This window comes from Rhodobacter sp. SGA-6-6 (assembly GCF_011043545.1).
Taxonomy (GTDB): domain Bacteria; phylum Pseudomonadota; class Alphaproteobacteria; order Rhodobacterales; family Rhodobacteraceae; genus Pseudogemmobacter.
Window position 1 is genome coordinate 1 of the sequence record NZ_JAAKGP010000014.1, and the last position, 55,213, is coordinate 55,213.

General features: G+C 69.6%; 55 protein-coding genes, 1 other RNA gene and 1 pseudogene (1 of these 57 cut by a window edge). 39 read left to right on the top strand and 18 right to left on the bottom strand.

Annotated elements, in window-relative coordinates:
• Positions 1-17: 17 nt before the first annotated feature.
• The gene (locus G5B31_RS17835; RefSeq protein WP_165019571.1) at positions 18-371 is read right to left on the bottom strand and encodes a cupin domain-containing protein; all 354 of its coding nucleotides are present in this window, start codon (positions 369-371) and stop codon (positions 18-20) included.
• 391 nt (positions 372-762) lie between these two features.
• Positions 763-1,359, bottom strand: coding sequence for a histidine phosphotransferase family protein (locus tag G5B31_RS17840; RefSeq protein WP_165019572.1), 597 nt, complete (start codon positions 1,357-1,359; stop codon positions 763-765).
• A gap of 30 nt (positions 1,360-1,389) precedes the next feature.
• Here G5B31_RS17840 and G5B31_RS21265 point away from each other — a divergent pair, with 30 nt between their 5' ends.
• The 19 genes from G5B31_RS21265 to G5B31_RS17935 all read left to right on the top strand — a co-directional run bounded on the left by G5B31_RS21265 (position 1,390) and on the right by G5B31_RS17935 (position 20,464).
• Complete coding sequence (locus tag G5B31_RS21265; protein WP_346763932.1) at positions 1,390-1,563, top strand: DUF3553 domain-containing protein; 174 nt, start codon at positions 1,390-1,392, stop codon at positions 1,561-1,563.
• A gap of 161 nt (positions 1,564-1,724) precedes the next feature.
• Positions 1,725-2,507 (top strand): GNAT family N-acetyltransferase, encoded by a 783-nt coding sequence (locus G5B31_RS17850; RefSeq protein WP_165019574.1) that lies wholly within the window; start codon positions 1,725-1,727, stop codon positions 2,505-2,507.
• Complete coding sequence (locus G5B31_RS17855) at positions 2,504-3,322, top strand: lysophospholipid acyltransferase family protein (RefSeq protein WP_346763933.1); 819 nt, start codon at positions 2,504-2,506, stop codon at positions 3,320-3,322. Before G5B31_RS17850 ends, G5B31_RS17855 begins: the two co-directional genes overlap by 4 nt.
• Before the next feature lie 73 nt (positions 3,323-3,395).
• A complete protein-coding gene (murD, locus tag G5B31_RS17860; protein ID WP_165019575.1) occupies positions 3,396-4,796 on the top strand; it encodes a UDP-N-acetylmuramoyl-L-alanine--D-glutamate ligase in 1,401 nt (466 codons plus the stop codon).
• Between the two features lie 191 nt (positions 4,797-4,987).
• Positions 4,988-5,497, top strand: coding sequence for a methylated-DNA--[protein]-cysteine S-methyltransferase (locus G5B31_RS17865; protein WP_165019576.1), 510 nt, complete (start codon positions 4,988-4,990; stop codon positions 5,495-5,497).
• Positions 5,498-5,585: 88 nt separating this feature from the next.
• On the top strand, positions 5,586-6,752 hold the full coding sequence (gene ftsW, locus G5B31_RS17870) for a putative lipid II flippase FtsW (RefSeq protein ID WP_165019577.1): 1,167 nt from the start codon (positions 5,586-5,588) through the stop codon (positions 6,750-6,752).
• Positions 6,753-7,847, top strand: a complete 1,095-nt coding sequence (locus G5B31_RS17875; RefSeq protein ID WP_165019578.1) for a UDP-N-acetylglucosamine--N-acetylmuramyl-(pentapeptide) pyrophosphoryl-undecaprenol N-acetylglucosamine transferase — start codon at positions 6,753-6,755, stop codon at positions 7,845-7,847.
• On the top strand, positions 7,844-9,268 hold the full coding sequence (gene murC / locus G5B31_RS17880) for a UDP-N-acetylmuramate--L-alanine ligase (protein WP_165019579.1): 1,425 nt from the start codon (positions 7,844-7,846) through the stop codon (positions 9,266-9,268). The genes G5B31_RS17875 and murC overlap by 4 nt, the downstream gene beginning before the upstream one ends.
• A gap of 4 nt (positions 9,269-9,272) precedes the next feature.
• Positions 9,273-9,608, top strand: a complete 336-nt coding sequence (locus G5B31_RS17885) for a hypothetical protein (protein ID WP_165019580.1) — start codon at positions 9,273-9,275, stop codon at positions 9,606-9,608.
• Positions 9,609-9,663: 55 nt separating this feature from the next.
• Positions 9,664-9,906, top strand: coding sequence for a DUF2484 family protein (locus tag G5B31_RS17890; protein WP_165019581.1), 243 nt, complete (start codon positions 9,664-9,666; stop codon positions 9,904-9,906).
• Positions 9,907-10,184: 278 nt separating this feature from the next.
• Positions 10,185-11,105, top strand: a complete 921-nt coding sequence (murB, locus tag G5B31_RS17895; protein ID WP_165019650.1) for a UDP-N-acetylmuramate dehydrogenase — start codon at positions 10,185-10,187, stop codon at positions 11,103-11,105.
• A 27-nt stretch (positions 11,106-11,132) separates the two neighbouring features.
• The gene (locus G5B31_RS17900) at positions 11,133-12,053 is read left to right on the top strand and encodes a D-alanine--D-alanine ligase (protein ID WP_205912006.1); all 921 of its coding nucleotides are present in this window, start codon (positions 11,133-11,135) and stop codon (positions 12,051-12,053) included.
• Positions 12,041-12,946 (top strand): cell division protein FtsQ/DivIB, encoded by a 906-nt coding sequence (locus G5B31_RS17905; RefSeq protein WP_165019583.1) that lies wholly within the window; start codon positions 12,041-12,043, stop codon positions 12,944-12,946. Before G5B31_RS17900 ends, G5B31_RS17905 begins: the two co-directional genes overlap by 13 nt.
• Complete coding sequence (gene ftsA / locus G5B31_RS17910; RefSeq protein WP_165019584.1) at positions 12,943-14,277, top strand: cell division protein FtsA; 1,335 nt, start codon at positions 12,943-12,945, stop codon at positions 14,275-14,277. Before G5B31_RS17905 ends, ftsA begins: the two co-directional genes overlap by 4 nt.
• 194 nt (positions 14,278-14,471) lie before the next feature.
• Positions 14,472-16,151 (top strand): cell division protein FtsZ, encoded by a 1,680-nt coding sequence (gene ftsZ, locus G5B31_RS17915; protein ID WP_165019585.1) that lies wholly within the window; start codon positions 14,472-14,474, stop codon positions 16,149-16,151.
• A 207-nt stretch (positions 16,152-16,358) separates the two neighbouring features.
• Positions 16,359-17,303 (top strand): UDP-3-O-acyl-N-acetylglucosamine deacetylase, encoded by a 945-nt coding sequence (gene lpxC, locus G5B31_RS17920; protein ID WP_165019586.1) that lies wholly within the window; start codon positions 16,359-16,361, stop codon positions 17,301-17,303.
• 300 nt (positions 17,304-17,603) lie between these two features.
• Positions 17,604-18,419, top strand: a complete 816-nt coding sequence (locus G5B31_RS17925; RefSeq protein WP_165019651.1) for an outer membrane protein assembly factor BamD — start codon at positions 17,604-17,606, stop codon at positions 18,417-18,419.
• A gap of 33 nt (positions 18,420-18,452) precedes the next feature.
• Positions 18,453-20,096 (top strand): DNA repair protein RecN, encoded by a 1,644-nt coding sequence (gene recN, locus G5B31_RS17930; protein WP_165019587.1) that lies wholly within the window; start codon positions 18,453-18,455, stop codon positions 20,094-20,096.
• A gap of 206 nt (positions 20,097-20,302) precedes the next feature.
• A complete protein-coding gene (locus G5B31_RS17935) occupies positions 20,303-20,464 on the top strand; it encodes a DUF3563 family protein (RefSeq protein ID WP_165019588.1) in 162 nt (53 codons plus the stop codon).
• 322 nt (positions 20,465-20,786) lie between these two features.
• Here G5B31_RS17935 and G5B31_RS17940 read toward each other — a convergent pair whose 3' ends face one another.
• Complete coding sequence (locus tag G5B31_RS17940; RefSeq protein ID WP_165019589.1) at positions 20,787-22,157, bottom strand: FAD-binding oxidoreductase; 1,371 nt, start codon at positions 22,155-22,157, stop codon at positions 20,787-20,789.
• A 183-nt stretch (positions 22,158-22,340) separates the two neighbouring features.
• Here G5B31_RS17940 and purQ point away from each other — a divergent pair, with 183 nt between their 5' ends.
• The 5 genes from purQ to G5B31_RS17965 all read left to right on the top strand — a co-directional run bounded on the left by purQ (position 22,341) and on the right by G5B31_RS17965 (position 30,470).
• Entirely contained in the window at positions 22,341-23,009 is a 669-nt protein-coding gene (gene purQ, locus G5B31_RS17945) for a phosphoribosylformylglycinamidine synthase subunit PurQ (RefSeq protein ID WP_165019590.1), read from the top strand.
• A 47-nt stretch (positions 23,010-23,056) separates the two neighbouring features.
• On the top strand, positions 23,057-24,817 hold the full coding sequence (locus G5B31_RS17950) for an ATP-binding protein (RefSeq protein ID WP_165019591.1): 1,761 nt from the start codon (positions 23,057-23,059) through the stop codon (positions 24,815-24,817).
• A 12-nt stretch (positions 24,818-24,829) separates the two neighbouring features.
• Positions 24,830-26,158, top strand: a complete 1,329-nt coding sequence (locus tag G5B31_RS17955) for a sigma-54 dependent transcriptional regulator (RefSeq protein ID WP_165019592.1) — start codon at positions 24,830-24,832, stop codon at positions 26,156-26,158.
• 355 nt (positions 26,159-26,513) lie between these two features.
• A complete protein-coding gene (gene ppk2 / locus G5B31_RS17960; protein ID WP_165019593.1) occupies positions 26,514-27,428 on the top strand; it encodes a polyphosphate kinase 2 in 915 nt (304 codons plus the stop codon).
• A 447-nt stretch (positions 27,429-27,875) separates the two neighbouring features.
• Entirely contained in the window at positions 27,876-30,470 is a 2,595-nt protein-coding gene (locus G5B31_RS17965) for a ribonuclease E/G (RefSeq protein WP_165019594.1), read from the top strand.
• A gap of 109 nt (positions 30,471-30,579) precedes the next feature.
• Here the strand turns inward: G5B31_RS17965 and G5B31_RS17970 are convergent, their stop codons facing one another.
• Positions 30,580-30,819 (bottom strand): sulfurtransferase TusA family protein, encoded by a 240-nt coding sequence (locus G5B31_RS17970; RefSeq protein WP_165019595.1) that lies wholly within the window; start codon positions 30,817-30,819, stop codon positions 30,580-30,582.
• A 398-nt stretch (positions 30,820-31,217) separates the two neighbouring features.
• Between G5B31_RS17970 and G5B31_RS17975 the strand changes: the two genes are divergently transcribed.
• The 3 genes from G5B31_RS17975 to G5B31_RS17985 all read left to right on the top strand — a co-directional run bounded on the left by G5B31_RS17975 (position 31,218) and on the right by G5B31_RS17985 (position 34,677).
• On the top strand, positions 31,218-31,976 hold the full coding sequence (locus G5B31_RS17975) for a cytochrome c biogenesis CcdA family protein (RefSeq protein WP_165019596.1): 759 nt from the start codon (positions 31,218-31,220) through the stop codon (positions 31,974-31,976).
• A 74-nt stretch (positions 31,977-32,050) separates the two neighbouring features.
• Positions 32,051-33,310, top strand: coding sequence for a hypothetical protein (locus G5B31_RS17980; RefSeq protein WP_165019597.1), 1,260 nt, complete (start codon positions 32,051-32,053; stop codon positions 33,308-33,310).
• A complete protein-coding gene (locus G5B31_RS17985; protein ID WP_165019598.1) occupies positions 33,307-34,677 on the top strand; it encodes a cytochrome P450 in 1,371 nt (456 codons plus the stop codon). Before G5B31_RS17980 ends, G5B31_RS17985 begins: the two co-directional genes overlap by 4 nt.
• 368 nt (positions 34,678-35,045) lie before the next feature.
• On the opposite strand, the gene purS is transcribed toward G5B31_RS17985, so the two are convergent.
• The 3 genes from purS to G5B31_RS18000 form a co-directional block, all read right to left on the bottom strand.
• The gene (gene purS / locus G5B31_RS17990) at positions 35,046-35,285 is read right to left on the bottom strand and encodes a phosphoribosylformylglycinamidine synthase subunit PurS (protein ID WP_165019599.1); all 240 of its coding nucleotides are present in this window, start codon (positions 35,283-35,285) and stop codon (positions 35,046-35,048) included.
• A gap of 64 nt (positions 35,286-35,349) precedes the next feature.
• Positions 35,350-35,790, bottom strand: coding sequence for a DUF3592 domain-containing protein (locus G5B31_RS17995; RefSeq protein ID WP_165019600.1), 441 nt, complete (start codon positions 35,788-35,790; stop codon positions 35,350-35,352).
• Between the two features lie 64 nt (positions 35,791-35,854).
• Positions 35,855-36,610, bottom strand: a complete 756-nt coding sequence (locus tag G5B31_RS18000; protein WP_165019601.1) for a phosphoribosylaminoimidazolesuccinocarboxamide synthase — start codon at positions 36,608-36,610, stop codon at positions 35,855-35,857.
• Positions 36,611-36,775: 165 nt separating this feature from the next.
• On the opposite strand from G5B31_RS18000, the gene G5B31_RS18005 reads away from it, so the two are divergent.
• The 3 genes from G5B31_RS18005 (at position 36,776) to G5B31_RS18015 (ending at position 38,871) form a co-directional block, all read left to right on the top strand.
• Positions 36,776-37,090, top strand: coding sequence for a DUF1476 domain-containing protein (locus G5B31_RS18005; RefSeq protein ID WP_165019602.1), 315 nt, complete (start codon positions 36,776-36,778; stop codon positions 37,088-37,090).
• A 393-nt stretch (positions 37,091-37,483) separates the two neighbouring features.
• Entirely contained in the window at positions 37,484-38,500 is a 1,017-nt protein-coding gene (bmt, locus tag G5B31_RS18010) for a betaine--homocysteine S-methyltransferase (RefSeq protein WP_165019603.1), read from the top strand.
• On the top strand, positions 38,497-38,871 hold the full coding sequence (locus tag G5B31_RS18015) for a DUF4260 domain-containing protein (RefSeq protein ID WP_165019604.1): 375 nt from the start codon (positions 38,497-38,499) through the stop codon (positions 38,869-38,871). The genes bmt and G5B31_RS18015 overlap by 4 nt, the downstream gene beginning before the upstream one ends.
• Before the next feature lie 33 nt (positions 38,872-38,904).
• Here G5B31_RS18015 and G5B31_RS18020 read toward each other — a convergent pair whose 3' ends face one another.
• On the bottom strand, positions 38,905-40,005 hold the full coding sequence (locus G5B31_RS18020; protein ID WP_165019605.1) for a PA0069 family radical SAM protein: 1,101 nt from the start codon (positions 40,003-40,005) through the stop codon (positions 38,905-38,907).
• A gap of 157 nt (positions 40,006-40,162) precedes the next feature.
• Here G5B31_RS18020 and G5B31_RS18025 point away from each other — a divergent pair, with 157 nt between their 5' ends.
• The 3 genes from G5B31_RS18025 to G5B31_RS18035 all read left to right on the top strand — a co-directional run bounded on the left by G5B31_RS18025 (position 40,163) and on the right by G5B31_RS18035 (position 41,781).
• Positions 40,163-40,861, top strand: a complete 699-nt coding sequence (locus G5B31_RS18025) for a B12-binding domain-containing protein (protein ID WP_165019606.1) — start codon at positions 40,163-40,165, stop codon at positions 40,859-40,861.
• A gap of 126 nt (positions 40,862-40,987) precedes the next feature.
• Positions 40,988-41,143, top strand: a complete 156-nt coding sequence (locus G5B31_RS18030) for a hypothetical protein (protein ID WP_165019607.1) — start codon at positions 40,988-40,990, stop codon at positions 41,141-41,143.
• The gene (locus G5B31_RS18035; protein ID WP_165019608.1) at positions 41,134-41,781 is read left to right on the top strand and encodes a DUF1638 domain-containing protein; all 648 of its coding nucleotides are present in this window, start codon (positions 41,134-41,136) and stop codon (positions 41,779-41,781) included. Before G5B31_RS18030 ends, G5B31_RS18035 begins: the two co-directional genes overlap by 10 nt.
• A gap of 22 nt (positions 41,782-41,803) precedes the next feature.
• Here G5B31_RS18035 and G5B31_RS18040 read toward each other — a convergent pair whose 3' ends face one another.
• The 5 genes from G5B31_RS18040 to fumC form a co-directional block, all read right to left on the bottom strand.
• Complete coding sequence (locus G5B31_RS18040) at positions 41,804-42,841, bottom strand: zinc-binding dehydrogenase (protein WP_165019609.1); 1,038 nt, start codon at positions 42,839-42,841, stop codon at positions 41,804-41,806.
• Between the two features lie 2 nt (positions 42,842-42,843).
• Positions 42,844-43,065 carry a ribbon-helix-helix domain-containing protein gene (locus tag G5B31_RS18045; protein WP_165019610.1) on the bottom strand — a complete coding sequence of 74 codons (222 nt, stop codon included), beginning with the start codon at positions 43,063-43,065 and terminating at the stop codon, positions 42,844-42,846.
• Between the two features lie 97 nt (positions 43,066-43,162).
• Positions 43,163-43,393 (bottom strand): N-(5'-phosphoribosyl)anthranilate isomerase, encoded by a 231-nt coding sequence (locus tag G5B31_RS18050; protein WP_165019611.1) that lies wholly within the window; start codon positions 43,391-43,393, stop codon positions 43,163-43,165.
• A 48-nt stretch (positions 43,394-43,441) separates the two neighbouring features.
• The gene (locus G5B31_RS18055; protein WP_165019612.1) at positions 43,442-43,621 is read right to left on the bottom strand and encodes a DUF4169 family protein; all 180 of its coding nucleotides are present in this window, start codon (positions 43,619-43,621) and stop codon (positions 43,442-43,444) included.
• Positions 43,621-45,015 carry a class II fumarate hydratase gene (gene fumC, locus G5B31_RS18060; protein WP_165019613.1) on the bottom strand — a complete coding sequence of 465 codons (1,395 nt, stop codon included), beginning with the start codon at positions 45,013-45,015 and terminating at the stop codon, positions 43,621-43,623. Before fumC ends, G5B31_RS18055 begins: the two co-directional genes overlap by 1 nt.
• A 189-nt stretch (positions 45,016-45,204) precedes the next feature.
• On the opposite strand from fumC, the gene G5B31_RS18065 reads away from it, so the two are divergent.
• The gene (locus G5B31_RS18065) at positions 45,205-45,786 is read left to right on the top strand and encodes a DoxX family protein (protein ID WP_165019614.1); all 582 of its coding nucleotides are present in this window, start codon (positions 45,205-45,207) and stop codon (positions 45,784-45,786) included.
• A 16-nt stretch (positions 45,787-45,802) separates the two neighbouring features.
• On the opposite strand, the gene G5B31_RS18070 is transcribed toward G5B31_RS18065, so the two are convergent.
• The 4 genes from G5B31_RS18070 to ssrA all read right to left on the bottom strand — a co-directional run bounded on the left by G5B31_RS18070 (position 45,803) and on the right by ssrA (position 49,503).
• Entirely contained in the window at positions 45,803-46,357 is a 555-nt protein-coding gene (locus tag G5B31_RS18070) for a class I SAM-dependent methyltransferase (RefSeq protein ID WP_165019615.1), read from the bottom strand.
• A gap of 3 nt (positions 46,358-46,360) precedes the next feature.
• Positions 46,361-46,810, bottom strand: a complete 450-nt coding sequence (locus G5B31_RS18075) for an SspB family protein (RefSeq protein WP_165019616.1) — start codon at positions 46,808-46,810, stop codon at positions 46,361-46,363.
• A 143-nt stretch (positions 46,811-46,953) separates the two neighbouring features.
• Entirely contained in the window at positions 46,954-48,960 is a 2,007-nt protein-coding gene (locus G5B31_RS18080) for a TonB-dependent receptor domain-containing protein (protein WP_165019617.1), read from the bottom strand.
• A 189-nt stretch (positions 48,961-49,149) separates the two neighbouring features.
• Positions 49,150-49,503: a transfer-messenger RNA gene (ssrA, locus tag G5B31_RS18085) on the bottom strand.
• A gap of 276 nt (positions 49,504-49,779) precedes the next feature.
• On the opposite strand from ssrA, the pseudogene G5B31_RS21270 reads away from it, so the two are divergent.
• Together G5B31_RS21270 and G5B31_RS21275 are read left to right on the top strand one after the other, a co-directional pair.
• A pseudogene (locus tag G5B31_RS21270) lies at positions 49,780-49,851 on the top strand (hypothetical protein); the annotation flags it as partial.
• 437 nt (positions 49,852-50,288) lie between these two features.
• Positions 50,289-50,612 (top strand): EamA family transporter, encoded by a 324-nt coding sequence (locus G5B31_RS21275; protein ID WP_346763934.1) that lies wholly within the window; start codon positions 50,289-50,291, stop codon positions 50,610-50,612.
• A 5-nt stretch (positions 50,613-50,617) separates the two neighbouring features.
• Here the strand turns inward: G5B31_RS21275 and G5B31_RS18095 are convergent, their stop codons facing one another.
• Positions 50,618-51,589 carry an MDR family oxidoreductase gene (locus G5B31_RS18095; protein WP_394352142.1) on the bottom strand — a complete coding sequence of 324 codons (972 nt, stop codon included), beginning with the start codon at positions 51,587-51,589 and terminating at the stop codon, positions 50,618-50,620.
• Positions 51,590-52,217: 628 nt separating this feature from the next.
• Here G5B31_RS18095 and G5B31_RS18100 point away from each other — a divergent pair.
• The 3 genes from G5B31_RS18100 to G5B31_RS18110 all read left to right on the top strand — a co-directional run.
• The gene (locus G5B31_RS18100) at positions 52,218-53,270 is read left to right on the top strand and encodes an extracellular solute-binding protein (protein ID WP_165019619.1); all 1,053 of its coding nucleotides are present in this window, start codon (positions 52,218-52,220) and stop codon (positions 53,268-53,270) included.
• Between the two features lie 225 nt (positions 53,271-53,495).
• On the top strand, positions 53,496-54,722 hold the full coding sequence (locus G5B31_RS18105) for an aminotransferase class V-fold PLP-dependent enzyme (protein ID WP_165019620.1): 1,227 nt from the start codon (positions 53,496-53,498) through the stop codon (positions 54,720-54,722).
• Between the two features lie 299 nt (positions 54,723-55,021).
• Positions 55,022-55,213, top strand: partial view of a cyclopropane-fatty-acyl-phospholipid synthase family protein gene (locus G5B31_RS18110; RefSeq protein ID WP_165019621.1) — the start only. It continues 1,026 nt past the right edge of the window; only the first 192 of its 1,218 coding nucleotides appear in the window; it begins with the start codon at positions 55,022-55,024; its stop codon lies off the right edge, out of view.

Here is a 55,213-nt window from a genome sequence, read left to right on the forward strand (position 1 = left end):
CCCCCTCGCGGCTGGCGTCACTTCAGCCGGAAGTCGAAGTGCTTGCGCACGTTCTCCTCGATCTTCCAGGTGCCCTTGAAGGTCGGCTCCACCACGAAGGCATCGCCCGCCTTCACCGTGACCGGCGTGCCGCCGTCCGGGGTGATGGTGATCCGGCCCTCGATCAGCACCACATATTCATAGGCGGTATAGGTGGCGTGGTAGCTGCCCACGGTGCATTCCCAGATGCCCGAGGCCATGTCGCCCGCGGCCGAGGTGTGCAGCACCCAAGTCTTCATCTTCGGGCTGCCCTCGGTGACGACCCAGCCGTCGAGGTCGGCGGTGGAGGGCTCGAGGCCGGCGGTCGGCGGCAGCTTGATCACGGTCTGCATCGGTCTGTCCTTGTCCTTGGAGTTGCGGGCCGCAGTCTCGGCCGCGGGGCAGGGCCCGTCGCCGCCGTCCGCGACCTCCGGCTGGGCCGGCAGCGACATGGGGAGGGGGAAACTGGCGCGCGTCATCTGGCGAAGGCGCGTGCCTTCGCCACAGCGCAACGCTTCCCCTTGTCCCGGCCGGGACCATAAGTCCCGGCCAGCGCCCGCCCCGCCCTCGGCGGGCGCTTCTCGCCCGCCGGGTCGGGCGCTGGCCTCTCGGGGTTCAGGACTGCCACCGTCTCCGGGTGAACCGTCGCGCACGGGCGGGGGCGAGGCAGTGCCTCGCCTGTTCCCGCCCGGCCATATCGGTGAGCGTCGTGCACAGGAGGCTAGCCGCCACTACGCGCCCCCCTCAGAACCCCAGCCGGATCGCGTTCTCCTTCAACTCCGCCACCAGCCGCCGGCCCTGCGCCCGCAGTTCCTCGGGCACCAGGGCGAAATGCACCTGGCCGGCGCCGATCTCGGCGGGGGCATGGCGTTCGGTCAGCACCTCCCACAGCGCCGGGTCGATCTTCAGCCGCGGCGCCTCGGCCTGCATCACCCAGCCGCCTTCGCCCTTCTCGATCCGCACCCGGCCGCCATAGGCCATCGCCGTCTCCAGGCATTGCAGCAAGAGGAAGGCCAGCTTCACCTCGCGCCGCGGCAGGTCGGCCTCGCTGACCCATTCCACCTGCAGCCGTCCGCCCCGGGTCATGTCGGCGATGATCCCGGCCACCTCGCCCCTTGCGATCCTCTGGCCGCCGCCCGCCGCGCCATAGGCCACCCGGAAGAAGCGGATGCGGGCATTGGCGCTGGCCACGCTTTCGGCGATCAGCGCCAGTTCCGGCGTCTTCGCCGCGCCGTCCATCATCAGCAACTCCACCCCGTTGCCGATGGCGCCGATCGGGCTGATAAGGTCATGGCAGATCCGCGAACCGATGAGGGCGGCGAGATCGGGCTTGTCTTGCATGTCTTGGGGCCTCGTGCCGAAGGGGGTAGGGTGAATTCGCTGCTGGAGCCGGGCATGATGGTGCGCCACCCCGAGCGGCCGGACTTGGGCCTGGGGCAGGTGCAGTCGGTCATCGGCGCGCGCGCCACGGTGAACTTCGAACATGCCGGAAAGGTAGTGATCGACCTGCGCCATGCGACCCTTCTGCCCGACTTCCAGAGCTGACACGCATAGTGGGTAAAGCTGTTGCGAATGCAACCGTGGATGGTGGAGCGGATGCAACACCCGCTGCCGCTTCGGTTGCATTGCATGGGGGGCGCGGCTAAGTCAGACTGGAACAAGGGACCCGCCGCGGACGGACCGGCAGGCAAAGGCGGGCAGACGGGATGCGGGCGGAAGACACACCCTATACCTTGCGGCTGGCAAGCGACGCCTGCGACCTGCGCGCCGCGCAGCGCCTGCGATACCGCGTCTTCGTGCAGGAGCTGGGGGCGGATGGCCCGATGGTCGACCACGCCGCCGGCATCGAGGCCGATGCCTTCGACGCGCTGACCGACCACCTGATCCTGATCGACAACCGGGTGGACCCGGCCTCGGGCGACCATGTCGTCGGCGCCTACCGGCTGCTGCCCGGCGACCGGCTGGGGCCGGAGGGACGGTTCTATTCCGAGACCGAATACGACCTGACGCCGCTGCGCCGCTCGGGCCGGCGCCTGCTGGAACTGGGCCGCTCCTGCGTCGATGCCAATCACCGCGGCGGCACCTCGATGTTCCATCTCTGGAACGGGCTGGCCGAATACGTGCTGGACCGCGGCATCGAGGTGCTGTTCGGCGTCGCCTCCTTCCACGGCACCGATGTCGAGGCGCTGGCCGAGCCGCTGTCCTGGCTGGGCCACCACCATCTTGCGCCGCCCGACATGCGGGTCCGCGCCCTGCCGCCCGGGCGGGCCGAGATGATCCGCATCCCCGCCGACAGGCTGGACCGCGGCAGCGCGATGGCGGCGATGCCGGCGCTGATCAAGGCCTACCTCCGGCTGGGCGGCTTCGTCGGCGACGGCGCCTGGATCGACCATGAGTTCAACACCACCGATGTCTGCCTGGTGATGGACACCGGCCGGATGTCGGCCCGCCACCGCGACTTCTACATCCGCAAGCAGGGCCAGGCGTGAGCTGGCAGGACGCCCCGCTGCCGCAGGTCCGCGCCGGCCCCTTCGGCTGGCTGCGGGTGCTCTGGCGCGGCGCGGCGATGTCGGTGGTGACCTATGGCTGCCTTATCCTGCTGCTGCTGGCCCGGCTGGTGGAACGTCCGCTCTGCGGCCCCGCCCGGCCGGTAACGCCGCATATCACCCAGTTCGTCTGCCGCGCCAATTGCGCCATCCTCGGGCTGGCCCGGGTGGTCCATGGCCGGCCGATGGCGCAGAAGGGGGCGGTGGTGGCCAACCATTCCTCCTGGCTGGACATCTTCACCCTGAACGCCTGCGACCGGGTGTATTTCGTGGCGAAGGCCGAGGTCTCGGGCTGGCCCGGCATCGGCTGGCTGGCCCGCGCCACCGGCACCGTCTTCATCCGCCGCCGGGGGGTGGAGGCGAAGGTGCAGCAGGACATCTTCGAGGCGCGGCTGCGGCAGGGCCACCGCCTGCTGTTCTTCCCCGAGGGCACCAGCACCGACGCGATCCGGGTGCTGCCGTTCAAGTCCTCGCTGTTCCAGGCTTTCTTCACCCATGGCCTCGACCGGGTGCTGTTCATCCAGCCGGTGACGGTGGTCTACCACGCGCCCGAGGGCGAGGACCCGCGCTTCTACGGCTGGTGGGGCGAGATGGATTTCGCCGGCCACCTGTGGAAGATGCTGGCCGCGCCCCGCCACGGCCGGGTCGAGATCACCTTCCACCCCGAGGTGCCGGTGGACGGGTTCGAGGACCGCAAGGCCCTGGCCGCGCATTGCGAGCGGGTGATCCGCACCAGCCACCCGCTGGCGGTGGAGTGATCCGGCCGGAGGAGCCCCTTGCGGCCTTCCCCGGCCTCCCCTATCCCTTGCCGCACATTCAGGGGGGAACAGCATGATCCCGGTCACCGGCTACAGGGGCGCGAAGGTCGCCGTGCTCGGCCTCGGCCGCTCGGGCCTCGCCACCGCGGCGGCGCTGCGGGCCGGGGGGGCGGAGCCGCTGCTCTGGGACGACAGCCCCGAGGCGCGGGCGAAGGCGGAAGCCGAGGGCCATGTGCTGACCGACCTGACCCGCAACGCCGCCTTCGAGGGCGTCGCGGCGCTGATCGCCAGCCCCGGCATCCCGCATCTCTATCCCGCGCCGCATCCGGTGATCGCCCGCGCGCTGGAGGCGGGGGTGCCGGTGGACAACGACATCGGCCTCTTTTTCCAGAGCTGGGCCACCGCCGGCTGGGAGTCCTTCGACACCGCCCCGCGCGCCGTCGCCGTCACCGGCTCGAACGGCAAGTCCACCACCACGGCGCTGATCCACCACATCCTGCAGGTGGCCGGCCGCCCGACCCAGATGGCCGGCAACATCGGCAAGGGCGTCCTTTCCATCGACCCGGCCCAGGACGGCGAGGTGGTGGTGCTGGAGCTGTCCAGCTACCAGACCGAGCTGGCGCGGGCGCTGACCCCCGACGTGGCGGTCTTCACCAACCTCTCGCCCGACCACCTCGACCGCCACGACGGCCCCGGCGGCTATTTCGCCGCCAAGCGCCGGCTCTTCGCCGAGGGCGGGCCGGACCGCGCGGTGATCGGCGTGGACGAGGTGGAGGGGCGGTTCCTGGCGAACCAGCTGGGGCAGGGGCCGGGCGACGACCGGGTGATCCGCATCTCCTCGGGGCAGAAGCTGGAGGGTTTCGGCTGGTCGGTCTTCGCCCGCAAGGGGTTCCTGGCGGAATGGCGCAAGGGCCGGCAGCTGGCCTCGATCGACCTGCGCGGGGTCAGGGGCCTGCCCGGCGCCCACAACCACCAGAACGCCTGCGCCGCCTATGCCGCCGCCCGCGCCCTCGGCCTGGCGCCGAAGCTGATCGAGGGGGCGCTGCACAGCTTCGCCGGCCTCCCCCACCGCAGCCAGCTGGTGGCCGAGAAGGACGGGGTGCGCTTCGTCAACGACAGCAAGGCCACCAATGTCGACAGTGCCGCCAAGGCCCTGCAGGCCTTCCCGAAGATCCGCTGGATCGCCGGCGGCATGGGCAAGGAGGGCGGCATCGCCGCCTTGCACCCCTTCCTCGGCTCGGTGGTGAAGGCCTATCTGATCGGCCATTCCGCCCGCGACTTCGCCCTGCAGATCGGCGCCACCCCGCACGAGATCTGCGAGACGATGGACCGCGCCGTCGCCCGCGCGGCGGCAGAGGCGCAGCCGGGCGAGGTGGTGCTGCTGGCCCCGGCGGCGGCGAGCTTCGATCAATACCCGAACTTCGAGAAACGCGGCGAGGATTTCACCGCGAGGGTGAAGGCCCTGGCCGGGTAATATATTGCGCGGCTTCGCCGCAAGCCTTTCGTCTCGCCTCTGCGCGCAAGCGCGCAACCGGCTCGGGCGTGCCTCCGGCGGGGATATTTGTCTCCAGAAAGAGGAGAGGGTCTTCTCCTCTTTCTGGACGATAAATATCCTCAGGGGGTTTGGGGGCAGAATGCCCCCAAGGGCGAGGGAGGGGGACTTCGGTGAAAGAAAGCTGGATCGATACGCCCTTGGGGCCGATGCTGGCGGTGGCCGGGGAGGCGGCGCTGCATTTCCTCGACTGGGACGAGGGCCGGCGGTTGGCGATGGGGCGGAAGCGGCTGGCCGCATGGGGAGAGATCGCGGCCGGAGAGACGGCGGTGCATCGCGCGCTGCGCCGCCGGCTGGCGGCCTATTTCGCCGGGACCAGCGCCGCCTTCGACCTGCCGCTTTCGCAGCCCGGCCCGGCCTTCCGGCAATCGGTCTGGCAGGCGCTGCGGACCATTCCCGCCGGCCGGACCGAGACCTATGCCGGCCTCGCCCGCCGCCTCGGCCGGCCCGAGGCGGCGCGGGCGGTCGGCGCCGCCAACGGGGCCAACCTGATCTCGATCCTCGTCCCCTGCCACCGGCTGACCGGCAGCGGCGGCAGCCTGACCGGCTACGGCGGCGGGCTGCACCGCAAGGACTGGCTCCTGCGGCACGAGGCGGAAGCCTTCGGCCAGCATTCGCCCTAGCCAGACGGCCCGATTGCCGCTAGACTTCCGCCCCAGAGCCCGGGGGGAACATCCGGGCCAGAGGCAGTAAAATCGAGGCGGCATCCCCATGACTGAGATGGTCTATGGCTCCAGTCCTGTTCCGGTCACGGAGCCGGTGCTTCCGCGCTGGTGGCGCACTATCGACAAATGGACGCTGTCGTCGATCTTCATGCTGTTCGGCATCGGCCTCTTGCTCGGCCTCGCCGCCTCGGTGCCGCTGGCCAGCCGGAACGGGCTGGAACCCTTCTACTACGTCCAGAAACAGGCGCTGTTCGGCGGCATGGGGCTCGCCACCATGATCGCCGTCTCGATGATGTCGCCCGAGACCGTCCGCCGCCTCGGCGTGATCGGCTTCCTCTTCGCCATGGTGCTGATCGTGGCGCTGCCCTTCGTAGGCGAGGACCACGGCAAGGGCGCCATCCGCTGGCTGTCGATCGGCGGCTTCTCGCTGCAACCCTCCGAGTTCCTGAAGCCCGCCTTCGTCGTCGTCACCGCCTGGCTGATGGCCGCCAGCCAGCAGGTCGGCGGGCCTCCGGGCAAGCTCCTGTCCTTCGGCATCCTCTGCACCGTGGTCGGTTTCCTCGCCATGCAGCCGGACTTCGGCCAGTCGGCGCTGATCCTTTTCGCCTGGGGGGTGATCTATTTCGTCGCCGGGGCGCCGATGGTGCTGATCCTTTTCATCGCCGGGCTGGTCGCCGGCGGCGGCGTCCTCGCCTATGGCGCATCGGAACACTTCGCCCGCCGGATCGACGGTTTCCTCGCCCCCGACGTCGATCCGCGCACCCAGCTCGGCTATGCCACCAACGCCATCCAGGAGGGCGGCTTCTTCGGCGTCGGCGTCGGCGAGGGGCAGGTGAAATGGTCGCTGCCCGATGCCCATACCGATTTCATCATCGCGGTGGCGGCCGAGGAATACGGGCTGATCCTCGTCCTCCTCATCCTCGCGCTGTTCGGCGTCATCGTCGTCCGCTCGCTGATCCGGCTGATGGCGGAGCGCGATCCCTTCACCCGGCTGGCCGGCGCCGGCCTTGCCTGCGTCTTCGGGGTGCAGGCGATGATCAACATGGGCGTGGCGGTGCGGCTGCTGCCGGCCAAGGGCATGACCTTGCCCTTCATCTCCTACGGCGGGTCCTCGCTGATCGCCGCCGGCATCACCGTGGGCGCCCTGCTGGCGATGACCCGGACCCGGCCGCGCGATCGCATGTCCGACGTGTTCCGGCGGAGCGGGCGGTAGATGGCGGCAAAGCTTCTCCTCATCGCGGCGGGCGGCACCGGCGGGCACATGTTCCCGGCGCAGGCGCTGGCCGAGTCGATGCTGGCCCGCGGCTGGAGGGTGAAGCTGTCCACCGACGAGCGCGGCGCGCGCTATGCCGGCGGCTTCCCCGAGGCGGTGAGGATCGAGAAGACCGCCTCCGCCACCTTCGCCCGCGGCGGGGTCGCGGCGAAGCTGGCGGTGCCGTTCCGCATCGCCGGCGGGGTGCTGAAGGCGATCTGGTCGCAAGTCGCCGACCGCCCGGCGGTGGTGGTGGGTTTCGGCGGCTACCCGTCGATCCCGGCGCTGACCGCCGCCTGGGTGCTGCGGCGGCCGCGGATGATCCATGAGCAGAACGGCGTCCTCGGCCGGGTGAACCAGATCTTCGCGCCGCGCGTCGACCGGGTGGCCTGCGGCACCTGGCCCGCCGCCCTTCCGCAGGGGGTGGAGGGCGCGCCGACCGGCAACCCGGTCCGCGCCGCCGTGCTGGAACGCGCCGCGGCACCCTATATTCCGCCGGGCGACTATCCGATGTCGATGGTGGTGATCGGCGGCTCGCAGGGCGCCCGCATCCTGTCCGATGTGGTCCCCGCCGCCGTGGCGCAGTTGCCCGAGCCCTTGCTCGCGAACCTCCGCATCGCCCATCAGGCCCGCGACGAGGATGCCGCCCGCGCCGCCGCCGCCTACGAGGCCGCGGGCGTCCGCGTCGAGATCGCCCCCTTCTTCCCCGACATTCCCCGCAGGCTCTCCGAGGCGCAACTGGTGATCTCCCGCTCCGGCGCCTCCTCGGTCGCCGACATCTCCGTCATCGGCCGCCCGTCGATCCTGATCCCCTATGCCGCCGCTACCGGCGACCACCAGGCAGCCAACGCCCGCGGGCTGGCCGAGGCGCAGGCCGCGGTGGTGATCCCGGAAAAGCTGCTTGACGCCGCCACGCTGGCAGGCCACATCGCCGCGATCCTCGGCAATCCCGACGCCGCCGAGACCATGGCGCGCAACGCCCTTTCCGAGGGCAAGCCCGACGCCACCGCCCGCCTCGTCGCCCTCGTTGAAGAGTTGGCAGGAGACCCGACATGAACGCCGCCACCAAACTGCCGCTGGAGCTGGGGCCCATCCATTTCGTCGGCATCGGCGGCATCGGCATGTCGGGCATCGCCGAGGTGCTGATCACCTTGGGCTACCGGGTGCAGGGGTCGGATGCCAAGGCGTCGAAGATCACCGACCGGCTGGTGCGCTTAGGGGCGCAGTTCTTCGAGGGTCAAAGGGCCGAGAACATCGGCGAGGCGGCCGTGGTCGTCATCTCCTCGGCGATCAAGAAGGGCAACCCGGAGCTGGAGGAAGCCCGCCGCCGCAAGCTGCCGGTGGTGCGCCGCGCCGAGATGCTGGCGGAGCTGATGCGGCTGCGGTCGAACATCGCCGTGGCCGGCACCCATGGCAAGACCACCACCACCACCATGGTGGCGACGCTCTTGGACAAGGGCGGCTTCGACCCGACGGTGATCAACGGCGGCGTGATCCATGCCTATGGATCGAACGCCCGGGCCGGGGCAGGGGAGTGGATGGTGGTCGAGGCCGATGAATCGGACGGCAGCTTCAACCGCCTGCCCGCCACCATCGCCATCGTGACCAACATCGACCCCGAGCACATGGAGCACTGGGGCAATATCGACGCCTTGCGCAAGGGCTTCTACGATTTCGTCTCCAACATCCCCTTCTACGGTCTCGCGGTCTGCTGCACCGACCACCCCGAGGTGCAGGCCCTGGTCGGCCGCGTCACCGACCGCCGGGTCGTCACCTTCGGCTTCAACGCCCAGGCCGATGTGCGGGCGGTGAACCTGACCTTCGACGGCGCCACCTCGCGCTTCGACATCCTTCTCCAGAATGAGGGCGAGGACTCGAAGATCGAGGGCTGCACCCTGCCGATGCCGGGCAACCACAACGTCTCCAACGCGCTGTCCGCCGTCGCCGTCGCCCGCCACCTGGGCATGAAGAAGGAGGAGATCCGCGAGGCCCTGGCCGGCTTCGCCGGGGTCAACCGCCGCTTCACCAAGGTGGCCGAGGTCAACGGCACCACCATCATCGACGATTACGGCCACCACCCGGTGGAAATCGCCGCGGTGCTGAAGGCTGCCCGGCAGGCGATCTCCAACACCCCCGGCGCGCGGGTGATCGCGGTCCACCAGCCGCACCGCTTCAGCCGGCTGTCGAACCTGTTCGACGACTTCTGCACCTGCTTCAACGAGGCCGATGTCGTCGCCATCGCCGATGTCTACGCCGCCGGCGAGGAGCCGATTCCCGGCGCCACCCGCGACGATCTTGTGGCGGGCCTGATCGCCCACGGCCACCGCCACGCCCGCGCCTGCCTGGACGAGGCCGACCTCGCGCGGCTCTTCCGCGAACAGGCCCGCCCGGGCGACATCTTCGTCTGCCTCGGCGCCGGCACCATCAGCGCCTGGGCCAATGCGCTGCCGGGCAAGCTGATCGGCCGGGCCGCCTGAGCGGATGGAGCTGATCGGCATTCTCCTTGGCCTGCTGGTCGCGGGCGCGTTTTGCGGCTGGGTCACCCATGCGGCCTGGGTCCGGGGGCGGAAGCTGCCGGCCATAGCGCTGCCGGTGGCGATCGCCGCCGCGGCGGGCTGGTTCTGGCATCTCGCCACGATCGCCACCGGCTCCTATCTGGCCGGACTGGGCGAGATGCTGGTCGCGCTGGCGCTGGTCTTCGGGCCGGGCGCGGGGGCGCTGCTCGGCATCCTGACCGCGCTGGACCGGCGCGTCGGGCTGGTGCTGTCGGGCCTCTACGCGGCCAGCCTTTCCGCCTTCTGCCTGGCGGAACTGTAGCCATGGCGACCGGCCCGATCCTTCGCCCGAAGGCCCCCGGCGAAAGGGGCGCGCGATGATGCTGGCCATGGGTGCCGCCTGCCTCTGGCTGATCGCCGCCAACCTGATCGCCATGCTGCCCTCGCGCGACCAGCACTGGCGCGCGGCCTACGGGCTGATCGCCGTGGGCATCCCGGTGCTCGGCTGGCTGACCTGGGTCGCCGGGCCGTTCCTGGGCATGGCCTTCCTCGCCGCCGGGGCGAGCCTCTTGCGCTGGCCGCTGGTGCATCTGTGGCGGCGGATCAGGAGCAATACGTAGGACACCTGCACTGGCGAAGGCCATCGCCTTCGCCACAGCGCACCGCTTCCCCTTGTCAGGCCGGGCCCTCAAGGCCCGGCCAGCGCCCGCCCGCCCCTCGGCGGGCGCTTCTCGCCCGCCCGGTCGGGCGCTGGCCTCTCGTGGTCTCGTGCCGTCACCGTCTTCGGTTGATCCGCCACGCACGGGCGGGGGCGAGGCAGTGCCTCGCCTGTTCCCGCCCGGCCCTTCCGCTGACCATTGCCAGAGTCTGGCTGCCCGGCTACCAACCGGGCATGACCATGCTCCCCACCCCCCGCGGCACCCTGACCCCGAACCGGCCGCTCTCCGACCTGACCTGGCTGCGCGTCGGCGGGCCGGCTGACTGGCTGTTCCAGCCGGCGGACGAGGACGATCTGGCGGCGTTCCTTGCCGCGCTCGACCCCGCCATTCCGGTCTTTCCGATGGGCGTCGGCTCCAACCTGATCGTGCGCGACGGCGGCATCCGGGCGGTGGTGATCCGGCTGGGCCGCGGCTTCAACGGCATCGCGGTGGCGGGCGGGACCGTCACCGCCGGCGCCGCCGCGCTGGACGCCCATGTCGCCCGCAAGGCGGCTGAGGCCGGGCGCGACCTGACCTTCCTGCGCACCATCCCCGGCTCCATCGGCGGGGCGGTGCGGATGAACGCCGGCTGCTACGGCCATTACGTCGCCGATTTTCTCCACGAGGTCCGCATCGTCACCCGGCAGGGCACCGTCGAGACCCTGCCCGCGCAGGCGCTGGCCTTGCGCTACCGCCAGTCCGACCTGCCGGAGGGCGCGGTGGTGGTCTCGGCCAGCTTCCGCGCGCCCGAAGGCGACCCCGCCGAACTGGCGGCGCGGATGGAGGAGCAGCTGGCCAAGCGCGACGCCAGCCAGCCGACCAGGGACCGCTCCGCCGGCTCCACCTTCCGCAACCCGCTCGGCCGCAGCAGCACCGGCCGGGCCGACGACACCCACGAGCTGAAGGCCTGGAAGGTGATCGACGAGGCCGGGATGCGCGGCGCCAGAAGGGGCGGGGCGCAGATGTCGCCGATGCATTCCAACTTCCTGATCAACGCCGATGGGGCGAGCGCCGCCGATCTGGAGGATCTGGGCGAGGAGGTGAGAAAAAAGGTTTTCCAAAACAGTGGGATCACGTTAGAGTGGGAAATCATGCGCGTCGGAGAACGCGCTGACAAATAAAGGGGCAAAAGCCCCGTGAGGCAGTAAATGGCGGCGGGATCGGGCAGATTTCCCCGCGTGGCGGTTCTGAAAGGCGGCATGTCCGCGGAGCGTGAGGTATCCCTCTCCTCCGGGCTGGAATGCGCAAAGGCCCTGCGCGAGGCTGGATATACGGAGGTGGTCGAGGTCGATGCCGGCCGCGACCTCGTCTCACGGCTTGTTGAACTGAAACCCGACGTCGTCTTCAACGCGCTGCACGGCCGCTGGGGCGAGGATGGCTGCGTGCAGGGCATCCTGGAATGGCTGGGCATCCCCTACACCCATTCCGGCGTGCTGGCCTCGGCGCTGGCCATGGACAAGAGCCGGGCCAAGGAAGCCTATCGCGCCGCCGGCCTGCCGGTGGTGGAGGGCGTGATCGCCGCGCGGGAAGTGGTGGAGCAGGGCCACGTCCTGCCGCCGCCCTATGTGGTGAAGCCGAACAACGAGGGCTCCTCGGTCGGGGTCTACATCGTCCGCCCCGGCTCGAACGCGCCGCGGCTGGCCGAGACCATGCCGGCCGAGGTGCTGGTCGAGACCTATGCCCCGGGGCGCGAGCTTTCCATCGCCGTGATGGGCGACCGGGCGCTGGCGGTGACCGACATCATCACCGACGGCTGGTATGATTACGATGCGAAATACAAGCCGGGGGGCAGCCGGCATCAACTGCCCGCGAACATGCCCGAGGAGGTGACGGCGGCCTGCCTCGACTATGCGCTGCGCGCGCACCGGGCGCTCGGCTGCCGGGGGCTTTCGCGCACCGACATGCGGTGGGACGACAGCCGCGGCGTCGCCGGGATCGTGCTTCTGGAGACCAACACCCAGCCCGGGATGACGCCGACCTCGCTGGCGCCGGAACAGGCGGCGCACCACGGCATCTCCTTCGCGCACCTCTGCGACTGGCTGGTGAGGGACGCCTCATGCAACCGCTGACCGCCCCCCGACGGTCCGGCCACGAGCCGGTCTTGCGCCGCGACCCGGCGCCCAGCCGGTGGGCCTACCGGATGCAGCGGGTGATGCTGACGCCCTACCTGCGGGCGCTGCTGCGCGTCGGCCTGCCGACCTTCGCCCTGCTGGCGGTGACCGGGCTCTACCTCGCCGACGAGGGCCGCCGCGCCGGGGTGGTCGGTATCTTCACCGACATCCGCGAGAAATTCGAGAACCGCCCGGAATTCCGCGTCTCGCTGGCCTCGATCGAGGGCTGCTCGGACGACCTGGCCGAAGCCGTCCGCGCCCGGCTGGACCTGAACCTGCCGCAATCCAGCTTCGACCTGGACCTGGAAGCCGCCCGCGCCCGCGTCGAGGGGCTGGACGCGGTGAAATCGGCGGAACTGCGGGTGCGCTCGGGCGGGGTGCTTCAGGTGCTGGTCACGGAACGCACCCCGGTCGCGGTCTGGCGCACCGAGGACGGGCTGACGCTGATCGACGACACCGGCCACCGTGTCGCCGGCCTGCACGCCCGCACCGACCGGCCCGACCTGCCGCTGCTGGCGGGCGAGGGCGCCGACCTCGCCGCCGCCGAGGCGCTGGAGCTGATCGCCGCCGCCGGGCCGCTGGTGCCGCGCATCCGCGGCCTCGTCCGCATGGGCGACCGCCGCTGGGACATCGTGCTGGACCGCGACCAGCGCATCCTCCTGCCGGCCGAGGACCCGGTCCGCGCGCTGGAGCGCCTGCTGGCGCTGGACCACGCGCAGGAGATCCTCGCCCGTGACCTGCTTGCCATAGACCTGCGCAACGATGCGCGCCCGACCCTTCGCCTGACCCCCTTCGCCATGAACGCCCTGCGCCGCACGCAGGGCCTCGACCCCATGGAGACCGAGCTGTGACCGACCTCTACCAATCGCAACGCGCCATGCGGAACATGCGCCGGGCCGCCATGCAGCGCGGCGTCATCGCCATCCTGGACGTGGGCTCGTCCAAGATCGCCTGCCTGATCCTGCGCTTCGACGGCGACAGCCGCCTGAACGAGGCCGACGGCGTCGGCCCGATGGCCGGCCAGTCGCAGTTCCGCATCATCGGCGCGGCCACCACCCGAAGCCGCGGCGTCCGCTTCGGCGAGATCGCGGTGATGAACGAGACCGAGCGCGCGATCCGCACCGCGGTGCAGGCGGCGCAGAAGATGGCGAATGTCCGGGTCGACCATGTCATCGCCTGCTTCTCGGGGGCGGAGCCGCGCAGCTATGGCCTGGCCGGCGAATGGGACCTGGCCGACCGGGTGGTGACCGAACAGGACGTGGCCCGGGTGCTGGCCGCTTGCGACGTGCCCGACCTCGGCCCGGGGCGCGAGGTGCTGCACGCCCAGCCGGTCAACTTCGCGCTGGACCACCGCACCGGCCTTGGCGATCCGCGCGGCCAGATCGGCAACAAGCTGGCCTGCGACATGCACCTGCTGTCGGTCGAGGGCGCGTCAATCCAGAACCTGCTTTACTGCATCAAGCGCTGCGACCTGGAACTGGCCGGCATCGCCTCCTCGGCCTATGTCTCCGGCATCTCCTCGCTGGTCGAGGACGAACAGGAACTCGGCGCCGCCTGCATCGACATGGGCGGCGGCACCACCGGGATTTCCGTCTTCATGAAGAAGCACATGATCTATGCCGATGCGGTGCGCATGGGCGGCGATCACGTCACCTCCGACATCTCCAAGGGCCTGCAGATTCCCTTCTCCACCGCCGAGCGGATCAAGACCCGCCACGGCGGGCTGCACGCCACCGGCATGGACGACCGCGAGATGATCGAGATCGGCGGCGACTCCGGCGACTGGGAGAAGGACCGGCGTCAGATCAGCCGCACCGAGCTGATCGGCATCATGCGCCCGCGGGTCGAGGAAATCCTGGAGGAAACCCGCGCCGTGCTGGACGCGGCGGGCTTCGACCACCTGCCCAGCCAGCAGATCGTGCTGACCGGCGGGGCGAGCCAGATTCCGGGGCTGGACGGGCTGGCCAGCCGCATCCTCGGCCAGCGGGTGCGCCTCGGCCGCCCGCTGCGGGTGCAGGGCCTGCCCCATGCGGCCACCGGCCCGGCCTTCAGCTCGGGCGTGGGCCTTTGCCTCTTCGCGGCGCATCCGCAGGACGAATGGTGGGATTTCGAGATTCCCGCCGAACGCTATCCCGCCCGTTCTCTGAAAAGGGCCCTGAAATGGTTCAAGGACAACTGGTAACCCCTACATCCTGCGGCAGGCGCGAAATCCCGCCTATCGAGGCCCGTGTTCCCCCATATTTTGTGGGGAATGCGTGTTTTTTTCGTGACGTTCAGGCCCGGACTGGCTAGAGTCGCGGGCAATTGGCGCATTCCGGGGCAGGGACAGGCCCCCGGAATGGTGGATGCGGCATAAGAAACGGACAGGCGGACCCAATGGCACTCAATCTGACGATGACCAACCAGCGCGAAGAGCTGAAGCCGCGCATCACCGTCTTCGGCGTGGGCGGCGCGGGCGGCAACGCCGTCAACAACATGATCGACCAGCAGCTTGAGGGCGTGGAGTTCGTGGTGGCGAACACTGACGCGCAGGCGCTGCAGCAGTCGAAGGCCAGCGCGCGCATCCAGATGGGCGTCAAGGTGACCGAGGGCCTGGGGGCAGGGGCCCGCCCGACCGTCGGCGCCGCCGCCGCCGAGGAGACCATCGAGGAGATCGTCGACCACCTGGCCGGGGCGCATATGTGCTTCATCACCGCCGGCATGGGCGGCGGCACCGGCACCGGCGCCGCGCCCATCATCGCGCAGGCCGCGCGCGAGCTGGGGGTGCTGACCGTCGGCGTGGTGACCAAGCCCTTCCAGTTCGAGGGCGGCAAGCGGATGCGCCAGGCCGAGGAGGGCGTCGAAGCCCTCCAGAAGGTCGTGGACACGCTGATCATCATCCCGAACCAGAACCTGTTCCGGCTGGCCAACGAGAAGACCACCTTCACCGAAGCCTTCGCCATGGCCGACGACGTGCTCTACCAGGGCGTCAAGGGCGTGACCGACCTGATGGTGCGGCCGGGCCTGATCAACCTCGACTTCGCCGATGTCCGCGCGGTGATGGACGAGATGGGCAAGGCGATGATGGGCACCGGCGAATCCGACGGCGACAACCGCGCCGTGGAAGCCGCCGAGAAGGCCATCGCCAACCCGCTGCTGGACGAGATCAGCCTGAACGGCGCCAAGGGAGTGCTGATCAACATCACCGGCGGCTACGACCTGACCCTGTTCGAGTTGGACGAGGCCGCCAACATCATCCGCGAGAAGGTGGACCCCGAGGCCAACATCATCGTCGGCTCCACGCTGGACACCACGATGGAAGGCCGCATCCGGGTATCCGTGGTGGCGACCGGCATCGACGCCTCGGCCCAGCTGAAGCCCGAGGTGCCGGTGGCCCGCCGCTCGATGGCCTCGCCGCTGACGCTGAACACCGCGCCGGAACCGCGCCGCGAGCCGGCTCCGGTGGCCGCCGCCCCGGCGCCGCGCCCGGCTTATGTGCCGCCGCCCGCCGCCGTGGCCCCCGCGCCGCAGCCGGAGCCGGTGATGCAGGCCGAGGAGCCCGACCTGTTCGAGGCCCCTGCCTTCCAGCCGCAGCCCGAGCCGGAAGAGGTGCTGGAGCACGACCTGCCGCCGCCGGTCTACCGGCCGCAGCCCGCCGCGCAGGCCCCCGCCGCCATGGCCCGGCCGACGCCGCAGGCGATCGAGGCCGATGCCGGCGATTTCGTCGCCCCGCGTCCGCGCGGCCTCGCCGGCCAGCCCTCGCCCGAGGCCCTGGCCCGGCTGCAGGCGGCGGTGTCGAAGAACCCGGCGATGACCGCGCAGCGCCCGGCGGCGCAACGTGCCGCGGCCCCGCAGCCGGCCTCGCCGCAGCCTTCCGCCGCGGGCGCCAAGCCCCGCTTCGGCATCGGCTCGCTGATCAACCGCATGGCCGGCCATCTGGAATCCGCGGGCGACCGCGTCCAGCCGCAGGCCGGCCGGGTGCAGCCGCCGGTCGCCGCCTACGACGAAGAGCCCGACCCGTCCGGGGACGACAACCGGATCGAGATTCCGGCCTTCCTGCGCCGTCAGGCGAACTGAAGAAGCCGTCGCAAGACATGCCGAAAGGGCCCGGGAAACCGGGCCTTTTTCTTTACGGATCAAGGAATTGCAATTGTGACGCCTGCTGTCACAAACCGTTGCAAAAGGTGAGTTGAGCATTCCGCCCCGGTTGATTACCTAACCCTTAACCTGATCGGGGGGCCTGCGGGTCTTTTCCGGTCGGAGAGGCAACAGAGGTCTGGAAACGTGCAGAACACGTTGAAATCCGCGGTCAGCTTCACCGGCGTGGGTCTTCACACCGGAAAGCCCGTGCGCATGACCCTGCGCCCGGCTTCGGCCGATTACGGCATCTGGTTCCGCCGCAGCGATGTGGACGGCGACGAGTCGGGCCGCGACCCGATGGTGCGGGCGATCTGGTCCGCCGTCACCCCCTCGCGGCTGTGCACCGTGGTCGAGAATGCCGACGGCGTCTCGGTCTCCACCATCGAGCATCTGATGGCCGCCCTGGCCGGCAGCGCCATCCACAACGCGCTGATCGAGATCGACGGCCCCGAGGTCCCGATCCTCGACGGTTCGGCCGAGCCCTTCGTCGCCGCCTTCATCGCCCGGGGTCTGGTGCAGCAGGATGCCCCCGTCCGCGCCATCCGGGTGCTGAAGCCGGTCGAGGTGCGCGAGGGCGAGGCGGTTGCGCGGCTGGAGCCGTCGGACATGCTGGAGATCGACTTCCGCATCGACTTCGCCGAGGGCGCCATCGGCCGGCAGGAGCGCCGGCTGAACATGTCCAACGGCGCCTTCGTGCGCGAGCTGTCGGACAGCCGCACCTTCTGCCGCCAGTCGGACGTGGATGCGATGCGGGCGAACGGGCTGGCGCTCGGCGGCACGCTGGACAATGCGGTGGTCTTCGACGGCGACCGCGTGGTCAGCCCCGGCGGCCTGCGCCACCGCGACGAACCCGTGCGGCACAAGATGCTGGACGCGCTCGGCGACCTGGCGCTGGCGGGCGGGCCGATCCTCGGCCGCTACACCGGCATCCGCGCCGGCCATGCGATGACCAACCGGCTGCTGCGGGCGCTGTTCGCCGACCCGACGGCCTTCCGGCTGGTGTCGGTCGGCGACAACGTCGGCGGCAAGCTGCCCGGCGTCGGCGTCCACCGCGGCGACCTGCCGTCGCGCCGCCGCGTCGCGGCCTGATTCCCCTTTCTCCCGAAGCCTCCTCGTCGGTCTTCGACCGCTCGTCGGACCATCGCGACGGGCGGTCGAAGACCGATGAGGAGCGGAGGTTTTCCCCACCTGCCACGGAAGCCCGTCCTGCGACAAAGGCGTTTTGCGCAGCCGGATTTTCTGTGCTAGGACGGGGCCAAACACGGCGCCGATGACGGTCGGCGGCGGGGCGTTCCCCCGCGGCGGCCGGGCAGCCGGACAAGGAAGACAGGTTTGGAATTGCGCAAGACGGCAGGCGGGCAAACGGGCGAAGGGCGCGGCGGGCGGACGATTGCCCCTTCCCTTGCGCTGGTTCTGCTGCTTTCGGCCTGCGGCGGCGGCGGCAACAAGGACGTGCCGCTGGAGAACTACACCGCCGAGGAAATCTATCGCCAGGGCGAGCTGGCGCTGGAATCGGGCCGCAAGCCCGACGAGGCGCTGCGCTACTTCCAGGAGGTGGAGCGGCTTTATCCCTACACCCAGTTCGCCAAGCGCGCCCTGATCATGCAGACCTTCGCGCTGCACAAGTCGAAGAAATACGAAGAGGCGCGGATGGCCGCGCAGCGCTATCTCGACCTCTACCCGGGCGACGAGGATGCGGCCTATGCGCAATACCTCATGGCGCTCAGCTACTACGACCAGATCGAGGATGTCGGCCGCGACCAGGGCCTGACCTTCCAGGCGCTGAAATCGCTGCGCGACGTGATCGAGAAATACCCCGACAGCGAATATGCCCAGTCGGCGATCCTGAAATTCGACCTGGCCTTCGACCATCTGGCGGCCAAGGAGATGGAGATCGGCCGCTACTACCTGAAGCGCAAGCATTATACCGCGGCGATCAACCGCTTCCGCACCGTGGTGCAGGACTTCCAGACCACCACCCACACCGCCGAGGCGCTGATGCGGCTGGTGGAATGCTACCTCGCGCTCGGCTTCGAGGCCGAGGCGCAGACGGCGGCGGCGATCCTGGGCTACAATTACCAGTCCTCGCCCTTCTACGACGATGCCTTCCGGCTGCTGAAGGGCAAGGGCCTTCAGCCCGAGGCCAAGGGCGACAACTGGCTGTCGGCGATCTACCGCCAGATGATCCGCGGCGAATGGTTGTAAGGGGGATGGGCAGCCTGCCCGTCCGGCGCTCCGATGCTGCTTTCGCTTGAGATCCGCGACCTGCTGATCATCGACCGGCTGGCGCTGGAGTTGGGGCCGGGCCTCAACGTGCTGACCGGCGAGACCGGGGCGGGCAAGTCGATCCTGCTGGATTCGCTGGGCTTCGTGCTGGGATGGCGGGGAAGGGCCGACATCGTGCGCCAGGGCGCCGAGAAGGGCGAGGTGACGGCGGTTTTCGCGCTGACGCCGGGGCATCCGGCCCGCTCCGTGCTGGAGGAGGCCGGGATCGCGGCGGAGGAGGAGCTGATCCTGCGCCGCGTCACCACCGCCGACGGACGCAAGACCGCCTTCGTCAACGACCGAAGGGTGGGGGGCGAGGTGCTGCGCGACCTCTCCGACCTGCTGGTGGAGTTGCACGGCCAGCACGACGACCACGGCTTGCTGAACCCGCGCGGCCATCGGCAGCTGCTGGATGCCTTCGCCGGGCTGGACCTTGCGCCGGTCCGCGCCGCCTGGGCCGCGCAGCGCGCCGCCCGCGATGCGCTTTTCGCCGCCGAGGCGGCGATCGCCCGGGCGAAGACGGAAGAAGATTTCCTGCGCCATGCGGTGGCCGAGCTGGACAAGCTGGCCCCGAAGCCGGGCGAGGAGGGCGAGTTGGACGCGAGGCGCCGGCTGATGCAGGGCGCCGCCCGCATCCGCGAGGACATCGCCCGCGCCGCCGCCGCGCTGTCGGAGGAGGGCGCCGAGGGCCGGATGCGCGACGCCGCCCGCTGGCTGGAGGGCGCCGCCGACCGGGCGGAGGGGCGGCTGGACGAGCCCTTGGCGGCGCTGTCGCGGGCGGTCATCGAACTGGCCGAGGCGCAAGCCGGGGTGGAGGCGGCGCTGGAGGCGCTGGACTTCAACCCGCACGATCTGGAGGCGGCGGAGGAACGGCTCTTCGCCATCCGCGCGCTGGCCCGCAAGCATTCCGTCGCCGCCGACGATCTGGCCGGGCTGGCCGAGGACCTGCGGACGCGGCTCATGGCGCTGGACGCCGGCGAGGCCGGGCTAGCGAAGCTGTCCCGCGCGGTGGCCGAGGCCGAGGCCGGCTACGCCGCCGCCGCCCGCGCCTTGCGCGACAGCCGGCAGAAGGCGGCGCGGCGGCTGGACCAGGCGATGGCGAAGGAACTGGCGCCGCTGAAGATGGAACGCGCCGCCTTCGTCACCGAACTCGCCGAGGGCGAGCCGGGGCCGGAGGGGATGGATGCCGTCACCTTCACCGTCGCCACCAACCCCGGCGCGCCGGCGGGCCCGCTGAACCGCATCGCCTCGGGCGGGGAACTGTCGCGCTTCCTGCTGGCGCTGAAGGTCTGCCTGACCGGGCAGGCCAGCGGCCTGACGCTGATCTTCGACGAGATCGACCGCGGGGTAGGGGGGGCGACCGCCGATGCGGTCGGCCGCCGGCTGAAGGCGCTGGCGACCGGCGCGCAGGTGCTGGTCGTCACCCATTCGCCGCAGGTCGCCGCCCTGGGCGCGCATCACTGGCGGGTCGAGAAGCGGGTGGCGAAGGGGCAGACGCTGACCACGGTGGTGTCCCTGGGCGAGGAGGAGCGGGTCGAGGAACTGGCGCGGATGCTGGCCGGCGACACCGTGACCGAGGCGGCCCGGGCCGCCGCAAGGGCGCTGCTGGCGGCGTGAGGCGGCGGGGTGAACCCCGCCCTACATCCACCCTGCCGGCGGGGCGAGTGAGTCCGCCCGTAGGAGCCATGGAATACCGTAGGGCGGGGTTTCACCCCGCCGTGCCGGAGCCATGCGTCGGGCGCAGGACGGCTTTCCCTCTGCCGGGGCTTCCGATGCTGCGCCGCAGCATCCATATCGGACGGGCAAGAGAAAGAGAAAAGACCATGTTCGACCGACTGAAATCCGCCCTCCGCAACCTCCGCATGCCCTCCGCCGCCGATCTGGAAGAGCGCTATCTGGCCGAATCCACCTCGCTGGTGGACCTGGAGCGCCGTCAGCGACAGCTGGACCTCGCCCGCATCGGCAAGGCGCCGCAGCCCTGGTAAAGGCGGCGGCGGTTCCCGCAGCCGCTCTGTATTTTCCATGGCGAAGGCCATTGCCTTCGCCACTACGCAACGCTTCCCCTTGTCCCGGCCGGGCCTCCAAGGCCCGGCCAGCGCCCGCCCCGCCCTCGGCGGGCGCTTCTCGCCCGCCGGGTCGGGCGCTGGCCTCTCGGGGTCTTGGGCTGCCAGCGTTTCCGGGTGATATGCCGCGCACGAGCGGGGGCGAGGCAGTGCCTCGCCTGATCCCGCCCGAGGCAAGGGGATGGCGGGGAGATCCCCGCCCTACGGCGCCTGTAGGGCGGGGTTCACCCCGCCACACCTGACCTCAATCCGGCACCACTTTCCCCGGGTTCATCCGCCCCTCCGGGTCCAGCGCCCGCTTGACCGCGGCCATCACCTGCCAGCCGGCGCCGTGTTCCGCCGCCATCAGCCCGCGCTTGCCGAAGCCGACGCCATGCTCGCCGGTGATGGTGCCGCCCATCCGCAGCGCCCGCTCCGCCATCCGCTGCGCCAGCGCCTTGGCCGCCGCCGCCTCGGCCGCGTCGCCCTCGCGGATCAGCAGGATGGCGTGGAAATTGCCGTCGCCGACATGGCCGAGGATCGGCCCGGGGATGCCGCTGGCGGCGATGTCGGCGCGGGTCTCCTCCACCGCCGCGGCCAGGGCCGAGATCGGCACGCAGACATCGGTGACGATGGCCCGGCAACCGGGGCGCGAGGCCAGGATCGCCCGATAGGCGCCGTGCCGCATCGCCCAGAGGCGCGTCCGCTCCTCCTGCGCCCGCGCCCACTGGAAGCCGACCGCGCCGAAGCCGGACGCGATCTCGCCGAAGCGCTCGGCCTGTTCGGCCACCCCGGCGGGGGAGCCGTGGAATTCCACCAGCAGCTGCGGCCGCAGCGCCAGATCGGTGCCGGAAAAGGCGTTGCAGGCGGCGACCGTGGCTTCGTCCAGGAACTCGATCCGCGCCATCGGCAGGCCGGCCTGGATGGTGGCGATCACGCACTCCACCGCCTCCGCCATCCGCGCGAAGCCGCAGGCGGCGGCCGAGACCGCCTCGGGCTGGCCGTGCAGCCGCAGGGTCAGCTCGGTGATCAGGCCCAAGGTCCCCTCCGATCCCACCATCAGCGCGGTCAGGTCGTAGCCGGCCGAGCTTTTCGGCGCCGAGGAGCCGGTGCGGATCACCGCGCCGTCGGCCAGCACCACCTCCAGCCCCAGCACGTTGTCGCGCATGGTGCCGTAGCGCACGGCGGTGGTGCCGCTGGCGCGGGTGGAGGCCATGCCGCCCAGCGTGGCATTGGCGCCGGGATCGACCGGGAAGAACAGGCCGGTCGCCCGCAGCTCCTGGTTCAGCCGCTCGCGGGTGATGCCGGGCTGGACCACGGCGATCATGTCCTCGGGGCGGACCTCCAGCAGCCGGTCCATCCGGGTGAAATCCACCGTCACCCCGCCCTGCGGCGCCAGTGCATGGCCCTCCAGCGAGGTGCCGGCGCCCCAGCCGATCAAAGGGAAGCCGTGGCGGGCGGACAGGACGGCCAGCTGCGAGACCTCGGCGGTCTTCTCCGGCCAGACCACCGCCCAGGGCGGCGGCGCGGCGGCGTGGCTTTCGCTTTGGGCATGGGCCTGCAGCACCGCGGCGGCGGTGGAGAATCGCGCGCCGAAGAGCGCGCGCAGGTCGGCAAGAGCGGCGTCGCTGAGCATGGCGGAAGGCTAGGGCAGAAGCCGGGGGCGGGGAAGCCCCGGCGAAACCGCCGCGCCGCAATTTTCTTGGAAGAAAATTGCCAAATTCCTTTGAAGGAATTTGCGTTCTCTCGCCGCCGCATCTGGCAGAACCCGCGGCCTTGCGCTATGCCCCGGCCATCCCAGCCGACAGGAGCGTCGCCGATGAAAGCCGCCGTCATCACCTTCCCCGGCTCGAACTGCGACCGCGACCTTGCCGTCGCCTTCGAGCGCGCGGGCTTCCGGGTCGCCCGGGTCTGGCACAAGGACAGCGACCTGCCCGAAGGCACCGATGTGGTCGGCATCCCCGGCGGCTTTTCCTACGGCGATTACCTGCGCTGCGGCGCCATCGCCGCGCAATCGCCGATCTCCGCCGCGGTGAAGGCCCATGCGCAGAAGGGCGGCCATGTCCTCGGCATCTGCAACGGCTTTCAGGTGCTGACCGAGATGGGCCTGCTGCCCGGGGCGCTGATGCGCAACGCCAGCCTGAAGTTCCTGTGCAAGACCGTCACCCTGCGGGTCGCCACCGCGGCGTCGGCCTTCACCTCCGGCTACGCGAAGGGGCAGGAGATCCGCATCCCGATCGCCCATCACGACGGCAATTATACCATCGACGCGGACGGGCTGAAACGCTTGCAGGACCAGGACCGGGTGGCCTTCGCCTATGCGCAGAACCCCAACGGCTCGATGGGCGACATCGCCGGGGTGCTGTCGGAAAACCGCCGCGTCCTCGGCATGATGCCGCATCCCGAACGTGCGGCCGAGGCGCTGCACGGATCGACCGACGGGGCGGCGATCTTCGCCGCATTGATGGGCGGGATGGCGCTGGCCTGAGGGGGCCTGCCTTGAGGCAGCACGGGCGCGGGCCTAATCTCGGCGCCATGACCCACAGCCCCGACCAGCCGCTGGACGACACCCATCAGGGCCTGCCCTGGCGGGTCAAGCTGGCCGTGGGGCTGCTGATCCTTCTGGCCGTCGGCGTCGTGCTGACCACCAACCGCTGGCTGTCCGACCGCTTCACCGACACCACCCGCAATCGGGCCGAGGTGCGGCTGGCGCTCTACACCGGCAACCTGGTGTCTGAACTGCAACGGACCTCGGTTGTTCCCCTGCTGCTGGCCCGCGACCCCGACCTGCTGTCGGCGCTGAAGGACGGGCAGTATTCCCGCACCTCGGCCAAGCTGATCGCGCTGCAATCGGAAATCGCCGTGGCCTCGATCCAGCTGCTGGACGGCGACGGCCGGGTGGTGGGCGCCACCAACCGCAACCTGCTTGGCACCTCGCACCGCAACGACGCCGCCTTCGTCGATGCGCAGCGGGCCAAGGACACCATCTTCACCGCTTCGCGGCGCGAGGCGGGCGGCTACGACTTCAGCTATTCCCGGGCGCTGCGCGCCGACGGCAAGGTGCTGGGGGTGATCGTGGTCTCGGTCGACCTGATGAAATACGAACGGGCCTGGGCCGGGTTGCAGGACGCGGTTCTGGTCACCGACAGCGAGGGCACGGTGATCCTGGCGACCGAGCCGGTCTGGCGCGGCCAGCCGATGGCGCAGGCGCTGGAGGCGCGCGACCCGCCCTCGGCGATCCAGCGGGCGCTGTCGGCCACCACCGACTGGGCGCAATCGCCGCCCGACGCCTATGTCCACGGCGAGGCGGTGATGCGGACCGAGGCCCGCGTTCCCTTCCGCGGCTGGCGCATCTTCACCTTCACCGCCTACGATTCCGTGCGCGAGAAGGTGAACGGCATCCTGGCGCTGGAGATCATGGGCTTCGCCATCCTGATGGCCATCACCTTCTACGTCCTCAGCCGCCGCGCCTGGTCGCGCTCCGTCGGGTTCCAGCGGGAATCGGCGGAACTGCGGATGCTGAACGCCCGGCTGCAACGCGAGATCGCCGAGCGCGAGAAGGTGCAGAAGGACCTGGAGGTCGCCGAGCAGACGCTGGCGCAATCCTCCAAGCTGGCCGCGCTCGGCGAGATGTCGGCCGCCGTCAGCCACGAGCTGAACCAGCCGCTGGCGGCGATGAAGACCTATCTGGCCGGGGCGCGGCTGCTGCTGCAACGCCGCCGGCCCGAGGAGGCGCTGTCCAGCTTCCAGCGCATCGACGACCTGATCGAGCGGATGGGCGCGATCACCCGGCAATTGAAGTCCTACGCAAGGAAGGGCGGCGAAGCCTTTGAGCCGGTTGACCTTCGCGCCTGCATCTCCTCGGCGCTGGCGATGATGGAACCGCAACTCAAGGCCCGCGTTGTCAAGATCTCGCGCGCCCTGCCGCGCCAGCCGGTGATGGTGATGGCCGACCGCATAAGGCTCGAACAGGTGATCATCAACCTCCTGCGCAATGCGCTGGACGCCACCAAGGACACGCCCTCGCCGCAGATCGACCTGCTCTTGGCGGCGGGCGAGACCGCCACGCTGTCGGTGCGCGACAACGGCCATGGCATCAACGACCTGGGCAATATCTTCGAGCCTTTCTACACCACCAAGAAACCCGGCGAGGGCGTCGGGCTGGGGTTGGCGATCTCGTCCGGGATCGTCGCCGATCTGGGCGGTCGCCTGACCGCCCGCAACGTCGAGGAAGGGGGGGCGGTGTTCGAGATGCAGCTTCCCATCCTCGGACGCGAACAGGAAGCAGCGGAATAAGGAAGACCACGCATGGCGCGGGCAATGAAAGTGGCGATCGTCGACGACGAGGCGGACATGCGGGCCTCGATCAGCCAATGGCTGGCGCTCTCGGGGTTCGACACCGAGACCTATGCCAGCGCCGAGGAGGCGCTGAAGGCGATCGGGCCGGAGTTCCAGGGCGTCGTCGTCTCGGACATCAAGATGCCGGGGATGGACGGCATGGCCTTCCTGAAGCGGCTGATGAGCCAGGACAGCGGCCTGCCGGTGATCATGATCACCGGCCACGGCGATGTGCCGATGGCGGTGGAGGCGATGCGGGTCGGCGCCTTCGACTTCCTGGAAAAGCCGTTCAACCCCGACCGGATGACGGAACTCGCCAAGAAGGCGACCCAGACCCGGCGGATGACGCTGGACAACCGCGCCCTGCGGCGGGAACTGTCGGACGGGTCCTCGATCATGAAGAAGCTGGTCGGGTCCTCGCCGGCGATGGAGCGGCTGCGCGAGGACATCCTCGACCTCGGCCAGGCGGACAGCCATGTGCTGATCGACGGCGAGACCGGCACCGGCAAGACGCTGGTGGCGCACGCGCTGCACGCGGTGGGGCCGCGGGCGTCGAAGAAATTCGTGACGATCTCCTGCGCCGCCTGGTCCGAGGACCAGCTGGCGGCCAAGCTGTTCGGCCCGGCCGAGGACGGCACCATCCCGCTGGTCGAGGAGGCCCGCGGCGGCACGCTGTGCCTCGAGGACATCGAGGCGCTGCCGAACGCGCTTCAGGCCCGGCTGCTGACCTTCATCAACGACCAGGGCACCCCGCCGGAGACGCGGATCATCGCCATCTGCAACCAGCACGCCCCCGACATGACGCTGGAACAGACCCTGCGGCAGGACCTGTTCTACCGCCTCGGCGCGATGACCATCGTGCTGCCGCCCTTGCGGTCGCGCGGCGAGGACATCCTGCAGCTGTTCACCCGGCTCAGCGAGCAGTTCGCCGAGGAATACGGCTGCGACGCCCCGCAGGTGACGGCGCAGGAGGCGGCGCAGCTGTTGCAGGCGCCCTGGCCGGGCAATGTGCGGCAGCTGGTCAACATCGCCGAACGGGCGGTGCTGCAGAACCGGCGCGGGTCGGGCTCCATCGCCTCGCTGCTGATGGCCGACAACGAGGCCTCGGGTCCGGCGCTGACCACCGAGGGCAAGCCGCTGAAGGACTATGTGGAGGCCTTCGAGCGGATGCTGATCGACAACACCATGCGCCGCCACAAGGGCAGCATCGTCGCGGTGATGGAGGAACTCTGCCTGCCGCGGCGGACGCTGAACGAGAAGATGGCGAAATACGGGTTGCAGCGGGCGGATTACGTCTGACGGGGGAGGGGGCTGCTTCAACCCTTGCCCTTTGCCTTGGCGAAGGCCATCGCCTTCGCCACAGCGCGCCATTTCAATCAGGACCGGCCGGGCCTCGGCGGGCGCTTCTCGCCCGCCCGGGCGGGCGCTGGCCTCTCACAGTCTCGGGCTGCCAGGTTTCCGGTTGATGCGGCACGCACGGGCGGGGCGAGGCAGTGCCTCGCCTTTTCCCGCCCGGGGAAGCCGAAGGAGTGGCGGGGTGAACCCCGCCCTACGTGTTGCGCCTCCGTAGGGCGGGGCACCCCGCCGCTCTGCCCCCCGTCATCCCCCTGTCACACTCCCCGGCCAAGAAGCCCGGGAACCACAGGAGACCGCGATGACTGCCGATTCCACCCCCGCGCAGGACTGGCTGGAGGCCGAACTCGCCGATGCGCTGGACGAGGATTACGAACTGGAGCTGGACGATGCCGTGCTCAGCCAGGAGATTGCCCGCATCTACAAGCAGCACCATCCCGACGGTATCGACCGGCTGGAGTATTTCCGCAGCCTGATCCGCCTGCAATCCGAGCTGATCAAGCTGCAGGACTGGGTGCAATACCACCGCAAGAAGGTGGTCGTCCTGTTCGAGGGCCGCGATTCGGCCGGCAAGGGCGGGGTGATCAAGCGGATCAGCCAGCGGCTCAACCCCCGCGTCGTCCGCGTGGTGGCGCTGCCGGCGCCCTCGGACCGCGAGAAGACGCAATGGTATTTCCAGCGCTACGTCCCCCACCTGCCGGCGGGGGGCGAAATCGTGCTCTTCGACCGCAGCTGGTATAACCGCGCCGGGGTGGAGCGGGTGATGGGCTTCGCCGCCGAGGAGCAGGTCGAGGACTTCTTCCGCGACGTGCCGGAGTTCGAGCGGATGCTGGTCCGGTCCGGCATTATCCTGGTGAAATACTGGTTCTCGATCACCGACGAGGAACAGCAGATGCGCTTCCTGATGCGCATCCACGACCCGATGAAGCAGTGGAAGCTGTCGCCGATGGACCTGCAGAGCCGGGTGCGGTGGGAAGCCTATACCAAGGCCAAGGAAGAGATGTTCGCCCGCACCAACATCGCCGAGGCGCCCTGGTATATCGTCGAGGGCAACGACAAGAAGCGGGCGCGGCTGAACTGCATCGACCACCTGCTGGGCCTGATCCCCTACGAGCCCGTCCCGCATGAGGAAATCACCCTGCCGGACCGGGTGTTCAACCCGAACTACGAACGCGCCGTGCTGCCGAAAGAGCTTTACGTTCCGGCAAAATATTGAGAGCAAATCCATTTCATCCTTGGATTGTCCCCCGCCTTTCCCAGGCGGGGGAATTTCCCTGTTGTCATTTCCCGGCTTATCCCCCTATGTTCGGGCCAAGGTGCCACGGCACCCGACGAATTCTCCGCCCCGGGTCCGGCATCGCTGTCTGTCGCCGCGGGTGGTCGGATCGGCCCCTATTTTGGGACTGGAAGGATTGCCCGCCTCCGCCAGCGACGGAGCGGGCCATGTGAACAGGCCCCGCTTCGCGCGGGGCCATGGTGTGAACGCGATGGACCGCGCGCGGCAATCGGTGGAGGACGGGGGGATGCCTTCGGGCGTTGCCCCCCTTTCCGCTTGGCTTGCCGCCTCCGCCGGTTCCGCACAGACAAGCCGCCCCCTGTCCATTCCCTCCGGCCCCGCCTTGCGGGTCCGAACGGGTTCGGACCCGGGACGCAATGGAAATCAATGTCCAGAAAGATGCTCATCGACGCCACCCATGCGGAAGAAACCCGCGTGGTCGTGGTCGACGGAAACAAGGTCGAAGAATTCGACTTCGAGACGATAAACAAACGCCAGCTGGCCGGGAACATCTACCTCGCCAAGGTCACCCGGGTCGAACCCTCGCTGCAGGCGGCCTTCGTCGATTACGGCGGCAATCGCCACGGCTTCCTCGCCTTCGCGGAAATCCACCCGGATTACTACCAGATCCCGGTCGCCGACCGTAAGGCGCTGCTGGAGGAAGAACGCCAGGCCGCCCGCGAGGAAGAAGAGGAAGAGAACCGCCGCCACCGCCGCAAGCCGCGCGGCCGCGGCCCGAAACCCGCCGCGGTGGCCGATGCCGATCCGGTGGTTTCGTCCGACGTCGCCGGCATGGAAGTGGTGGACCTGGACGAGGACGCCGCCGAGGCGCCCGAGGCTGTCGCCGAGACCCCCGCCGCCGAGAACGGCAACGGCGACTACCACGCCATCGACCATGCCTCCGACACCGATGACGAGATCGAATCGGTGGCCGAGGAGGACGTGGCCGAGGAAATCTCCGCCCCCCGCCGCACCCCGCGCGCCCGCCGCTACAAGATCCAGGAAGTGGTCAAGGTCCGCCAGATCATGCTGGTGCAGGTGGTGAAGGAGGAACGCGGCAACAAGGGCGCCGCGCTGACCACCTACCTGTCGCTGGCCGGCCGCTACTGCGTCCTGATGCCCAACACCGCCCGCGGCGGCGGCATCAGCCGCAAGATCACCCAGGCCGCCGACCGCAAGAAGCTGAAGGAGATCGCCGGAGAGATGGAGGTGCCGGAAGGCGCCGGCCTGATCATCCGCACCGCCGGCGCCAAGCGCACCAAGGCCGAGATCCGGCGCGACTACGAATACCTGATGCGGCTGTGGGAACAGATCCGCGAACTGACGCTGAAGTCGATCGCCCCGGCGAAGATCTACGAGGAAGGCGACCTGATCAAGCGCACGATCCGCGACCTCTACTCGCGCGAGATCGAGGAGGTGCTGGTCGAGGGCGAGGGCGGCTACCGCACCGCCAAGGACTTCATGCGGATGATCATGCCCAGCCACGCCAAGCAGGTGAAGCGCTACGACGAGCCGATGCCGCTTTTCGCCCGCTACCAGGTGGAAAGCTACCTCGCCGGCATGTTCAACCCGGTGGTGCAGCTGAAATCCGGCGGCTACATCGTCATCGGCGTGACCGAGGCGCTGGTCGCCATCGACGTGAACTCGGGCCGGGCGACCAAAGAGGGCTCCATCGAGGAGACCGCGCTGAAGACCAACCTGGAGGCGGCGGAAGAGATCGCCCGCCAGCTGCGTCTGCGCGACTTGGCCGGCCTGATCGTCATCGACTTCATCGACATGGAAGAGCGCAAGAACAACGCCGCCGTCGAGAAGCGCCTGAAGGACAAGCTGAAGACCGACCGCGCCCGCATCCAGGTCGGCCGCATCTCGGGCTTCGGCCTGATGGAGATGAGCCGCCAGCGCCTGCGGCCGGGGATGCTGGAATCCACCACCCAGGCCTGCCCGCATTGCCACGGCACCGGGCTGATCCGGTCGGACGATTCGATGGCGCTGCAGATCCTGCGGGCGCTGGAGGAAGAGGGGACGCGGAAGCGCTCGAAAGAGGTGCTGCTGAAGGCCCCCATCGGCATCGTCAACTTCCTGATCAACCAGAAGCGCGAGCATATCGCCCTGATCGAGGCCCGCTACGGCATGTCGGTTCGGATCGAGGCCGACCCGACGCTGGTCTCGCCCGACTATGCCATCGACAAGTTCAAGACCGCGACCCGCGTGGTGCCGGAGACGCCGGTGATCTCGGGCCATGCCGGGCTGATGGGCGCGCCGGTGGACGAGGAAGAGGATCTGGTCGACGACCTGGTCGAGGAGGAGGATGAGTCCGAGGACGAGTCTGCCGATGCGACCGAGGGCGCGGAAGGCGCCAAGGGCGACGGCAACGGCAAGAAGAAGCGCCGCCGCCGCCGTCGCCGTCGGGGCGGCAGCCGCGACGGCAACGGGGCCGAGGGTGCGGGCGAGGAGGCCGGGGAAGAGGCGGAAGCCGCTTCTGCCGAGGCCGAAGAGCCCGTCGCCGGGGAGCCGGCGACCGAAGCCGCGCCCGAGCCGGTAGCCGAGGCGGCCCCCGCGCCGAAGAAGCGCGTGACCCGCAGCCGCAAGCCCAAGGCCGAGGCGGCGGAAGCCCCCGCCGCGCCGGTCGAGGCGGAGCCGGTGGCCGAAGCGGAACCGGCGGCCGAGCCCGTTGCCGAGGAAGCGCCGAAGAAGCGGGTGACCCGCAGCCGCAAGCCGAAGGCCGAGGCCGCGGAAACCCCGGTCGCCGCGCCGCGGTCCCGGGCGAAGAAGGCCCCGGCCGCGGAAGCGGCTCCGGCGCCCGCGCCGGTGGCCGAAGCTGCCCCCGCGCCGGAACCCGTTGCCGAGCCGGTCGAGGAGGTCCTGCCGGAACTGCAGGTCGCCCCGGAACCCGAGCCCGCCGCGGCCGCCGCGCTGCTGCCCGATCCGGGCGAAGCCGGCCCGCCGAAGCCCCGCCGCTCCGGCTGGTGGTCGAAGAAGTGACAGGAAGGGGGCAGGGCGACCTGCCCCTTTTTCTTTCCGACCGCTTGGCGAGAGGAGGGGTATGGCGGGGTGACCCCGCCCTGCGGGTTGCGCCTGCGCAGGGCGGGGTTCACCCCGCCGCGCCGGCCCGGATCAGGTGCAGCACCACCGCGCCATCCCCGCGCGCGCCCAGGTAGATATGCCCGGCCTGGCCGCAGAAATGCGGCAGGTCCACCGCCGCCATCGCATCCGTCGCCCTTACGCACAGCACCTGGCCTGCCGCCATCCCCGCCAGCCGCTTGCGCGCCCGCAGGACGGGCAGGGGGCACAGAAGCCCCTCGCAGTCCAGCACCTGATCCCAATCCGTCATGCCGCTCCTTAACGCCCGCCGCGCGCCTGGGCAACTCGGGCGACCGAAGGCGCGGCTGCCGCCGCAAGCCATTATCGTTGTGGCCGGCGGAGTCTCCTGCGGCTGCTGTCGGCCGATGGGGGCATTCTGCCCCCAAACCCCCTGAGGATATTTATTGTCCAGAAAGAGGAGCGGGCCTTTCTCCTCTTTCTGGACTCAAATATCCCCGCCGGAGGCAAAACCCCGAGCCGGTTGCGCGCTTGCGCGCAGAGGCGAGACGAAAGGCTTGCGGCGAAGCCGCGCGATCTGCTTCGCCCCCGACTCGCGGCGATGTGACCTCCCGCCGCGGCCCCTGCATGGCCTTCGCGCGTGACGCCGCCGCCGTGCCGCGCTATGACGCCGGGCGGAAAGGACGCGCGATGCCGGATATCTCCATCCTCGATGCAGGGCTGGCCCTTGCCATGGTGCTGGCGCTGGCCGGCGGCCTCTTGTCCTTCCTGTCGCCCTGCGTCCTGCCGGTGGTGCCGCCCTATCTGGCCTATATCTCCGGCGTCTCCGTCTCCGAGATGACCGCCGGCCCCGAGGCCCGCCGCCGCATCCTGGTGCCGGCGCTGTTCTTCGTGCTCGGCCTGTCGACGATCTTCCTGATCCTCGGCTTCGCCGCCTCGAAGCTGGGCATCTTCTTCCTGACGAACCAGGAATGGTTCAACCGCATTGCCGGGCTGATCGTCATCACCTTCGGCCTGCACTTCCTGGGCGTCTTCCGCATCCCCTTCCTGATGCGCGAGGCGCGGATCGACGCCGGCGACCAGGGCGGCAGCGCGCTCGGCGCCTTCATCCTGGGCCTTGCCTTCGCGGCGGGCTGGACCCCCTGCAACGGGCCGATCCTCTCGGGCATCCTGACCATGGTCGCGCGCGAGGCCGATGTGTCGCGCGGGCTGTTCCTGATGGCGATCTATTCCATCGGCCTCGGCCTGCCCTTCCTGCTCTGCGCGGTCTTCATCACCCGCGCCATGGGCCTGATGAAGCGGCTGCGCCCGCATATGCGCAAGATCGAGATCGCCATGGGGGCGCTGCTGGTGCTGGTCGGGCTGCTCCTGTTCACCTCCTCGCTGTCGATCCTGTCGGGCTGGATGCTGGACGCGATGGACCGCCTCGGCATCCCGCTTCTGGGCTGAGCCTGCTGATTTTCGCCGAAAATCAGGTGCTTCCCCCTTATTTCCGCCCGATTTTCCGGCCATGATCGGCGGCGATGAGGATCGACCCTGCACCCCGGCGGACCGAAGAGGCCGCGGCGAAGCCCTTTCGCCGCCGGGTGTTCTACATCCCCGGCTACGATCCCTTCCACCCCCGCCGCTACCGCGAGCTTTACCGGAAAGAGGGCGCCGACCAGGCGCGGCTCTCCGGCTACGGGCTGGAGCTGAAGCCGAAATCCACCAAGGGGCCTTACGGCTGGCACGCCACCGGCCTGATCGGCGGGCGGAAGGCCGAGGCCGACATCGAGGTGCTGGTCTGGTCCGACATCGTGAAGCGCTCGATGTCCGAGACCATCCCCGCCACCTACCTGCAACTGCTCCGCACCGCCTGGGCCTATATCGGCTCGGGTGCCCTCTTCCGGCTGATGCGGCTGCGCAAGGGGCCGATGATCGCGGCGCTGTATCCGATCCTGTTCCTGATCCTGCAACTGCTGCTGGTGGCCGGCCTCGGCTGGGGCCTCGGGGCGCTGGTCGCGCATGTCACCCATTGGACCGCCGGCATGGCGGTCTTCGCCGCCGTGGTCTGGCTGGGGCTGCGCTGGTTCCGGGCCAAGGACAACAAGGTCTTCGCCTGGTATCTGATGCACGACTACGCCTATTCGGCGCAAGAACACGGCGCCAACCCGCCCGAGCTGGAGGCGCGGATGGCCGAGTTCCGCGCCAGCATCCGCGCCGCGCTGGACGGGCCTTATGACGAGGTGCTGGTGGTCGGCCATTCCTCCGGCGCCCATCTCGGCGTGTCGATCCTGGCCGACCTGATCCGCGCCGAAGACATGAACGGGGGATTACCCGCCCAAGGGCCGAAGCTGGCCTTCCTGTCGCTCGGCCATGTCGTCCCCATGGTGTCCTTCCTGCCGAAGGCGCAGCGGCTGCGGGCCGACCTGCATTACCTTTCCGCCCGGGAGGAGCTGACCTGGGTCGATGTCACCGCCCCCGGCGACGGCTGCGCCTTCGCGCTTTGCGATCCCGTGGCGGTGACTGGCGTCGCACCAGAGGGCAAGCGCTGGCCGCTGGTGATCTCCGCCGCCTTCTCGCAGACTCTCTCGCCCGAGAAACAGGCCGAGTTGAAGCGCCGCTACTTCCGGCTGCACTTCCAGTATCTCTGCGCCTTCGACGCGCTGAGCGGGGGGCCGAACGACTACGACTACTTCCAGATCACCGCCGGCCCGCTGACCCTGGCCGAGCGCTACCGCCACCGTGCCCCGTCAAAAAGCCGCATTGAGCGGCCGGTCAACCGCTATACAACCACGGCATGACCGGCTGTCCCTTCCACCCGACGCCTCCGAAACCGCAGCCGCGCGCCGACCGGGTGTCGCTGCTGACCTACCTGCGGCTCTTCCGCCGCGACATCCTCTCGGCGCAGCCCGCCCGGCTTTACCGCGCCTGGATGGCCGAATTCCGCACCCCGTTCTTCCGCAGCTACATGGTGAACGATCCGGCGCTGGTCGACCGCGTGCTGACCGAGCGGCCCGACGATTTTCCCAAATCCAACCGCATCCGCGAGGGTCTGCTGCCTCTCCTGGGCAATTCGGTCTTCGTCACCAATGGCGAGGTCTGGAAGCGCCAGCGCCGCATCATCGACCCGGCCTTCGAGGGCGGGCGGCTGAAGGACACCTTCCCCGCCATGCTGGCCGCCGGGCAGGCGGCGGTCGCGCGGATGGGCCGCGCGGGCGGCGAGGTCGAGGTCGAGGAGGAGATGTCCCACGCCGCGGCCGACGTGATCTTCCGCACCCTGTTCTCGATTCCGATCGAGCATGAGGTGGCGGCAAGGGTCTTCCGCGAGTTCCGCGCCTACCAGCGCACCCAGCCGATCCTGAACCTGGCCGCCTTCCTTCCCCTGCCGCGCTGGTTCCCGCGGCTGCATCGCCGGGCGACCACGGCCTCCGCCGCCGTGATCCGCGGGCTGATCACCCAGCTGACCGAGGCCCGCGCGGCGGAGATCGCCGCCGGCACCGCGCCCGACGATCTGGCGACCAAGATCATGACCACCGCCGATCCGCTGACCGGCGCGCGTTTCGCCGCCGGAGAGATGGTCGACCAGGTGGCGATCTTCTTCCTCGCCGGGCACGAGACCTCGGCCTCGGCGCTGGCCTGGGCGCTCTACCTGCTGGCCCTGTGCCCCGAGGTGCAGGACCGGGTGGCGGCCGAGGCCGATGCGCTGCCCGAGGTCCCCGGCTTCTCCGACATCGCCCGGCTGAAATACACCCGCGACATGTTCCGCGAGACCCTGCGGCTTTACCCCCCCGTGCCGATGATGGTGCGCGAGAACCGCTGCCGCGAGGAGTTCCGCGGCCGCGAGGTCGCCCCCGGGGCGCAGGTGGTGCTGTCGCCCTGGCACCAGCACCGGCATGAACGCCTCTGGGAGCGGCCCGACGAGTTCGACCCGGGCAGGTGGCAGACCGAGGCCGGCCGCGCCTCCTCCCGCGCGGCCTTCATGCCGTTCTCGGCGGGACCGAGGGTCTGCACCGGGGCGGGCTTCGCCATGGTGGAGGGGCCGCTGCTGCTGGCGCTCTTGACCCGCGCCTTCCGGTTCGAGCGGGTGGAGGGCCGGGAGCCGGTGCCGGTGGCGCATCTGACCGTGCGGGCGAAGGACGGGATACACCTGCGGGTGGTGCCGCGGTAGGGCGGGTACGGCGGGGCGAGGGGCCTCAGGGGGGCACTCCGCCGTCCGCTTGTCTTGGCGAAGGCGGGTGCCTTCGCCACGGCGCGCCATTTCAACCGGGACCGGCCGGGCCCCAAAGGCCCGGCCAGCGCCCGCCCGCCCCTCGGCGGGCGCTTCTCGCCCGCCCGGGCGGGCGCTGGCCTCTCCGGGTTTAGTGTGACTGCCGTCTCCGGCCGAACCCATTCGCACGGGCGGGGCGAGGCAGTGCCTCGCCTGTTTCCGCCCGCGGCGAGCGGAGTGCGGCGGGGAGACCCCCGCCCTACGGGGACGACCTTGCGTGAGGGAGTTTCCCCGCCTTTCCTGTCCGAAAAATATCCGCCTGACCGGCCTCAGCCGATCTCGACCCGGTAGCTTTCGATCACCGTATTGGCCAAGAGCTTCTCGCACATCGCCCTGACCTCGGCCTCGGCCGCCGCGGCGTCGGTCGCCGCCAGGTCCAGCTCGATCACCTTGCCCTGCCGCACCCCGTTCACCCCCTGGAACCCCAGCGAGCCGAGGGCGTGGCGGATCGCCTCGCCCTGCGGGTCGAGGACCCCGGTCTTCAGCATGACGGTGACGCGGGCTTTCATCGGGGCCTCCGGGATGCAGTGGTCAGCGTTCGCTTATCGCCCCGGACCGGAAGGGGCAAGGGGCCTAAAGCCCCGGCAGCCATCGCCGCATCCTCCGGCGGGCCCAGATGATCGCCGCCATCATCGCCAGCCCCGGCAGCGCGGTCATGGCGGCGGGAAGGTAGAGCCAGAACGGACTCGCCACCGCCACCCGGTCGGGGTCGTCGGCGGACCAGCAGACCGGCACCGGATCGCCCGCCTTGTAGCCCCAGAGGTTGGACGACCCCGAGGTCCGGGCCGCGCGCGGGCTGCCGTCCGCGGGATCGGCGAAGGCGACGTGCATCCACCAGGTGGCGGCGATGTCCCGGGTGGTGGTGGCGGGCGCGGCCTCGAAGCCCGTCACCACCGCCTCCAGCCGGTGCGCCCGGCCGGTCCACCAGAGCGTATGGCCCGCCAGTCCCGCCCCCGCCAGAACCGGCAGGGCGGCGGCCAGCAGGAAGAGGCGCAGGACCCCATCGATGGTCATCGCTCGCGCTCCGGGACCGAAGGCCCCGATGAGGCCGCAACCGGCCCTCCGGGTCAAGCCGGGATCAGTTGATCAGGCTCGGCTTCGTCGCATGGGTGACGTTCGAGGGCATCACTCCCAGCCGCCGCGCCAGCTCGGTATAGACATCGGCCAGCGGCCCGGGCTCCGGCAGGGTGCCGTCCGGCCCCTCGGTCACCCGCATGTCCCAGAGCCGGCAGCTGTCGGGGCTGATCTCGTCGGCGACGATCAGCCGCATGAAGTCGCCCTCCCAGATCCGGCCCACTTCCAGCCGGAAGTCGGCAAGGCGGATGCCGACGCCCATCATCACCCCGGACAGGAAGTCGTTCACCCGCAGCGCCAACGCCACCATGTCGTCGAGGTCCTGCTGGTTGGCCCAGTTGAAGGCGATGATATGCTCTTCCGAGACCAGCGGCGTGCCCAGCTTGTCGTCCTTGAAGTAGTATTCCACGATCGGCCGCGGCAGCGGCGTGCCCTCCGGGATGCCCAGCCGGCGCGACAGGTCGCCGGCGGCGAAGTTGCGCACCACCACCTCCAGCGGGATGATCTCGACCATCCGCACCAACTGCTCGCGCATGTTCAGCCGGCGGATGAAATGCGTCGGCACGCCGATGGCGTTCAGCCCGGACATGAAGAACTCGCTGAGCCGGTTGTTCAGCACGCCCTTGCCTTCCACCGCGGCCGGGGCCTCGGCGACGGGGCGGGCGCCGTCGTCCTTGAAATACTGGATCAGCGTGCCGGGTTCGGGGCCTTCGTAGAGGATCTTCGCCTTGCCCTCGTAGACCTTCTTGCGCCGTGCCATGAATTCTCCGCTGCAATGGCCAACGGGGGCGGCGGCGCCACCCCTCTTCCGGCATCGGGCTATAGTCCAACCCCCGGGCCGCCGCAAGGCCGGCGGCCTTTGCTCTTGCGGCGCGGCCCGCCTGTGGGCATATGACTGCAAACCAACCGAACACCGGGGATCGCCATGACCACCTTCGACGACCGCGAGAATGCCTTCGAGGCCAAGTTCGCCCATGACGGCGAGATGCAGTTCAAGGCGGAAGCCCGCCGCAACAAGCTGCTCGGTCTCTGGGCGGCGGGGCTGATGGGTAAGTCGGGCGACGCGGCCACCGAATATGCGATGGAAGTGGTCTCGGCCGATTTCGAGGAGGCCGGCACCGAGGACGTGGTCCGCAAGGTCGCCGGGGACCTGAAAGGCAAGGCCAGTGCCGAGGATATCCGCGCCAAGATGGCGGAACTGCTGCCGGTGGCCAAGGCCCAGCTGATGGACGAGATCTGAGGTTCTGTCGCCGCGAGAGAAAGCAAGCCGCGTGTCCTTTGGTGATTGCGCGGCCTTTTTCATTGGCGGGGACTATTGTGGACGCGATACCTCTGCTCGTCTGGCGAAGGCCATTGCCTTCGCCACGGCGCAACGGTTCTGCTTATCCCGGCCGGGTGCCCAAAGCACCCGGCCAGCGCCCGCCCGCCTCCTGGCGGGCGCTTCACGCCCGCCCGGACGGGCGCTGGCCTCTCGGGATCTCGTGCCAGCAGCGTTTCCGGGTGAACCCGTTCGCACGGGCGGGGGCGAGGCAGTGCCTCGCCTGTTCCCGCCCGGACACGCGCCCAGAATGGATTTGCATCGCCCCGGGCCGCGTGGCAGGAAGCGGCATCGGTTCAACATGAGGGTCCCGCCATGGCCAAGGACGCGCTTTCCAGCCTGCTCGCCAGCCGTGACTGGCTGATGGCCGACGGGGCCACCGGGACCAACCTGTTCAACATGGGCCTTTCCGCCGGCGAGCCGCCGGAACTGTGGAACGTCGACCGCCCCGACGACATCCGCACCCTCTACCGCAACGCGGTGGAGGCCGGGTCGGACATCTTCCTGACCAACACCTTCGGCGGCAACGCCGCCCGGCTGAAGCTGCACAACGCCCAGGGCCGGGTGCGCGAGCTGAACCGGGTGGGCGCAGCACTCGGCCGCGAGATCGCCGATGCCTCGGGGCGCAGGGTCGTCGTGGCGGGCTCGGTCGGCCCCACCGGCGAGATCTTCGAGCCGATGGGCAGCCTGACCCACGACCTCGCGGTGGAAATCTTCCACGAGCAGGCCGAGGGGCTGAAGGAAGGCGGCGCCGATGTCCTCTGGGTCGAGACCATCTCGGCCCCCGAGGAATACCGCGCCGCCGCCGAGGCCGCGGCCCGCGCCGGGATGCCCTGGTGCGGCACCATGAGCTTCGACACCGCCGGGCGGACGATGATGGGCGTCACCTCGGCGGCGATGGCGGCGATGGTGGAAAAGCTGCCGAACCCGCCGCTGGCCTTCGGAGCCAATTGCGGGGTGGGGGCCAGCGACCTGATGCGCACCGTGCTCGGCTTCGCCGCCACCGGCACGCAGCGCCCGATCATCGCCAAGGGCAATGCCGGCATCCCGAAATACCACGACGGCCACATCCATTACGACGGCACGCCCGAGCTGATGGCGGAATATGCCGTGCTGGCGCGCGATGCGGGCGTGCGGATCATCGGCGGCTGCTGCGGCACCATGCCCGAGCACCTGCGGTCGATGCGCGCGGCGCTGGAAAGCCGCCCGAAGGGGCCGGCGCCGGGGCTGGAGGAGATCCAGGCCAAGCTGGGCGCCTTCTCCTCGGCCTCGGACGGGACCGGCGACGACGCGGGCGGCGCGCGGCGGGAACGGCGCGGCCGGCGGGGATGACGGCAAGGCCCGCCCGCCTCTGGCAACAGGCCGAGGGGGCGCTGGTCCTGCTGGCGGCCCTGTCGCTGTTGTGGGTCCTTGGCCTGCCGTTCCCGGTCTGGCTGGCGGTGGCGGCCTTCTTCGCCCCGGACCTGAGCTTCGCCTTCTATGCCTTCGGCCCGAGGGTCGGCGCGGCGGTCTACAACACCGTGCATCTTTATGGTTTCGGTGCGGTGGTCGCGCTGGTGGCCCATTTGAACGGGCTGCCGGTGCTGGCAGGGATCGGGATGCTCTGGATCGCCCATGCCGGTTTCGACCGGATGCTGGGCTACGGGCTGAAGCTGCCTTCGGGCTTCCAGCATACCCATCTCGGGCGGATCGGCCGGGGATAAGGGCACGATTTTTCGACGAAAAATCGTATCTCTCTAGAACAGCGACAGCTGGTCGCCCGAGGCCAGCGGCGGCTGGAACAGGTCGCAGCGCAGCGGCGGCAGGTCCTTCTTAAGCCCCAGCCGCGCCACCGCCTTGTCGAAGCGCTGCGCGATCAGCCGCGACCACAGCCCCTCGCCGCGCATCCGCTTGCCCCAGGCGGGATCGTAGTCGCGGCCGCCATGGGTCTCGCGCACCCGGGCCATCACCTTGGCGGCGCGGCCCGGCTCCGCCTGCTCCAGCCAGTCGCGGAACAGGCCCGCCACCTCGCGCGGCAGGCGCAGCATGATCCAGCTGGCGCCCGACGCTCCGGCCTCGGCCGCCGCCGCCAGGATCGGCTCCAGCTCGTGGTCGGTCAGCCCGGGGATCACCGGCGCCAGCATCGCCCGCACCGGGATGCCCGCCTCCGACAGCCGCCGCACCACCTCCAGCCGCCGTGCGGGCAGGGCGGCCCGCGGCTCCATCCGCCGCGACAGCCCGGCGTCCAGCGTGGTGATCGAGATGCCCACCCGGAGCAGCCCCTGCGCCGCCATCGGCGCCAGCAGGTCGAGGTCGCGCTCGATCAGCGTGCCCTTGGTGGTGATCGCCAGCGGGTGGCGGAAGGCGGCCAGAACCTCCACCACCTCGCGCATCACCCGCCATTTCGCCTCGATCGGCTGGTAGGGGTCGGTGTTGGTGCCGATGGCCAGCGGCCGGGGCAGGTAGGACTTCGCCCGCAGCTCCCGCTCCAGCACCTGCGCCAGCCCCGGCCGGGCGATCAGCCGGGTCTCGAAATCGAGGCCGGGCGAGAGGTTCAGATAGGCATGGGTCGGCCGGGCGAAGCAGTAGATGCAGCCGTGTTCGCAGCCGCGGTAGGGGTTGACCGAGCGGTCGAAGGGCAGGTCGGGCGAGCGGTTGAAGGTCAGCGCCGACCGCGCCCGTTCCTCGCGCACCTCGGTCTTCAGGAGCCGGTCGTCATGCGGCAGGTCCCAGCCGTCGTCCGCCGCCTCGCGCGCCGTGGCCTCGTAGCGGCCGGTGGCGTTGGAGGTGGCGCCGCGGGCACGGGTGCGGTCGCCCGGCAGCAGGCCGCGGGGCAGGGGGACAGGAGGCTTGGGCATGGGGCAATTCTAGAACAAAGATAGAACATTTGCCAAGCCCACCCTTCACCTTTGTCCTTGCTGTCGGCTTTCAATCCGGGCATGTCGCAATAGAGTAAGTGGACGGGCCCGCGATGGCCCATGCACGCTACAGGTCCTTACCCCACGGAGCCCCGCGATGGCCGACGAAGACGACATCATCCTTTCGGAACTTTCCGACGACGAGCTTGTCCTGCAGATGCACGACGACCTCTACGACGGTCTGAAGGAAGAGATCGAAGAGGGTGTCAACATCCTGATCGAGCGCGGCTGGGCGCCCTACGACGTGCTGACCAAGGCGCTGGTCGCCGGGATGACCATCGTCGGCGCCGACTTCCGCGACGGCATCCTCTTCGTGCCCGAAGTGCTGCTGGCCGCCAACGCGATGAAGGCGGGGATGCATATCCTCAAGCCGCTGCTGGCCGAGACCGGCGCGCCGCGGATGGGCAAGATGGTGATCGGCACGGTGAAGGGCGACATCCACGACATCGGCAAGAACCTGGTCGCGATGATGATGGAAGGTGCCGGCTTCGAGGTGGTGGACCTCGGCATCAACAACGCGGTGGAGAAATACCTCGACGCGCTGGAAGCCGAACAGCCCGACATCCTGGGCATGTCGGCGCTGCTGACCACGACCATGCCCTACATGAAGGTCGTGATCGACACGATGAAGGAAAAGGGGATGCGCGAGGACTATATCGTCCTGGTCGGCGGCGCGCCCCTGAACGAGGAGTTCGGGCGTGCCATCGGCGCCGACGCCTATTGCCGCGATGCCGCGGTGGCGGTGGAGACGGCGAAAAGCTTCGTCGCCCGCAAGCACAACCAGATGGGGGCCTGAGGCCCCCGGGACCGTCGCTTGGCGTAACGCTTTCGAGGCCCCGGGGTTCCGCCCCCGGGGCCTCTTGCATTCGTGACTTGGACTCCGCCGGATGCAGGCCCATCTTCGGGACAGGAGGGGAAGATCATGCCGCTCACCCATTTCCTCGGGCTTCTCGCCCTGGTCGTCGTCGCGGCCGGGGCCACACTGGCGCTGGCCTTCTGGGCCGGGGTGCCGGTCCTCGCGGTCAGCTTCGCCGCGCTGGCGGGCAGCCTGGTGCTGGGGCTGCGGCAATGGCGCTGACCTCTCCCACCGATTCCCGGCTGACCGAAGAGGGGCTGGCGCCCGAGCGCGCGGGCCGGATCCTGCTGATCGCCTGCGGCGCGCTGGCGCATGAGATCCTGGCGCTGAAACAGGCCAACGGCTGGACCCATATGGACCTGCAATGCCTGCCGGCCAAGCTGCACCTCTGGCCCGACCGCATCGTCACCGCGGTGGAAGAGGCGGTGCGGGAGCGGCAGGCGGAATATGCCACCATCTTCGTGGTCTATGCCGATTGCGGCACCGGCGGGCAATTGCAGGAAAAGTGCAAGGATCTGGGCGTCGAGATGGTCGAGGGCCCGCATTGCTATTCGTTCTATGAAGGCAACGATGCCTTTGCCGAACATGCGGACACCGAGTTCACCTCGTTCTACCTGACCGATTTCCTGGTGCGCCAGTTCGACGCCTTCGTCTGGAAGCCGATGGGGCTGGACCGCCACCCCGAGCTGCGTGACATGATCTTCGGCAATTACGAGAAGCTGGTCTACCAGGCCCAGAAGGACGACCCGGCGCTGGACGCCAAGGCCCGCGACTGCGCCGAGCGGCTGGGGCTGGACTACGAGCGGCGCTTCACCGGCTACGGCGACCTGGCCACCACGCTGCGCAAGGTGGCGGGGTAGCGGTTTCTGTGACGTCCCGGACTTAGCCGGTGAAATCGGTGATCACCGCGACCCCCGGCGCCGTCGGCCCGTCGAAGGCGCGCAATTCCTCGGTCGCCTGCGACAGCGCCACCTGCCGGGCGACGATGGGCGAGACATCGACCCGCCCGGTCTCGATCAGCGACAGCAGGGTCGGATAGCGCCAGGCCGGCATTCCGCGGGTGCCGAAGACCGACAGCTGCCGCATGTAGATCGCATTCACGTCGATCTGCATGGTGGCGGTATGGCCGACCGGCAGGCCGACCTGCACATGGCGGCCCAAGGGGCGCAGGCAGCGCAGCGAGGCATTGGCGGTGGTCTCGATCCCGAGCGCCTCGACGCTGACGTGGGCGCCGCCGCCGGTGATCTCGACGATCTTCGCCGCCACGTCGCCGTCGCGGGCATCCAGCGCGGCTTCGGCGCCCAGGGTCCGGGCATGGGCCAGCTTTTCCGGCACCACGTCGACCACCACCACCCGCGCGCCGAGCGCCTTGCCGATCAGCAGGCAGGAGAGGCCGATGCCGCCGGTGCCATGCACCGCCAGCCATTCGCCGACCTGCAGGGCGGCGCGGCCGGTCAGGGCGTGGAAGGCGGTGGTGACGCGGCAGCCGAGACCGGCGGCCAGCGCCGGCGTCAGGCTCTCGGGCAGGCGGGTCAGGTTGTGGGCATGGGGGACCGAGACATATTCGGCATAGGCGCCGCGGTCGCCGAAGCCCGGCACCCGCTGGCTGCGGCAGGTGGTGGTCTGGCCGGAGCGGCACTCCGGGCAGTCGCCGCAGGCCAGGATGAAGGGGGCGATGACGCGGTCGCCCCGGTGCCATTTCGCCAGGGGGCCGGCCTCCACCACCTCGCCGCAATATTCGTGGCCGGGGATGTCGCCGGGCTTCACCTTCGGATGCTCGCCCACCCAGCCGTGCCAGTCGCTGCGGCAGATGCCGCAGGCGAGGGTCTTCAGGACGACGCCATCGGCCTCGCAGGCCGGGTCGGGCACGGTTTCCAGCGACAGCGGCGCGCGGTAGGTGCGAAGGACGGCGGCGCGCATGGTCAACTCCTCTGGCGGTAGTGGTTCAGGCAGAAGACCCGGATCGCCGAGGCGAGGCCCTCCTCTCCGCGACGCGCGGCGTCGATTTCGGACGCAAGCTGGTTGAGGGGCCGGGAGCTTTCGGAGGCGATGGCGCGGAAGGCGGCCCAGAACTCCGGCTCCAGCGAGACGCTGGTGCGGTGGCCGCGGAGGGTGAGGGAGTGTTTTTCGGGGCCGGTGGTCATGGCGGCAGGATAGCCGGTTTCCTGTGGGGGACGCAAAATCCTTGGAAGGATTTTGCAAGTTTCCTCCAGTAAACTTGGAAGTTTCTTGGAAGAAACTTCAGACCACGATCTTCACCGGCTCGGCGTTGCAGAAGACAATGAAATGGCCGCCGTTTTCGATCGCGCGATAGCCGCGGCGCTTCACCTCGCGCACGAAACGCTCGCGGCCGACCAGGCGTTCGACATCCGACACCCGGCGCCGGACGATCCCGCCCTCGGCCGCGGTGCGGGCCGAGAACATCTGGGTCATCCAGCGGTCGGGCGACATGTGGTTGGTCATGGGCTGCATGGCGCACCTCCTGGGCGCCATCCTTCCCGCAGCCCGGTTAACCCCCGGTTAATCCCGGTCCCGTTCGTGCCCGTCCAGGTCGCGGGCGGCCTTTTCCGCCCGCGCCTTCTCCAGCGCCTTCTCGGCCTTGGTCCGGCCGTGCTTCGCCGCATTGGCCTCCGCCCCGGCCCGCTTCTCGGCCCGGGCCTTCTCCTTGCGGAAGCGGTTGAGGTTGACGACCTCGGCCATCAGCCCTTCGGGCCCACCATGTCCTCGGGCCGGACGATGCGGTCGAAGGTCTCGCCATCGACAAAGCCGAGGGCAATCGCCTCTTCCCGCAGCGTCGTGCCGTTTTTGTGCGCGGTCTTCGCCACCTTGGTGGCATTGTCGTAACCGATGGTCGGGGCCAGCGCCGTCACCAGCATCAGGCTTTCCTTCATCAGCTTCTCGATCCGCGCCACATTGGCCTGCGTCCCCGCCACCATGTTGTCGGTGAAGCTGGAGGCCGCGTCGCCGAGAAGCTGGATCGACTGCAGCACGTTGTAGCTCATCATCGGGTTGTAGACGTTCAGCTCGAAATGCCCCTGGCTGCCGGCGAAGCCCACGGCGGCATCGTTCCCCATCACATGGGCGCAGACCATGGTCAGCGCCTCGGCCTGGGTCGGGTTGACCTTGCCGGGCATGATCGAGGACCCCGGCTCGTTTTCCGGCAGGATCAACTCGCCGAGGCCCGAGCGGGGGCCGGAGCCCAGGAGACGCAGGTCGTTGGCGATCTTGAACAGGCTGGCCGCCACCGTCTTCAAGGCGCCCGAGAACATCACCATGGCGTCATGCGCCGCCAGCGCCTCGAACTTGTTGGGCGCGGTGACGAAGGGCAGGCCGGTGATCGCCGCGATCTCCGCGGCCACCCGGGCGTCGAAGCCGACGCGGGTGTTCAGCCCGGTGCCGACGGCAGTGCCGCCCTGCGCCAGTTCGTAGATGTCGGGCAGGCAGGTCTTGACCCGGGCGATGCCCTTGTCGACCTGGGTCGCATAGCCGGAAAACTCCTGCCCCAGCGTCAGCGGCGTGGCGTCCTGGGTATGCGTCCGGCCGATCTTGATGATATCCTTGAATTCCTTCGACTTCGCCCACAGCGCCGCCGCCAGCTTCTCCAGCCCCGGGATCAGCACGTCGCGGGTGTGCATCCCGATGGCGACATGCATTGCGGTTGGGAAGGTGTCGTTGGAGGACTGGCCCATGTTCACATGGTCGTTCGGATGCACCGGCTTCTTCGAGCCCTTGACGCCCCCCAGCATCTCGATGGCGCGGTTCGAGATCACCTCGTTGGCGTTCATGTTCGATTGCGTGCCCGATCCGGTCTGCCAGACCACCAGCGGGAAGTTGTCGTCGAAGCGGCCCTCGATCACCTCGCCCGCCGCCGCGGCGATGGCATCCGCCAGCTCCGGCGCCAGGTCGCCCTGCGCCTTGTTGACCAGGGCACAGGCCTTCTTGATCACGCCGAGGGCGCGGATGATCGGGACCGGCTGACGCTCCCAGCCGATGGGGAAGTTGATGATCGACCGCTGGGTCTGCGCCCCCCAATACTTGTCGGCGGGAACCTCCAGCGGGCCGAAGCTGTCGGTTTCGGTTCTGGTCGCGGTCATGGTGCCCTCCTGCGGAATCTCGCAGCGGGTCTAGCGCCGGGGGGCGGTGAAATCAATCGGCATACCGTCGCATACTGAGCGTGACGGCTGTGGCCGGAAGCCGGGCCCACACCGGAAAGTTGTGCTATAACAGCCCCGAACGCGCAGCACGTCCGCGCCCTGCGGCCTGGAACCCGAAAGGAGCCACCAATGACCGACATGCCCGAAATGACCGCCTCGCCGCGCGAAAGGCTGGTGCTGCCGGCCCTCGCGCCGCTCTACCATCGCTTCGCCCAGCCGGTGGGCTGGCTGGTGCTGCGCGTCGTGGTCGGCGGCTACCTGATGGTCGAGGGCTGGCCCAAGATCACCGCGCCGCTGGCGATGACCGGCTTCGTCGAAAGCCTCGGCTTCTATCCGGGCTGGCTGTTCTCGCCGCTGCTCGCGGTGGTGAACTTCATCGGCGGGGCGCTGATCGTGCTGGGGCTGTTCACCCGGCCGGTGGCGCTGGCCAATGCGGTGATGCTGATGGTGACATGGTGGTTCCACGTCAGCCATCCCTATGGCCCCGAATTCCTGACGCCGGAGGGGATCGAGTTCCTGAAGGCCAATCTGCAGTATCTGACCGCTGCCGGGCAGGAGAACCTGTTGCCGGACGGCGGGGCGGGTTTCCTGGCGCTGGTGCAGATGAAGGCCGAGACCAATTCGCTGTTCTGGGCCGGGGCGACGGCGCTGTTCGCGGCCTATGGCGGCGCGCATTATTCGCTGGACCGGCTGATGCGGAAGGAATTCTGACCTCTCTGCCGGGGCCTCAGCCCCGGCGGAAGCGGTAGACCCGGGCCGGCGGCAGGTTGGCCCAGACCTTGAAGCCCTTGTCCACCGTCAGCCCCAGGGCGGCGATCTGCTCGGGCGGCAGCGGCGGGCGGGGGCCGTAGGTGAACTGCACGAAGCGGCCGCGCGGGGCGAGGATGTCGAAGGCTGCGGCGACGATGCCCTCGCGCACCGCTTCCGGCATCGACAGCAGCGGCAGGCCGGAGATCACCGCGCCGGCCTTGCCCGCCACCAGCCGGGGCGCCTCCTGCGCCGGGGCCCGGTGGACGGTCACGCCGGGGAATTTCTGCCGCAGATGGTCGACGAATTCCTCGTCCAGCTCGAACAGCGTCAGGTTCCCGGGCGGCACCCCGCGGGCGAGGATCGCCTCGGTGAAGCGCCCGGTGCCGGGACCGAACTCCACCACCTGCCCGCTGTTCGGGCCGAGCCCCAGCGTCATCGCCCGGGCCAGGGTGCGCGAGGAGGGCGCAATGGCCGAGACCTGCCGGGGGTTCTTCAGGAGCCTCCGGCGGAAAAGGGCGAGGTCGCTGGTCATGGGCTACTGCTTGCGGAAGCGGTCCAGCCGGACGATCTCGGCGTCGTGCGGCGGCGGATCGTCGTCGCCGTCGTCCTCTTCCTCCTCGTCTTCCTCTTCCTCGCGGGTCTCGAAGCGCAGGCCGAATTCCACCGAAGGGTCGACGAAGGTGCGCACGGCGTCGAAGGGGATCACCAGCGGCTCGGGCTGGTTGCCGAAGTTCAGGGTGACCGAGAAGCCCTCGTCGGTGACGTCGAGGTTCTCGAACCAGTGCTGGATCACCACCGTCATCTCGGTGGGGTAGCGTTCCTTCAGCCAGTCGGCGATGGCGACATCGGGGTGGTTGGTGTCGAAGGTGATGAAGAAGTGATGCGCCCCGGGCAGGCCGTTCTTCGCCACATCGGCAAGCACGCTCTGGATCAGCCCGCGCATCGCCCGGTGCATCAGGTTGCCGTAGTCGATGCTGCGCGTCATTCGTCCCCCTTTCGCGGTTGGGTGCAGCATAGGGGATTCGCCGCCCAAGGAAAGGGGTGGCTGCGGCGAAAATGGGGCGGCCCCCGCCGATGCGGAAGGGGGGCCCGGAGGCCCCCCTCGGTTTCGTGCAGGCTGTGGTCGGGTCAGAACTTCATCCCGACGCCGAGGGTGACGGTGCGGCCCGGGCCGTAGATCGAATCCGCCGTGGTCGAGGAAACATAGCTCGACCGCTCGACATAGGTCTCGACGAACAGGTTGTCGACGCCCAGCCGGACCGTGAGGTTGTCGTGGCCCTGCGGCGACCATTCGCCATAGGCGTTGACCACGGCATAGGACTTCAGCGCATGGTAGGTGGTGCTGCCGTCCACGATCTCGGGGGTGCTGCCCGCCCATTCCACGGTGGCGCCGAGCTTCAGGTTGTAGGCCGGAAGCGCGTGGTCGACATAAAGCGTGGCCATCTTGCCCACCGGCATGAAGTAATAGCCGTTGGCGGGGATCACCGTCTGGCCGTCCTGGGTGACATCGGCCTTGGTGTAGGTCGCCCCGACCGTGGTGTCTCCGAGGTCCAGGCTGGCGTTCAGGGTGAAGCCCTTGCTGCGGTATTCGACGTCCGTGTTGGTCAGGAAGGTCACGCCGCCGCCGTCGGTCCCGCTGTAGGTCAGGGCGTTTTCCAGCCGGGTATCGAAGAAGGTGATGCCGGCCTTCCAGCTGTCGCCGCCGAAGTTGGCGCCGATCTTGAGGTTCTGCGCCTCGCCCGGCTGCAGGTCGGGGTCGGTGTAGAACGAATTGGTGCGGGCGTGCAGATAGGCATAGTCGCCGATCATGTAGCCCAGCCAGGTGTGCGAGGCCCCGGCGAAGACCTCGACATTGTCGTTGAAGCGGTAGGACAGGGTGCCGTTGACGCTGGCGCCGCTGTCGGTGAAGCGGTTGCCGTCCCAGTCGGTGAAGCGATGGACGTCATACCGAACCCCGGTCGACAGCTTGAAACCGCTGTCGAACTCGAACCGGCCCTGGGCGAACAGGCCGATCTGGTCGGAGGAGAAGTCGCGGTAGCGGCGGTCGTTGTTGCCGTAGTTGTCGATGCTGTAGTCGTGCATCCCGAAGTCCAGGCCAGCCGTCACCTTGCCCGCCGGAAGGGTGAAGGTGTTCTGGAACTTGCCGCCGAACAGGTCCTCGTCCAGGATCATGTTGCCGTTGGTGCGGTAGGCACCGTTGGTGGTGTAGTTGTTCCGCCAGTATTCATACTGGTTCAGGTAGATCGAGAACTCCGGGTCCCACAGGTCGGTGGGATTGGTCGAGGTGTAGGACAGCTTCACCGAGGTATCGGTCACCTTCAGCGGGTTCAGCCCGGGTTCGCGCGGCGGAGCGAGGTCCATGTTCGCTTTCACCAGCCGGTCGGCATCGTCCACGCTGTGCGAGAAGGACAGCTCGATCCGATGGTCCTCGAACTCGTATCCCACCTTCGCCAGGGCCGAGCGCACGGCGGGCGCGGTGCCCTTGGTCACCTCGCCGTCGCCGTTCTTGTAATCCTTGCCATCGGCGCCGTGCAGGATCACCAGCCAGTCGAACCCTTGGTGCTGGCCGTAACCCGCAAGGCTGGCAGAGACGCCCTGACCGTTGCTGCCCCAGGCCAGCGAGGCCCGCCCGCCGATGGTCTGGCCGTCCTCCAGCAGGTCCTTCGCGCCCACGGTTTCATAGCGCAGGGCGCCGGCGGCGGCGCCGAAGCCCGCATCGGCGGCAGCCGCGCCGGCCTCGACCTCGACCTGCTTCAGGAAGCTCGGGTCCACCGCATGGGAGCCGGTGTGGTGCCAGCTGGTCGCGACCTGCGCCACGCCGTCGACGGTGACGGCCAGCAGCGACTGCTCCATGCCGAAGACGCTGACCCGTTTCGCCACGCCGCCGCCGGCCGAGACCGTCACCGCGGATTCGCGCGCGAACAGTTCCGAGAGGTTGGCCGGGGCCAGCTTCTCGATATCCTCCTCCGTCACCACGGCGCCGCCGGTGGCCTCGATGTTCTCCTGGCCGCCGAAGATCAGGGTGATGGTGCCGAGAAAGGTGCCGAGCGGCGACTGGCTGTCCTGGGCCACGGCGGCGGACGACAAGGCGATGGCGGAAACGCCGCCCAAAAGGGCAAGTGCCCGGAGTCTCATGATTCTGTCCCTTCGTATCGGTATTGGCGGGGACCGGAGAATCGGGGCCTGGCTGTTTGCTCCATCCTGCTAGCAACAGCGGCGAGGAGATTGAAGGGGCGGGGGAGGGGGCGTCTTGCCGCAGTTGCGGGGGAAGCACAGGCCGTCGTGCCGGGGAGGCCGGGTCGGGGACTGGTGCTTCGGGAGGAAAGTGCAGGCTTCTGTTGCCAGGTGCCTGCGGACCCCGCCCTGCGCGGCTAAGCGCAGGGGCTTGTGTTTGGTATTGCGAGCCGCTTACGCAGCCAGCGCCACCGGAGCACGGTTGTCATTGGCAACTGTGATCTTGGACCGATAACGGTGGTACCTCACCGAGCGAAAGCTGGCCTCTTTGAACGTCCGTCGATCCTGTTTCGGCCCCGTCCTCCCGCAATGCCGGGGTGTTGGTGGAGCCGCCGGGTACCGCCCCCGGGTCCGAGCCGTCTATTACAGGTGCGTTTATCGCCATAGTCCGGGTCGCCCCGGGCAAGAGGGAATATAGGGGCCGCAGGGGCAGGGCGCAAGGGGCGCGGCGCCGGCGGGTGGACGAAGGATTTCAAGGGGTTGGCGAGGGGCCACGCCGGAGCCCGCACCGCCGTCCCCGCGGGGCTTGACGCCGCGGCCCGTCCCCGGCCAGGATGGCGCATCGACCGAGTGGCAACTAGGGTTCCGGGCCGCCCGCAACGGCCGCCGCAGGACCGAGCGTTGCAGAGACCGGGGAGTTCCCGGCTGCACCCAAGGGGAAAAAGCCCAGGGGAGGAGACGTCGAGATCAACCGTGCCGATAGGCGCAAAGGGGATCTCCATGACGCTTGCCTCGCTGTCTCTCGTCGTTCTTGCAGCCTTCATCCATGCCGGCTGGAACCTGCTGGCCAAGCGGGCCGCCCCGGTCGGGCCGGTCTTCGTCTTCGCCTACAACCTGATCGCCTGCCTCGCCTACGGGCCCTGGGTGATCTGGCTGCTGGCGCGGGGCGGCATCGCCTGGACGGCGGCGGGCGTCGGCTTCGTCCTGCTCAGCGGGCTGATCCATCTGGGCTACAGCCTCTGCCTGCAGCGCGGCTATCAGGTCGCGGACCTGTCGGTGGTCTATCCGGTGGCACGCGGCACCGGGCCGATGCTGTCGACCCTGGGCGCCGTCCTGATCCTCGGCGAGGCGCCGACCGGCAGCCGGATCGCCGGGCTGGCGCTGGTGGTGGCGGGCATCCTCTTGATCGCCACGCAGGGCAGGCTGGCGGCCTTCGCCCGCCCGGGCGGGCAGGCCGGACTCGGCTGGGGCGCGGCGACCGGCGGGGGACGCTGGGCCTCGCGCCGGTGGTGCTGGACTGGTTCTCCAACCTGCTGCGGTTCTTCCTGCTGTTGCCGCTGGTCTTGGCCGATCCCCGCCGCGCGCGCGAGGCGATGCGGGGGCATTGGCGGACCGCCATCGGCGTCGGGCTGCTGTCGCCCTTGTCCTATATCCTGGTGCTGGCGGCGCTGCGCCAGGGCGCGCCGCTCAGCCTGGTGGCGCCGATGCGGGAGATGTCGATGATGGTCGGCGCGCTGATGGGGATGCTGATCCTGCGCGAGCCGGTCGGGCCGGCACGGCTGGCGGGCTGCGGCGTGCTGGCCGCCGGGGTGATCCTGCTGTCGGCTTCCTGACGGTGCTACGCCCGCACGTCCACCACCACCCGCCCCTGCACCTGCCCCTTCAGGATCGCCGCGCCGAGCGCCGGGACCTCGGTCAGCGCGGCGGGGCGGACCATCGCCTTCAGCTTCGCCATCGGCATCTCGCGGGCGAGGCGGTCCCAAGCCTGCACCCGGCGGAGGTAGGGGACGGTGACGGAGTTGATGCCGAGCAGCTTCACCCCGCGCAGCAGGAAGGGGATGATGTTGGCCGGCACCTGCAGCCCGCCGGCATTGCCGACGGCGGCCACCGCGGCCTCGGCCTTCATCTGGCCGAGGACCCGGGCCAGCATCGCGCCGCCCACGGCGTCGATGCAGCCGGCCCAGGTTTCCGATTCCATCGGTTTCTTCACCGTCTCGGCAAGGTCCTCGCGCGGGACGATGCGGGCGGCGCCGAGGCCGGCCAGGTAGTCCGCCGTCTCCGGCCGCCCGGTCACCGCCGCCACCCGGTAGCCGCGCGCCGCCAAAAGCGCCACGGCGACCGAGCCGACGCCGCCGGCCGCCCCGGTCACCAGCACCTCGCCGGCATCGGGCGTCAGGCCGTGGGCTTCCAGGTCGATCAGCGCCAGCATGGCGGTGAAGCCGGCGGTGCCGATCGCCATCGCCTGCCGGGTGGTCAGGCCGGCGGGCAGGGGGACCAGCCAGTCGGCCCTGACCCGGGCCTTCTCGGCGAAGCCGCCCCAATGCGCCTCGCCCACCCGCCAGCCGGTCAGCACCACGGCGTCGCCGGGCCGGTAGCGCGGGTCCGAAGAAGATTCGACCCGGCCGGCGAAGTCGATGCCGGGGACATGCGGGTAATTGCGCACCAGCCCGCCGCCCGAGGGCGAGAGGCAGAGCCCGTCCTTGTAGTTCAGCGTCGAATATTCCACCGCGACGGTGACCTCGCCTTCCGGCAGGGCGCCGTCCTCCAGCTCCGCCAGCCGCGCGGCGGCGGCGTCGCCGGCCTTCTCCATCAGTATCGCGCGAAACATCCGATCCTCCGTTCCTGCCCGGGGCCGCAGGGGCCGCCCGAATCCCGTCGTCCGGGCACAAGACTGCCCCGCTTCGGGGCGGAGGAACAGGGCGGAGGGCGGGTTTTGCTGTTCGGGACGGTGTTTGCCATCCGATCCGCTGCCCGTGGCGAAGGCACGGGCCTTCGCCATAGCGCAACGGTTCAACCCGCCCGGAGAGACCGGGTGAGGCCCCGTAGGGCGGGGTTACCCCGCCAAGGCCCGGCTGCTGGGCGGCGAAGCAGGGGAGAATCCGCCTCCACGCCCCGTCCGTCTTGGCGAAGGCGCGTGCCTTCGCCACAGCGCACCGTTTCAATCGGGACCGGCCGGGCCTCAAAGGCCCGGCCAGCGCCCGCCCCCGGCGGGCGCTTCTCGCCCGCCGGGTCGGGCGCTGGCCTCTCGTGGTTTAAAGCCACCATCGTCTCCGGGTGATATGACGCGCACGGGCGGGGGCGAGGCAGTGCCTCGCCTTTTTCCCGCCCGGGTCGATGGCAGGCCTTCGTTTCAGGCTTGTGAGGAAGCCCGCACCTCGCATAGCCTCGCGCCACACCCAAAGGGGCGCGAGGCCCCGCCCGAAGACGAAGGAGCCACCATGACCCGTTTCGCCACCCTTCTTTCCGGGGCCGCCACCGCGGTTGCCCTTGCCACCGCCGCGCAGGCCGCCGACCCCGAGCTGACCATCCTCGACTGGGCGGGCTGGGAGATCGACGGCGCCCTGACCCCCTATGTGGAAAAGCACGGCCAGAAGCCGACCTATTCCTTCTATGCCGATGACGACGAGGCCTTCCAGAAGGTCTCCTCCGGCTTCAAGGCCGATGCGGTCCATCCCTGCCCGGGCGCGGTGCCGCGCTACCGCGCCGCCGGGCTGATCGAGCCCTGGGACACCTCGAAGGTGGAAGCCTTCGCCAACATCGACCCCAGCCTCTTCGAGTCGCACCACATCAAGGACGACCAGGGCGTGTGGTTCCTGCCGTTCGACTTCGCCTATACCGCCATCGCCTACAACACCACCGAGGTGCCGGAAGAGGACGTCCAGTCGCTGGAGGTGTTCAAGAACCCGAAATACGCCGGCCGCATCTCGATCTCGGACAACTCGGACGACGTCTGGGCGCTGGCCTTCCTGGCGACCGGCGTGACCTCCTGGGAGAACGTGACCGACGAGCAGGTCGCCGCCGCCGCCGAATGGCTGCGCGAAGTGGCGCCGAACGTGCGCTCCTGGTGGTCCGACCCGTCGGAGCTGTCGCAGGCGATGGCCTCGGGCGAGATTCTGGTGGCCTGGTCCTGGAACGATCCCGTCGCGATCCTGCAGGCCGACAACTTCCCGGTCGGCTTCAACCGCGCGCCGAAGGAAGGCTCCACCACCTTCTTCTGCGGCTTCGTCAACATGAAGGACGGCCCGGGCAACGAGGACAAGGTCTACGACTGGGTGAACTCGATGTATGCCCCGTCCTCGGCGGCGCCGATCCTGGAAGCCATCGGCTATGCCAATACCAACCCCGAGGCGATGGCCACCATCCCGGAAGCGGACCTGAAGGGCGCCTTCGTCGACAAGATCGACACCACCCTGTTCCTGCAGACCCCGATGGAGCCCGAGCTGCGCGACAAGCTGGTCGAGGAGTTCGAGCTGATCAAGTCGGGCTTCTGATCCCGGCCTTGCGGCCAAGGGCGCCCGGGGGAAACCCCGGGCGCCTTTTCTTTTGGGGGATTGCCGGGCGCGGGGGCGGGCGCTATGCCTGTTGCCGATGCCGGGACGCCCCGGCTCTGGCCCGCGGGGAGACAACCGCGGGTCTGGCTGGAAGACCCGGCCTGCGGACCGGGATTTCCCGCCTCGCGCGGGCGTCCGGCCGCGGCCCCAAGATGGAGCCGCCCGATGGCGCTTGACCTGACCTTCGTCCGCTCGCAATTCCCGGCGTTTTCGTCGCCGGTACTGTCCTCGCACGCCTTCTTCGAGAACGCGGGCGGCAGCTATCCCTGCCGGCAGGTGGTGGAGCGGCTGACCCGCTTCTACACCGACCGCAAGGTGCAGCCCTACGGACCCTATCCGGGGGCGCAGGCCGGCGGGGCCGAGATGGACGAGGCGCGACAGCGGCTGGCGGCGATGATGGGCGTGGCGGGGGAGGAGGTCTCCTTCGGGCCCTCCACCAGCGCCAACACCTATGTGCTGGCCCAGGCGGTGCGGAAATGGCTGGCGGGGACCGATGGCGCGGTGGTGGTGACCGACCAGGACCACGAGGCCAATTCCGGCGTCTGGCGGCGCCTGGCCGAGGAGGGGATCGAGGTCCGCGACTGGAAGCTGGACCCCGCCACCGGCTCTTTGGACCCTGCCGACCTGGGCAGGCTCATGGCCGACGGCAAGGTGCGGCTGGTCTGCTTCCCGCATTGCTCCAACGTCATCGCCGAGGTGAACGATGTGGCGGCGATCTGCGCCATGGCAAAGGCGGCGGGGGCGCGGACGGTGGTGGACGGCGTCAGCTACGCGCCGCACGGCTTCCCGGACATCCCGGCGCTGGGGCCCGATGTCTACCTGTTCTCGGCCTACAAGACATATGGACCCCATCAGGGCATCATGGTGATCGCCCGCGATTTCGGCATGGAGCTGCCGGGGCAGGGGCATTTCTTCAACCACGGCACGCTTTACAAGCGCCACACCCCCGCCGGCCCGGATCATGCCCAGGTGGCGGCCTGCGCCGGCATGGCGGATTACATCGACGCGCTGGCGGCGCATCATGGCGTGACCGGCGACCCGGCGGCGCGCAACCGCGGCGTGCACGACCTGATGCGGGCGCAGGAGGAAGCGGTGATCCAGCCGCTGCTCGACTACCTCTCCGCCCGCAACGACCTGCGGCTGATCGGCCCGCGCGAGGCGGCGCGGCGCGCGCCCACCGTGGCGGTGGAACTGGACCGCGCGGCGGAGCCGGTGTCCGAGGATCTGGGCCGCAACGGCATCGCCTGCTGGGCCGGCGATTTCTACGCCGTGCGCCCGCTGGCCGCGCTGGGGATCGACCGCGAGAAGGGCGTGCTGCGGATGTCTGCGGTGCATTACACCGGCGCCGAGGAGGTCGCGCGCCTGATCGCCGCACTGGACCGGGTGCTGTAGCTGTCGAAAGGAGCGGCTGCCGCCGCAAGCCTTATCGTGGCGGCTGACGGAGTCCCTTCGCGGCTGCTGTCGGACTGATGGGGGCATTCTGCCCCCAAACCCCCTGAGGATATTTATCTCCAGAAAGAGGATGAGCCCTTCCTCCTCTTTCTGGAGATAAATATCCCCGCCGGAGGCTCCGGCGGCGGCAGCGGGCGGGGCTGTGCAGGTCCGGCGCCCCCGATCGCGCGAGGGGCTTGAGCCGCGGGCCGGTTTCGTGGAAGCTGCCCGCGCAAGTCTGGCATCCGCGGGGTGGAACGATGGGTGTAGTGACGACCGTCCGGGGCGAGCCGAACCTGCCGCGCTATTTCGCCGCGGTGTTCGAGGTCGCATCGCAGCTGGCCGAGGGCCGGCTGGACTTCGTTTTCGCCGATGGCCGCCGGTTCCGCTGCGAGGGCAAGGCCCCGGGCGAGGCGGCCGAGATCGTGGTGAAGAACCCCGACCTCTTCGCC

Coding starts and splice junctions, on each gene's coding strand:
- G5B31_RS17835 (WP_165019571.1), bottom strand. CDS start 371: ATGCAGACCGTGATCAAGCTGCCGCCGACCGCCGGCCTCGAGCCCTCC.
- G5B31_RS17840 (WP_165019572.1), bottom strand. CDS start 1,359: ATGCAAGACAAGCCCGATCTCGCCGCCCTCATCGGTTCGCGGATCTGC.
- G5B31_RS17850 (WP_165019574.1), top strand. CDS start 1,725: ATGCGGGCGGAAGACACACCCTATACCTTGCGGCTGGCAAGCGACGCC.
- murD (WP_165019575.1), top strand. CDS start 3,396: ATGATCCCGGTCACCGGCTACAGGGGCGCGAAGGTCGCCGTGCTCGGC.
- ftsW (WP_165019577.1), top strand. CDS start 5,586: ATGACTGAGATGGTCTATGGCTCCAGTCCTGTTCCGGTCACGGAGCCG.
- G5B31_RS17875 (WP_165019578.1), top strand. CDS start 6,753: ATGGCGGCAAAGCTTCTCCTCATCGCGGCGGGCGGCACCGGCGGGCAC.
- murC (WP_165019579.1), top strand. CDS start 7,844: ATGAACGCCGCCACCAAACTGCCGCTGGAGCTGGGGCCCATCCATTTC.
- G5B31_RS17885 (WP_165019580.1), top strand. CDS start 9,273: ATGGAGCTGATCGGCATTCTCCTTGGCCTGCTGGTCGCGGGCGCGTTT.
- G5B31_RS17890 (WP_165019581.1), top strand. CDS start 9,664: ATGATGCTGGCCATGGGTGCCGCCTGCCTCTGGCTGATCGCCGCCAAC.
- murB (WP_165019650.1), top strand. CDS start 10,185: ATGCTCCCCACCCCCCGCGGCACCCTGACCCCGAACCGGCCGCTCTCC.
- G5B31_RS17900 (WP_205912006.1), top strand. CDS start 11,133: ATGGCGGCGGGATCGGGCAGATTTCCCCGCGTGGCGGTTCTGAAAGGC.
- G5B31_RS17905 (WP_165019583.1), top strand. CDS start 12,041: ATGCAACCGCTGACCGCCCCCCGACGGTCCGGCCACGAGCCGGTCTTG.
- ftsZ (WP_165019585.1), top strand. CDS start 14,472: ATGGCACTCAATCTGACGATGACCAACCAGCGCGAAGAGCTGAAGCCG.
- recN (WP_165019587.1), top strand. CDS start 18,453: ATGCTGCTTTCGCTTGAGATCCGCGACCTGCTGATCATCGACCGGCTG.
- G5B31_RS17935 (WP_165019588.1), top strand. CDS start 20,303: ATGTTCGACCGACTGAAATCCGCCCTCCGCAACCTCCGCATGCCCTCC.
- G5B31_RS17940 (WP_165019589.1), bottom strand. CDS start 22,157: ATGCTCAGCGACGCCGCTCTTGCCGACCTGCGCGCGCTCTTCGGCGCG.
- purQ (WP_165019590.1), top strand. CDS start 22,341: ATGAAAGCCGCCGTCATCACCTTCCCCGGCTCGAACTGCGACCGCGAC.
- G5B31_RS17950 (WP_165019591.1), top strand. CDS start 23,057: ATGACCCACAGCCCCGACCAGCCGCTGGACGACACCCATCAGGGCCTG.
- G5B31_RS17955 (WP_165019592.1), top strand. CDS start 24,830: ATGGCGCGGGCAATGAAAGTGGCGATCGTCGACGACGAGGCGGACATG.
- ppk2 (WP_165019593.1), top strand. CDS start 26,514: ATGACTGCCGATTCCACCCCCGCGCAGGACTGGCTGGAGGCCGAACTC.
- G5B31_RS17965 (WP_165019594.1), top strand. CDS start 27,876: ATGTCCAGAAAGATGCTCATCGACGCCACCCATGCGGAAGAAACCCGC.
- G5B31_RS17970 (WP_165019595.1), bottom strand. CDS start 30,819: ATGACGGATTGGGATCAGGTGCTGGACTGCGAGGGGCTTCTGTGCCCC.
- G5B31_RS17975 (WP_165019596.1), top strand. CDS start 31,218: ATGCCGGATATCTCCATCCTCGATGCAGGGCTGGCCCTTGCCATGGTG.
- G5B31_RS17980 (WP_165019597.1), top strand. CDS start 32,051: ATGAGGATCGACCCTGCACCCCGGCGGACCGAAGAGGCCGCGGCGAAG.
- G5B31_RS17985 (WP_165019598.1), top strand. CDS start 33,307: ATGACCGGCTGTCCCTTCCACCCGACGCCTCCGAAACCGCAGCCGCGC.
- purS (WP_165019599.1), bottom strand. CDS start 35,285: ATGAAAGCCCGCGTCACCGTCATGCTGAAGACCGGGGTCCTCGACCCG.
- G5B31_RS17995 (WP_165019600.1), bottom strand. CDS start 35,790: ATGACCATCGATGGGGTCCTGCGCCTCTTCCTGCTGGCCGCCGCCCTG.
- G5B31_RS18000 (WP_165019601.1), bottom strand. CDS start 36,610: ATGGCACGGCGCAAGAAGGTCTACGAGGGCAAGGCGAAGATCCTCTAC.
- G5B31_RS18005 (WP_165019602.1), top strand. CDS start 36,776: ATGACCACCTTCGACGACCGCGAGAATGCCTTCGAGGCCAAGTTCGCC.
- bmt (WP_165019603.1), top strand. CDS start 37,484: ATGGCCAAGGACGCGCTTTCCAGCCTGCTCGCCAGCCGTGACTGGCTG.
- G5B31_RS18015 (WP_165019604.1), top strand. CDS start 38,497: ATGACGGCAAGGCCCGCCCGCCTCTGGCAACAGGCCGAGGGGGCGCTG.
- G5B31_RS18020 (WP_165019605.1), bottom strand. CDS start 40,005: ATGCCCAAGCCTCCTGTCCCCCTGCCCCGCGGCCTGCTGCCGGGCGAC.
- G5B31_RS18025 (WP_165019606.1), top strand. CDS start 40,163: ATGGCCGACGAAGACGACATCATCCTTTCGGAACTTTCCGACGACGAG.
- G5B31_RS18030 (WP_165019607.1), top strand. CDS start 40,988: ATGCCGCTCACCCATTTCCTCGGGCTTCTCGCCCTGGTCGTCGTCGCG.
- G5B31_RS18035 (WP_165019608.1), top strand. CDS start 41,134: ATGGCGCTGACCTCTCCCACCGATTCCCGGCTGACCGAAGAGGGGCTG.
- G5B31_RS18040 (WP_165019609.1), bottom strand. CDS start 42,841: ATGCGCGCCGCCGTCCTTCGCACCTACCGCGCGCCGCTGTCGCTGGAA.
- G5B31_RS18045 (WP_165019610.1), bottom strand. CDS start 43,065: ATGACCACCGGCCCCGAAAAACACTCCCTCACCCTCCGCGGCCACCGC.
- G5B31_RS18050 (WP_165019611.1), bottom strand. CDS start 43,393: ATGCAGCCCATGACCAACCACATGTCGCCCGACCGCTGGATGACCCAG.
- G5B31_RS18055 (WP_165019612.1), bottom strand. CDS start 43,621: ATGGCCGAGGTCGTCAACCTCAACCGCTTCCGCAAGGAGAAGGCCCGG.
- fumC (WP_165019613.1), bottom strand. CDS start 45,015: ATGACCGCGACCAGAACCGAAACCGACAGCTTCGGCCCGCTGGAGGTT.
- G5B31_RS18065 (WP_165019614.1), top strand. CDS start 45,205: ATGACCGACATGCCCGAAATGACCGCCTCGCCGCGCGAAAGGCTGGTG.
- G5B31_RS18070 (WP_165019615.1), bottom strand. CDS start 46,357: ATGACCAGCGACCTCGCCCTTTTCCGCCGGAGGCTCCTGAAGAACCCC.
- G5B31_RS18075 (WP_165019616.1), bottom strand. CDS start 46,810: ATGACGCGCAGCATCGACTACGGCAACCTGATGCACCGGGCGATGCGC.
- G5B31_RS18080 (WP_165019617.1), bottom strand. CDS start 48,960: ATGAGACTCCGGGCACTTGCCCTTTTGGGCGGCGTTTCCGCCATCGCC.
- G5B31_RS18095 (WP_394352142.1), bottom strand. CDS start 51,589: ATGGAGAAGGCCGGCGACGCCGCCGCCGCGCGGCTGGCGGAGCTGGAG.
- G5B31_RS18100 (WP_165019619.1), top strand. CDS start 52,218: ATGACCCGTTTCGCCACCCTTCTTTCCGGGGCCGCCACCGCGGTTGCC.
- G5B31_RS18105 (WP_165019620.1), top strand. CDS start 53,496: ATGGCGCTTGACCTGACCTTCGTCCGCTCGCAATTCCCGGCGTTTTCG.